The sequence below is a fragment of the Amycolatopsis rifamycinica genome (genome assembly GCF_000695625.1).
Lineage (GTDB): Bacteria > Actinomycetota > Actinomycetes > Mycobacteriales > Pseudonocardiaceae > Amycolatopsis > Amycolatopsis rifamycinica.
Map to the genome: position 1 here is coordinate 112446 of NZ_JMQI01000001.1, position 55655 is coordinate 168100.

The following is a 55655-nucleotide window of genomic DNA, read 5'->3' on the forward strand; positions in this document are numbered from 1 at the left end:
TTCTTCGGGTTCGAAGATCGCCCGAGTGGGCACTCTCATTGTGTAGCCGAACGACAACGGGAGGCACACGATGAACCGGAGGATGATCGCACTCCTGGGCGGGGTCGCCGCGATGGCGGGGACCGTGGCGTTCGCGGGAACGGCCGAAGCGGCGTCCACGCCGTGCAGTGCCGAAGCGAAGGCCTGCGTCCAGCGCAGTTCGAATACCGCGTGGTTGACCGACGGCGCCGGGAACGTCACCTACGGCGGCGTCCCGATCACCGTGGGGCTGCCGAAGTACCCGACCCCGGTCGGGAAGTTCCACGTGCAGTACAAGGACATCGACCACTACAGCAAGCAGTACAACGGGCCGATGCCGTACTCGGTGTTCTTCACCACCACCGGGGTCGCGTTCCACGAAGGCAGCCTGAAGGCCAAGTCCCACGGGTGCGTGCACCTTTCGCACGCCGCCGCGGTGAAGTTCTACAACTCGCTGAAGCCGGGTGACGTCGTCGAGGTCGTGCGCTGATCCGTCTCTCGCGGACGGTCGAGCAGCGCGCCGGTGACGGCGCCGAACACCAGGTGATCCAGGATCTGCGGCCCGCGCGGCAAATCCCGCACGGCGGGGTACGCGCGGGCCGCGATCCCGAGATCCAGCACGGCGATGGCCAGCCCGGCCACCGCACCACCGCCGGCCCCGAGCCGGCGGTGACGCGCGACCGCGGCCAGCACGCCGGTCCAGGCGGCCGAGACGACGACGTGGGCGACGAACCCGGCGACGACGCCCGGCCGGCCCCGCCGTCCCGGCAGCAGCGTGCCCGCGGCGCGGGTGGCGGCCAGGACGTCACCACCGGTGAAGAGCGCGTGCGCGGTCGACGGTATCCCGCTCACGACCGCGGCGACGGCGCCGGCCTTGGCCGGAGTCACCCGTGGTGTCCGGCCAGGTACGCCGCCACCCGGATCCGCAGGCCGCGGACGTGGGGGAGAGCGATGGTGAAGGCCGAGGCGGGTCGGTAGCCGGGCCAGGGGTCGCCGTGGGCGCAGGGGCCGGCGAAGTAGACGAAGCCGTCCTCGTCGTCGTAGCGGCCTGGCGACCAGACGGCGGGGTCACCCTCCTGGGGATCCCGGGCGAGCCAGTAGGCGTCGTGCTTCATGACGCGACGCAGCTGCGCGGCGAAGCCGGTCAGGTCGGCTTCCGGCAGGCCGAGGCCGCGCCCGCTCCACACCCGCGGCGTCCGTTCCGACAGCCGGGCGGGGCAGCCGAAGGTCACCGCGGCGGGGGAGTACCGGCGGGTCCAGCGGGGGTTTTCCGGGGCCTGTGCGGCGAAATCGGGTCCGCCGGTGAGTTCCAGCGTCATGGGGGAACGATAGTCGATCAAGCGGGGAAGGGTACCGCCGCGCGGGTGCCGATCACGCCGGACCGGTGGCCGAACGGAGTCGGTTTCCTGCTCCTTCCGGGCGGTCGGCGGCCTGCGGTTAGGATGCGGCCGGCGATCATGCTCAGACCTTGGGGGGACCTTCCGTGACCATGCCCGAAGACAGACCGCAGCAGCCCGCGCCCGAAGAGAATCCCTTCCGGCCGCCGGCCGAGGGGGCTGCTCCGCCGCCGTACTCGCCCGCGCCGTACCCGCCCGCGCCTTACCCGCCCGCGCCGTACCCGCCGGTCGGCTTGCCGCCGAAGAAGCGTGGTGGCCTCAAACTGGCGCTGCGGATCGGTATCCCCCTCGTGTTCGTCGCGGTCGTGGTGGTGGCCGCGCTGACCTCGTCCACGCCCAGGAGCAGCGACGTCGGCGACTGCCTCAAGGGCAACACGGACAACGCCGAGAGCGTGACGTCGGTGGCCTGCGGCCCGGAGGCCAACTACAAGATCGTCGGCAAGGTCCCGAACCAGTCCCAGCTGACCGTCACGATCGGCGGCGGCTGCGACCAGTTCCCGACGGCGACCGTCGCGTACTGGGAGGGCGTCAAGTCCTCGCAGGGCACGCTGCTCTGCCTGGAGGACGTGAAGAACCCGGGCAAGGGAATGCCACGGGTGGGTGACTGCGTCAAGGGAGACCTCTCCGACGCCGCCCACACCGAGAAGGTCCCCTGTGGACCGGAGGCAACCTACAAGGTCGCCGCCATCGAGGACGGCGGCGCACTGGGCGGGTTCACGACCGCGGTCTGCGCCAAGGTCCCCTCCGCGGCGGCCTCGATGGAGTGGAAGCGGCAGGGCAGCCTGTCGTCGAAGATCCTGTGCCTGGAAGACCTGAAGCACCCGGACAACCGGAAGCCCGCGGTGGGCGAGTGCATGGCAACCGGCGCCAACAACGAGCTCCACCTCGCACCCTGCGCCAAGGGTGCGGCGAAGGTGCTCGGCCAGGTGGATGGCCTGACCAAGATGGACGGTCTGACGAAGACGGTCGAGGAGATCTGCAAGGACTTCCCGGGCGCGGACCAGGCGGCTTCGTGGAGCATGCGAGGGTCGCTGGCTACGACCACGTACTGCATGCAGTCGGTGAAGAAGTAGGGCTTGGCCGGTTCTGGCGGGATGCGGCAGACGGCGGGTCAGAGGCGTATCGGTTTCTGGTTGATGAACTATCCAGGCGGTCGGTGGGCCTGGGGCGTTCTTAGACATACCACCTTTGAGCTGCTCTTTTGCGTCTGTTGGGTCCGGTCGCGTCCGGGCCTGTCTGAGATTCTGACGGCCTGGCTTCTCGCTGCCCTGTGCCTCACACGGCCAGGTAACAGCCCTCCCGTCTTCCTCGTCCCCCGCTGCTGTTAGCGCCGGAGGGCTGGTGTCAAGGGTGGGCGCTTGCGTTCATCGCGCAGCGACGCCGTAGCCGCCCTTGATGGCGGTCGGCCGGTGTTGAACGATCGCTGACGAGGAGCGGTCACACGATCGTGGCGCTGAACGGCGTAACACTGATCGAGTTAGCGACGTCTCTGGGCGTATGCGGACGAGTGGATCAATCAGTTCCCGGCGGCGCGCGTACGCGGTCGGCCCTCCGGCGGGCCGCCCGGCGACCGGCGGCCGAAGCGGAGCGGCAGGCCGTCCGTGTCGCATGAGGGCGAGCCCGCCGCACGGGTGGTGACGTGCGCGCCGCCGCTGGCGGCGCGCCTTGATTCCATAAAGCCAAGTTCGGCAGCGTTATAACAGTGCAAAGCGATAGGGATTGAATTGTGGAACTTCGAGAGTACCTGTATGTCGACGCAGACAAAGTTCGTTCTCTACTGACTCAGCTCGACGGCGGCGTAGCTGAAGAGATGCGCCGAACTGAAAAAACTACCAAGGCAACAACAGGTGGTATAAAGTCTGTTGCAAGTCATGAGCGGAATTGGGGAAGCGAAGAATATGTGCAGAAATCACTTGCCGATGCCATCTACTCGGACCTTGAAGAGATACTGGAGGTAAATCAGTTATTGCCTGAAGTATCGGAGACGCTGGCAAGTTCTGATTTCTGGGAAGATGGATCACTGCAACGAGAGTTTCCGCCAGGGATGTTGATGCGATTAACTGGCCAAGGTGCACTATTTGACGCACGGTACATTGCCAAGCTCTTTGCTGGCATTGGCTCAACGATCCTTGGTTTGTCCAAGATTGCCCCGCAGTTGTTTGAGTCGACACTATCGTCGAATTCGGGCCCGTCGAAGGGGAAGCGACCTCCTGGCCGTAAGCCGGAGATAAATACTCCGAGATTTGAGCAGATTGAAGATGAGATCAGCAATTTTCCGGCTTTCGGCGAAGAAGGTCAGGTGAGCCAGGATTTTCTTAGGGCTTTTGTTCAGATTGCACGTGGAGTCTTTCGGCCAGGGTTGCATCTCAGTCTGCTTCCTTGTGACAACAGGGCTTATGCGGTGAATATGAGACTACAGGAGGGGCGCAGGTATCTGGAATCGGACCCGGAGATCCTCTTCGCCCAGTATGGCTTTTCCCCTCAGGAATGGACAGTGGTTGGCACGCTAGGGTCTCACGCTCCTGCGGGAAGTAATGAGGTGCCCGACAGTGTCGAATTGTCAGATGCTTTTGAAGACGGCGACATAAATAGAAATCGATTCGCGCAAGGTGTCAACTCATTCGTCGAGTACTTTGCTCGTATCGGATTCGCCGACTTGCCGCAGTTTCCAAGCTTTTCTCTGGTTCCGCTTGCAGTGTATCGAACGATTTCGACGGGGGGGTGAGCGGGAGGTTATTTCATCTGTTCAGGATCGGAGCATCGGATTATGGTCGGATGGTTAAGGTGAAATAAGTTTTCTTCAGGTTTACCGCGTGATGTATCCTTAACGGGCGTTCGACCAGGAACAACGCTGCGTGTACCAGGATTTCGGCGGTCTCGGATGCTTCCTTGATCAGTAGGTCCCACAGTTCGACGGGGACGGCGTTGCGGTGCGAGAAGACCTGCACAAGCTCGGCGGCGGCCGTTTCGGCCCTGCGCTCCGGGCCACCGAGTCCGGCCACAGGTAGGTCTCTGACTCACGCGCCATACGCGATCTTGTGCCGGTGCTTGGGGTCAGGGCGTCCGGTTCTTGGTGATGCAGGGACAGCAGGTCAGAGGCGGATCGGTTTCTTGTTCATGAACTCCTCGATACCCAGCGCCCCCAGTTCCCGTCCGATTCCGGAGCGCTTGATCCCGCCGAACGGCAGGTCCGCCTCCGACCCGCCTGACTTGTTCACGTACACCATCCCCGCTTCGATTCCGCGCGCCACCCGGGCTGCCCGGGTGCGGTCGACCGCGAACACGCTTGCGCCCAGTCCGAACGGGGTGTCGTTGGCCAGGGTCACCGCCTCCTCCTCTGTCTCCGCTCGGAACAGCAGCGCCACCGGGCCGAAGATTTCCTCGTGGTACGCCGCCATCTCTGGGGTTACGTCCGTCAGGACCGTTGCCTCCACGTAGGCTCCCGGGCCCGGAATACGGTGGCCGCCCGCGCGTAATGTGGCTCCTTCGCGGATTGCCGTCTCGATCTGGGTCGCCACTTCGTCCGCCGCTGCTGAGGACGCCAGTGGGGGCAGTGTTGTCGATGGGTCTGCCGGGTCGCCCGGGACGTAGTACTCCGTCACGCGCTTGGCGAACCGGTCGGTGAACTCCTCGTACAACTCGCCCAGGACGATGATGCGCTTGGGGGCGTTGCACGACTGGCCGCAGTTGCGCATGCGGGCCGTCGCCGTGGTTCTGACCGTTTCATCCAGGTCATTGGTGTCCAGGACGATCAGTGGGTCGGAGCCGCCGAGTTCCAGGACGCACTTTTTCAGGTTGCGGCCGGCTTCGGTCGCTACCGAGATGCCCGCCTGCTCGCTTCCCGTGAGGGACACCCCTACCAGGCGCGGGTCCGCGAGCATCCACGGCACCTGGCGGCTCGAGGCGAACACGTTCACGTACGCGTCCGGGGGCACGCCGGCGTCTCGCAGGACGGACTCGATCGCGATCGCCGACCTGGGGCAGATCGATGCGTGCTTGAGCAGGATCGTGTTGCCCAGCACCAGGTTCGGCGCGACGAACCGGGCGACCTGGTAGCACGGGAAGTTCCACGGCATCACGCCCAGCAGTGCCCCGATCGGCTCCTTCGTCAGCACTGCCTCGCCGCCGCGGATGGGGAGGGGCTCGTCCGCCAGGAGGTCCGGGCCGCGCTCGCCGTAGTACCGGAAGATGTCGACGACCACGCCCACCTCGCCGCGGCCTTCGTTGATCCGCTTGCCCATCTCCAGGGTCATGATCGCGGCGAGCTCGTCGGCGCGCTCGGCGAACAGCTCCGCCGCGCGCAGCACGATCGCGGCGCGTCCGGCCACCGGGCGGGCGCGCCAGGCCGCATATCCGCGGTGGACCCGGCCGATCGCCTCGCGGACCTCCTCGTCGGCCGCGTTCGGGATCTCGTCGACCAGGTCGCCCGTCGCCGGGTTGGTGACTGAGTACATGACGGCCTCCTCGGCAGCGTGCCTACTGGATACTGTATACACTATGGAGGCGGCGCGGTGGCCGAGTTGTCAGAATTTTGATAATCCCCCTGGATGACCTTCGTCCCTCGGGGTGGTGTCGTTCAACGGCGCGGTCCCGACCTGCAGTTTACCGTCCGTTAGCCTGTTCGGACGATTGCGGTGGAGTCGATCACGGTGTCGAATAATCGCCTACAAGGATTAATCGCCGTGAGGAGCTGGCTGTGCACTGGGGGACCGCGCTCGATGACGGAGGAGCGGCGGGGCTCGTCCGTCCGTATTTCCGCACCCACGGCCGGACGCGCCCGACGCGTGACCTTCCCGTCGAGACGCTCGTCTCGACGACCGCGCGCGGGCGGGCCATGACCCGCGGAAGCACGCCGGAAGAGTCGGAGATCTGCGTGCTGTGCCGGACTTCGCAGTCGGTGGCCGAGGTGGCCGCGCGGCGCCGGCTGCCGCTCGGGGTGGCGCGCGTGCTGCTCTCCGACCTCGCCGACCGTGGCCTCGTCGCCGTGCACACCGCGAAGCGGGGCAACGGCAACCGGCCGAACATGGACCTGATGAAGCGCATCCTGCACGGTCTCAGCCGGCTGTGAAGTCCCGGACCAGCCGGGCGAACTCCGCCGGCTGGTCGAGCGGCAGCAGCGTGTAGCTGTCGGCCACTTCGGCGAGCTCTCCCTTGGGCAGCAGGGCGGCCAGGCGCCGCCCGTGCTCGAGGGGCATCACGCGGTCCTCGGTGGCCCAGACGACCAGGACGGGCCGGTCGAAGCCCGGTAGCCGCTCGGCCGCGTCCAGCAGGATGCCCGGTGCGGCGGCGGCCGCCCGCAGGACGCGGACCGTGTCGCGGCGGATGGCGGCCTGGCTCAGCAGCGGCCGGATCCAGCGGGCCGCGGCCGCGTCGCCGCGTTTCGTCAGCCAGCCGAACGCGATCGGGAGCCGGCGCACCGCGCGCAACCGCAGCTGCTGCATGAACGCCCCGAACAGGGACGGCGAGAGCTTCCCGGTCAGGAACAGCGTTTTCCCGGTGAGGCCGGGCGGGAAGTTGTCGAACGCGTCGCAGGAGGCGAGCACGACCCGGCCGACCCGCGGGGCGTCGTCCGCCATGAGCAACTGCACCAGCGCGCCGCCGGTGTCGACTCCGACCAGGGTGACCTCCCGCAGGTCCAGACGCTCCAGGAACTCCGCGAGCAGCCGCGCGAGGCCGGGCATCGAGAGGTCGGCGTCGGCGCGCATGGGCAGCCGGTGGGCGCCGAGCGGCAGCGTCGGGACGATGCAGCGGAGGCCGCCGAGGCCGGCCACCGGGCCGTCCCACAGGGAGCCGTCCATCAGCAGGCCGTGAACGAAGACGACGGCCGGCCCCGCCCCGCCCGTGTCGGTGTACTCGATGGTGCCCGCGGACAGCTCGACGTGCATTCCGGCCTCCCGGTGAAGTCCCCCGTGCCGGAAGTGAACCACGTGGTTCGCAAACTGTCGAGGCTCAGGGCGCCGCTTCCTCCCGTTCGACCGCCCGCAGCAACGCCGCGACCCCCGCCTCCGCGCCCTCGCCGTCCGGGCTGGTGAGCAGATCCACGAGGAAACCCCGCAGCGTCGCGAGGATCATTTCGGCGACCTCGAGTTTGCGCCGCTCCGGCCAGTGCGGCGGGCAGAACGACACCAGCGTCGGCAGGTACTGCTGGGACGCGCCCCGGCCGAGCGCGGCGTACCGGCCCGGGTCGTACATCGCCAGGCCCATCGCCTGGTCGAGGACGCGCCGAAGCCGGGTTTCCTCGTCGCGGAGGCTGCACCACGCGGCCCGGACGCGACCGGCGAGCGTCGGCGACTCCGCGGCGACGGCCGTCAGCGCGTTGCCGATCCGCCGTTCGCGCAGCGCGAAGACCACCTGCCGCAGCAGATCCTCGGCGCCTTCGAAGTGGTAGAGCAGCACTTTGTGCGTCGTCCCGGCCGCCCGCGCGGCGCGCCGCAGCGAGAAGTCGACGAGCCCGTTCTCGGCGACGTCGTCGGTGATCTTCGCCAGCAGTTCCCGGCGCCGGGCCTCGCCGCGCGGCGAGCCGGCCGACCGCCGGTAGCGCGCCCGAGCCGGTTCGTCGGTAGCGTTGTCCACGGGGGACAGCTTGGCACGCGGCTAGGAGTCGTCGTCCCCGCCGGTGACGTTGCCGACGCTGGCGGGCACGCCCTTGATCATGTCGACGACGGTCTTGCCGGCCAGACCCGACTTGCCGAACCACGGGTCGGTCATGACCTTGATGGCCGACTCGAACTTTTCGGCGCCTTCCTTGCCGAAGAGCTTGCCGAGCTCGTGCACGGAGAAGTTGCTGATCTTGTCGAACTTCTGCATGATCTCGGGCGTCACACCGTCCATTTGGGACAGTTTGGTCTTGATGACGTCGGTCATCTGGTCGGTGAACGGCTTGTGCGGCTTGGGATCCGGAGTGGACGGCGTGGTGTCCGGCTTCGGATCGGGCGTGGTGTCGGGCTTGGGGTCCGGCTTGGGTTCCGGGGTGGCGGAGGAGGACGAGGGTGCCGGGTCCGGCTTGGGGTCGGGCGTGGTGTCCGGCTTGGGCTCGGGTTTGGGATCCGGGGTCGCCGAGGAAGGGGTGGTGTCGGGCTTGGGTTCCGGCTTCGGATCGGGCGTGGTGTCCGGCTTGGGCTCGGGCTTGGGTTCCGGGGTGGCCGAGGAGGGGGTGGTGTCGGGCTTCGGGTCCGGTTTCGGCTCGGGCTTGGGGTCCGGAGTGGCCGAGGAGGACGAGGGTGCCGGATCGGGCTTCGGATCGGGCGTGGTGTCCGGCTTGGGCTCGGGCTTGGGATCCGGCGTCGCCGAGGAGGGCGTGGTGTCGGGCTTCGGGTCCGGCTTAGGCGTCGGCGCCGGGTCCGGCTTCGGTGTGGGCTTCGGGGTCGGCGTCGGCGTCAGGCTGGTCGTCGGGGGCTTGGCCCCCGCCAGGTCGTCGCCCGCCTTGCCCAGCTTCGTCAGGGCCTGCAGGAGCTCGCCCAGCTTCTTCGCCAGCTGGGCCAGCTTGGCGCCGATCTTGCCCAGTGCCGTCGCCACCGTGCCGATCGTCGTGCCGATGAAGATCGCGATCGAAGCCCCGAACGTCACCGGGGCCAGTGCCGCCGCGATCAGGGCGCCCTTGATGATCGTCGCCAGGAGCATCGCGATCAGGTCGCGCAGGATGCCGCGGAACGCGCCGACGATGCCGCCGGCGATCTTCATGTTCTTGCCGGCCTCGTCGAGGTAGCCGCCGAGGGAGCTCAGCTGCTCGGTGACCGCGTCCATGTCCTTCTTGAACTGGTCCGCGGCCTGCCCGCTCCACTCCTCCATCAGCTTGCCGAGCGCCTGCTGGTGGTCGGCCGACCACTGCTCCAGCTTCTTCTTCTCGGCCGTGAGCGCCTCGCTCGCCGCCGCGATGCCGATCGGGTCGCCCATCAGGATGTCCAGCGGCCACCGCAGGATCGTGATGTGCTCGATGAGCCAGCCGATCCCCGCCGTCAGCAGGCTGCCGATCGGGTCCAGCACGAGACCGATGGTCTCCAGGGCCATCCCGGCCGAGCCGATGCCGATCGCGACCTTGTCGTGCTCCTTGACGGCCTTGTCCAGGCCGGTCGCCGCCTCGAAGAAGCCCGCCCCGGCCGCCCGGTTGTCGTCGTTGAACAGTTCCGAACCGTGGAGGCTGACGTCTTTGCTCTTGTAGTCGTCAGCCACTATCCGAACCTCACGATCGAGTTCACGGCGTCCGATTCGCCCGACTGGTAGCGCTTCGCGGCCTCGTTGACCTTGTCGGCGAATTCGCCGATGGTCTTGGCGTACTCCCCGAACTGGTGGTGCGCCTTGTCGGTCCACGTGCTCGCGCCGGCGGCCATCAGCTGGCACGCCGGGTTGATGCCGAACATGCCGGGGTCGCAGACCATGCCGCCGACGAGGTCCGAGGTGCTCTGCAGGTTCTTCTGCAGCTCGTCGAGGTGCTTGCCGAACTCCACCAGCGGGTCCGCGGAGACCCGGAAGCCGCCGCCGGTCACCAGGGGTTCGATTCGTCGTCGGCGTGGTCGTCGGCCGCGGGACGGCGGCGCGGCGCGGACGGCGGCACCGGCCGGGAGGGCGGCGACGACGGAGGCGGCGGCGGGGCCGGCTCAGCGGTCTCCGACGCCGCGAAGTCGCCGTCCGGCGGCGGGTCCGGCGGCAGGAAGGACCGGACCATTTCGGTCGACTCGCCGTCGCCGTTGATGGTGGCGAAGGAATCGGCGACGGCGCGGGCGGTCTGGCGCTGCGCGTCGCGCACCGCGCCCATGATCGCCGCGGTCAGCCGCGCCGGGCCCAGCTCGCACGCCCGGTGCCCGAGCTCGAGGTTCGTGAGCGCGCCGTTCGGGGCGAGCGTCACGGTGACCGAGCCGTCACGGGTGCGGACCGTCGCCCCGGCCGCCGAGAGCGCCTCGTTCAGCGCCGCGGCCTTCGACTGCATCTCCCGGACCTGCCGCTCGAGCAGGAGCTGGAAGTCTTCGCCTGGCCCCAGGTTCGGTTGCACGAAATCGACTCCTCGACGCGCCGGCCCCCACGGCCGGACCCCTTTGCGGCAGGTTAGCGCACCCCGAATGGTCATCCGGTGTTAGCCGGGAGTGTGCCTGGTTGTTCACCGGATGTTGCCCTCGGGCACCTGGTCGGGGGAACCCGCGGATCGAGGAACCCGCGGCCGGCCGCGCCTCGACGCGGACTCCGGTCGTCTACTGTGGATCCGCGGCCGCTCGGGCGGCTCGGTCGACCTCGGCGTGCCGGGCCGCCCAGAACTCCGCGTCGTGGTGGGCGTCGGAGGCCAGGGAGCCGTCCAGCTGCTCGCGGAGGATGTCGGCGTGACCGGCGTGGCGGTTCGTCTCCGTGAGCACGTGGACCAGGATGTTGAACAGCTTCACGTTCGGCCGGGGCCACCAGGGCACGTGGCCCGGTGCGTCGATGGGGAGCTCCGTGATCGTCGCGTCGGAGTGGGCCCAGGCCCGCCGGTAGGCGTCGACGATCTGTTCGCGGGTCTCGTGCTCGGTGGCCCACATGTCCCGGCCGCGCGTGCTCAGGTCGTCCCACCGGGGCAGGGGCTCCGGGTACGGCCTGTCGAAGATGTCGCCGAAGTACCTGGCCTCCGTGAGGGTCAGGTGCTTGACGAGACCGAGCAGGTTGGTGCCCGTCGCGGTCAGGGGACGGCGGATGTCGTACTCGCCCAGCCCGTCGAGTTTCCCGAGCAGCTCTTCGCGGACCTCGCGCAGGTCGCCGTGCAGGTAGTTCTTCGCGAATTGGTCGATCATGGCGACCAGCTTGTCAGCCCACGGGGACCCCGCGCACCGAAACCGGGCCGCGGGCCGGGTCCAGTTCCGTCCGCTGGTCCACGCCGGACGGCGTCAGCACGTCGAACGCCTTCGGCGCGGTCGCCGGGTCCGCGGCGCAGATCGGGGCCGTCCCACCGGGTGCGCAGAGACCGAACGTGTACTGGCCCGCCGTCGGCGTGAACGGCCGCGCCTGGTCGGGGGAGTTGCCGTCCTGCCCGGTGAGCACCACGGCGAACGTCCAGCCGGGTCCCGGGGTCCCGAAAGCCGCCTTCGCCACGCTGACCGTGATGTATCGCGTTGCCTGCGAAGCCTGCACGGACGGCGTTGCCAGCGATGCGCCCGAAGCGTCGACGAGCGCCGGCTCGGCGAAGCCCTGGACCTCGATGCGCCGGCTCCACGCGTCTTGCGCCGCGATCGTGTACGCCCGGCTCGGGAACGGAGCCGCGGTCGACGTCGCCGTCGCGGCCGGGTCGTGCCCGTAGATCGTCAGCAGCTGGGCGCCCAGCGGTGAGCCGAACGTCGGCGACAGGTCGCGGACCTGCGCCCGGAACACCAGGGTGGCTCCCGCATCGATGATCTGGAACCGCTGCAGGTCGAACGCGCCCGCGTGGAAGTCGCCCGCCGTCGGGTAGGTGTAGGTGCCGGGGCCGTTGTCGTCGGCGTCCGGGTCCGTGGTGTCCAGCAGGACCGTGCCGGTGACGAAGTCCGAGCTGATCGTCTTCTGCGCGTACCCGGTGCCCGCCCCCGTCGCGGCCGCCGTGACGACGTTCGCGCCGAGCGGCGTCGGGACGGCGGCGCGGAACGTTCCCGCGGCCGAAGCCCGGGTGGACAGCACGGAAGTCGTGCCCGCGTCGGTGGCCGATACGGCGATGTCGACCCGGCTGCCGGCGGGTGCGGTGCCGGTGACCTCGGCGGTCGCGGTGGACACCGACGCGGGCGCGTCCAGCGTCACCGCCAAAGCCGGGACAGGCGCGGTGTACCGCGAGCGGACTTCGGCGGGCTGCTCGGGCAGCCGTCCGTCGTCGAGGGCCCTGGCCAGCCGCACCGACTGGGACTGCGCCCAGCTCAGCGGAGCGACCGAGCCGACCGACTGCCCCGGCGTGAAGCCGATCGACGCCGTCTTCGGGTCCGAGCCGTACGGCGACGCCGGCAGCGCCGGGTTCTCCCAGATCTGTTCGGGGATCAGCCCGGTACCGCCGGTCTGCGCCCGCATCGCGCGCAGCAGCGCCGCCGCGCCGGCCCGGTCGCCGGTCTGCACCGCCTGCTCGCCGCGTTCGCCGGCGAGCACCGGCCACAGGTGCCCGGAGCCGGTGTTCGCCGACGGCCACGGCGCGCCCGTCGGGCCGCAGTTCGTCGGGTCAGGCTCGTAGCAGTCGCCGTAGCCGTCCTCGCTGCCCGGCGCCGACGTCCCGTAGCGGTACCAGCCCGGCCCGGCCGGGGTGTCCCGCTTGATCACGCGGTCCACGACGGCGAGCGACGCGGCGACGTCCGGGTCGTCCGCGGGCAGCACGCCCAGGCGGGTCAGCTCGAGGAACCCGGCGTCGACGACCGCGCGCTGGTCGGCGTCGATCGAGCCGTTGCCGAGGTTGTAGAACCACTCCGAGTCCGGGTTCCCGTTCTTGGTCAGCCGCAGGAAGTACCGGCCGCCGTACGGCCCGTTCGACGTCACCGTCCAGCCCTTGACACCGCGCTGGAAGTGGTCGGCGGTGGCGCGATAGACGTTCGCGCGCGCACTGTCGCCGTTGCGCTCGGCGATCACGCCCGCGGCGACGAGCCCGGCGATCTCCGCGGCGATCGTCGAGGGGGAGTAGCCGCCCTGTTCCTCCCAGCGTTCCGAGCCGAACGCCGGCCCGTGCGCGACGACGAAGTCCGCGGCCGCGCGGATGTGCTCGGTGTAGAGCGTGCGGTCCCGGTCGAGCCCGGCCTGCAACGCCATCAGGATCGGGTACGCGCTCTCGTCGAGCTGGTCACCACCGGAGTCGGGGGCCTTCTTGCCGTTGAGCAGCGAGTTGCGCGGAAAACGGCCGTCCGGTTGCTGCTGGCGCGTGAACAGCCAGCGGACGCTCGCCCGTGCCGTCTCGCGATCGCCGGCGGCGAGCAAGCCGGAGAAGCTCTCGTAGAGGTCGCGGGCGAAGATCTCGCGGTAGGAGCCGAAGTAGACCGGTTTGCCGCCCGGCGCGTCGCCCGCCGGCACGGCCTGGCCCCACGGACTGCCGAGCGAGGCGACGACCGCGCCCCGGAACGTCTTGTCCTCGCTGGCCTTGAGCACGTTGACGGACTGGTAGTAGGCGTCGGAATCCTTGCCGCGCACCGGGATCAGCCCGTTGTCGTAGTCACGCCACTCACGCGCGTACTGGCGGTAACTCGCCTCGAACGGCGTGCGCAGGCTCGCGCCGGCCGTCGCGACGGCGGCCCTGGCGTCCGCGCCGAAGCCGAGCGCCAGCACCGCGGGGCGGTGCGGCTGGAGGTCCAGCTGCGCGGTCTGCACGACGTTGCCGTTCACCGCCGACGGCGTCGTGTCGGTGAGGCGGTGGTCGCGGTCGAGCTGGGCCAGCCCGTCACCCGGGGTGCCGGCGAAGCCGCTGCCGGTGGCCAGGAACCGGCGGTCGGCGCGCAGCGCGGCGGCCAGCGGGGTGCCGTAGTCGCGGGCCGGCGCGCTGGAGACGGTGTTCGCGTCGGCGCTGACCAGCGCGGACGTCGCCGCGTCGACGGTGGCGGTGTCGCCGCCGCCGTTGGCCGGGCCGCCCCCGCCGTTGCCGTTGACGCTCGCGTCGAACCGCACGTAGACCTTCAGGTCCCGGCCGGAGCCCCGCAGCGGCTCCAGCCGGGTCCGGATGAGCACGCCGGTCCGGGCCGGGTCGGCCAGGTACTCGGTGACCAGCCGGTACCGCCCGCTGCGCGCGGTCGACGTCACCTCGCAGGCCATCCCGCCCGCGCTCGTGCGGACGGTGTAGGTCATGTCCCGCGCCTGCAGATCGGTGAAGCCGCGGCCGTCGGTGACGGCGAACTGCAGGGTTTCGACGTTCGTGTTGTCGATCACCGGCGCGTAGACGTCGGAGAGCACGCCGCCCGCGACGGTGAACCACGCCTTGCTCGCCGGGTTCCGCGCGGTGCCCAGGCAGTCCTTGCGGGCCAGGCCGAAGTGCGAGACGGCGCCCGGCCCCGCGGCGGCCGCGTCGGCTGTGCCGGACACGGCGGGCAGGAGGGTAGCGGCCAGCACCGCGCACAGCACCACGGACGACGTCGACCGAATCATCCGCCCATCCGATCACGACCGCCCCGGGGTGCACCAGGTCCGAACGGCGCCAGGGGAAGCCATTACCGGTGATTGAGAATCAGAACCGGTGGGTAGCAAACCGGAAGTCCCCCGAGGAGGTGAACGTGGAAGAGCTGGGATCGGACGGATGGCGGTACCGCGGCACGATTTCGCCACGAACGCTGCCGAGCCTGCGCCGGCACCTGGTGTCGTGGCTGCGGCGGCGCGCCGGTGACGAGGTCGGGCGGCAGGCCGACGACGTCGTGCTGGCCTGCTGGGAAGCGATGGCCAACGTGCTCGACCACGCTTATCACGGCCGGCCGGGACTGATCGACGTCCGCGCCCGGATCGACCAGGAGGTGCTGATCGTCACCGTCGCCGACCAGGGCCGGTGGGCGACGCTGGCCGAGCGCGCGGACGGCGGGCGCGGGCTGCGCCTGATCCAGGCGCTGGTCGACGGGCTGGATCTGCGGTCGACCGACGGGGGGACCGTCATCACGCTCACCTGGCCGTTCCCGGCCCGGCACCACGCTTGAGCCCCGGTGTCCCGGTGGTTCAGCGCGACTCGGCCGAGGAGAGCTCTTCGACGAACCGGGTCGCGACGTCCCGCAGTTTCACGTTGGTGTGCTGCGATTCGGTGACCAGGCGCTTCATCGCGTCGTCGGCGCTGATCCGGTGCACGGCCATCAGGATGCCCTTCGCCTGCTCGATCACCGCCCGCGACCGCATCGCCACTTCCAGCTCGGTGGCCCGCTGCCGGGCCCGGTGGTAGCGCCGCGTGGTGCGCAGCCCGAACGAGACGACCGTGGTGTAGAGCTGCAGCAACCGCGAGTCCGTCTCCGCGAAGCCGTGGTCGCCGTAGCCGAAGAGGTTGAGCGCGCCCGACAGGCGTTCGTCGACCGGCAGCGGGGCCGCCAGGTAGCTGCCCACCCCGAGTTCCTGGGCGCGGGCGGTGAACTCCGGCCAGTCCGCCCCCGCCGTGGCCAGGGGGACCCGGACGATCTCGCCCGTCGCCGCGGCCCGCAGGCAGGGGCCCGCTCCCGCCGCGTACTGGGCCCGGTCGATCGCGACGGCCCGGTCGTCCGTGCTGGCCGCCGTGGTCGGCTCGCCGTCGCGGATCGCCGTGATGCTGGCCATGTCGGCGCCGGGGATGGCGCGGACGGCTTCGGCGCAGACGGCGTCGAGGATTTCCGCTTCGGCTGGTTCGGCCTCGAGCGCCCCCGTGAGGTCCGCCATCGCGGCGGTCAGCTCGTCGAGGTGCTCGGGCGGGATCGGCTCACCGGTCACTGGCGTCCTCTCCGTCCCGGATGGCTGCGGTACTCGCCGGACCGCTGCTGCTTCACCGGAACGGCAGAACCCTACTCGCGTCCGCCGCGTCTCCGGCAACAACGATGGCGCAACACCCGACCGGGGAAGAGCGGTGGCTCCGGCCCGGCGCTCACTGCTGAACGTCGTGGGTTGGGCGCCGGGGCCACCTGGCGACGGACGGCAGCACAACCCACCCGACACCCGTCGCTGCCGCCCGCTTACCCCGTGGACCGGCGGTCAACCGTTCAGCGGATCATGACCTTCACGACCTCGGTGAGGCCCGACACCCGCAGCACCCGGTCGAGCAGCCGCGGCGCCACCAGCCGCAGGTCGTGCTCGGCGGCGCGGTCGAACAGCACCGCGACGCCGGCGCTGTCGAGGTAGGCCACCCCGGTCAGGTCCACGGTGACGGTGGTGCCCGCCGCCAGCTCGCGGTCCAGCGCCGCGCCGAACTGCGCGGCGTTGCTCATGTCGATCTCGCCGGTGACGAGGAGGACCCGATCGCCCTCTTCGCCCGCGCGGCCGACCAGCGTGAGTGGCGTCGTCACGAACCGATCCTCCATTCCAGCGTGACGGTGGTTCCGGTGGTTTCGTGCCGGATGGTGACCGCGTCGGCCAGCGCCTCCATCATCGGCACGCCGCGGCCGCGCAGCACCTGGTTGCCCGGCGGCGGCGGCCGCCACCGGCCCCGGTCGGTCACCGTGACGACCAGGTGCGCGCCGGTGAACCGGGCCGCGAGGTGCACGGTCGCCCCGGTCCCGTCGAGGTAGGCGTGCTCGACGGCGTTGGCGCAGGCCTCGCCCGAGGCGACCAGCACGTCCTGGGCGAGGTCCGGGTCGAGGGCGGCGTTCTCCAGCCACGCGCGCAGCCAGTGCCGCGTCGAGGTCAGGTGGTCCGGGTGCGCCGCGAAGTCGAAGTCCAGCGCGGGGACCGACCGGCGGTAGAGCAGCAGCGCGACGTCGTCCTCGTAGCCCTCCGCCGGCCGGAGCCGGTCCATCAGGGCGGTCGCCAGGTCGCCGAGCTCCGCGTCGCGCGTGTCGTGGGCGACCGTGGTGGCCCGGTCCATGCCCTCGTCGAGGGCCTCGCGGCGGCGTTCGACGAGCCCGTCGGTGTAGAGCATCAGCAGCGAGCCGATCGGCACGATCGCCGTCGCCTCCGGACGCGGCGCCGCGCCGCGGACGGCCAGTGGCACGCTGCCGCCGTCGTCGAGCACCTCGGCCGTGCCGTCGCGGTGCACGAGGGTGGCGGGCGGGTGCCCGGCGCTGGAGTAGGTGAGCGTGCCGGTCGCCGGGTCGAGGACCCCGCAGAAGACGGTCGTGCAGAGGGCACCCGGCAGCCGCCCGGCGAAGTGGTCGAGCGCGCTGAGCGTGTGCGCCGGGCTGCTGGCCTCCAGCAGCAGGGCCCGGCAGGCGCTGCGCAGCTGGCCCATCACCGCGGCCGCCGCGAGTCCCCGGCCGACGCAGTCGCCGACGACGATGCCGATCCGGGCCCCGGCCAGCGCGACGACGTCGTACCAGTCGCCCCCGACCTCCAGGGGCGGGTTCGCCGGCTCGTAGCGCACCGCGAAGCCGTCGGGCAGCCGGGCCGGGCCGAGGATGGAGCGCTGCAGCGCGAGGGCGACCTCCCGCTGCCGGTCGTCGCGGTGGGCGCGGCGCAGGGCGTGGGCGAGCGTCCCGGCCAGCAGCGCCAGCAGCGTCCGGTCCTCGGTGCCGAGCGGCCGGCCCGGCGCGGGGTCGACCCAGAGCGTCACCTGGCCGCCGGGGTGGTCCACCGTGGTGCCCGCGCCGCCGTCGGCCGGGGTCGCGTGCAACGCCGGCAGCGAGCGGACGTGGCCGAGGGTTTCCCGCAGCGGCGCGGCGAGGTCCGCCCAGCTCCGGTCGGCGGGGTCGGTGGACGCGAGCTCCGGTTCGCCGTCCCGCGGCCAGGTCACCGCGAGCGCGCGCCGGGCGTGCCACAGCTCGCGCAGCAGCTCCAGCGCGGCGCGGAGCACGTCTTCGACCCCGCTGACGCCGGCCAGGCGCCGGTTCATCGCGGCGAGCGCGCTTTCGCGCTGCACGGCGTAGCGCTCGGCCGTGACGTCGCGGACCGTGCCGACCACCCGGCGCCGTCCCTCGTCGTCGTGCAGCCCGCTGTAGGCGATCGCGGCCCACACCCGGTGCCCGTCCCGGTGCCGCATCGGCAGGACCAGGCTGCCGGCGGGCTGGTCCCACGCGCGGGCGGAGGCTTCGGCGACCTGGCGGTGCGCGGCCGGGTCGGTGCCGGCGTCCGGCCACCACGGGAACGGCGGGTCGTACGGCAGGTCGCCGGGGCCGAAGCCCAGCAGCTCGGTGAAGGCCGCGTTGATCTCGACGACCCGCCCTTCGGCGTCGCAGACGAAGAAGCCTTCCTGCAACGACTCGATCATCGCCGAGCGCCAGCGGGCGTGCTGCGTCCGCAGCCTCGCCAGCTGGACGGTCGTGCGGACGCGGGCGAGCAGCTCCCGCGCCGAGAACGGCTTCACGAGGTAGTCGTCGGCGCCGGCGGCCAGCCCGTCGACGGCGGCTTCCTGGCCGGCCCGCGCCGACAGCAGCAGCACCGGCACGGCGGCGGTGCGCGGGTCGCCGCGCAGCTCGGCGAGCAGGCCGAGGCCGTCCAGCCGGGGCATCATGACGTCGCTGATGATCAGCTCGGGCGGCTCGGCGCGGGCGGCGGCGAACGCCTCGACGCCGTCGCGGACCGCGGTGACCGCGTAGTCGTCGCGCAGCAGCCGGACGAGGTAGTCGCGCATGTCGGCGTTGTCGTCGGCCACCAGCACGCGGGCGCCCGAGGCCGGCGCCGGGCGTGCGGACTGGTCGTCGTCCGGCAGCCAGCGCAGCGCCTCCTGCACGTACGGTTCCGCGGACTCCGCCGACTCCGCGGTGAGCGCGCCGGTCGTGGGCTCGTCGACGACGTGTTCGGCGGGCAGGTGCCGGGTGCCCAAGGGCAGCCGGACCCGGAACGTCGTCCCGGCGCCGGGCGTGCTCTCCACGGCGATGCTGCCGCCGTGCATGCCGACGAGCTCGCGCACCAGCGCCAGGCCGATGCCGCTGCCCTCGTTCGACCGCGCCCGCGCCGACGGGATCCGGTGGAACCGCTCGAACAGGCGCGGCAGCTCGGTGGCGTCGATGCCGATCCCGGTGTCGGACACGGCGACCACGGCGTGCCCGGCTTCGACCGTGCCGGTCACCCGGATCGCGCCGTCGAAGGTGAACTTGACCGCGTTGGACAGCAGGTTGAAGACGACCTTCTCCCACATCCCGCGGTCGACGTGCACCGGTTCGGGCGACGGGCCGCAGTCGACCTCGAACGCCAGTCCGGCCCGCTCGACGGCGGCGCGGAAGACGCTCGCCAGCTCCGCGGTGAACGTCCCGAGGTCCACCGGTTCGAAGCGCGCCTGCATCCGGCCGGCTTCGATCCGCGAGAAGTCCAGCAGGTTGTTCACCAGCCGTCCCAGCCGCAACGCGTTGCGCTGGATGACGTCGAGCTCTTCCCGCACCCGCTCGCCGGCGCTGTCCAGCGCCTCCCGCAGCTCGGCGGCGGGGCCCATGATCAGGGTGAGCGGGGTCCGGAACTCGTGGCTGATGTTGGCGAAGAACGTCGTCTTCGCCTCGTCCAGCGCGGCCAGCTCCTCGGCCCGCCGCTGCTGGACCTGGTAGGCGATCGCGCCGTTGACCAGCGCCGCCGTCTGCTGGGCGACCAGCCCGAGGAACGTCCGGTAGGACTCGTCGAGCGCTCGCCCGGCGCTCGCCGCCAGCACGATGACGCCGGTCGTGGTGTCGACGGCGTCGCCGCGCAGCGGCAGCACCATGGCCTCGGCGGGTGGCGTGGACCAGCCCCCGGCGGGCAGCTCGCCGACGGCCTCGGCCGGTACCGTCCGCGCGACCCCGTCGGCGAGCACGTCCTCGAGCGGCCAGGCGGCCGTGTCCCCCGCGCCTTCGCCGCCGGGGGTGACGGCCGCGAGCGCGAGGCCGCCGTCGCCGTCGCGGAGGTGGATCGCGGCGTACGGGACGTCGGCGCCCGCCCGGCCCAGCACCCCGGCGACGACCTCGCAGGCCTCGTTCACGGTGCGGGCGACCCCGGCCCGGGCGCCGAGCTCGCGCAGCGTCGCCAGGCGGCGTTCGCCGATCACGCGTTCGGTCGTGTCGGAGACCGCGGTGAACACCGCCCGCACGGTGCCCTCGTCGTCGTGCACCGGGCTGTAGGAGTACGTCCAGTACGTCTCTTCCCAGTAGCCGTGCCGGTTCATCGGCAGCAGCAGGTCTTCGGACCAGGTCGCCTCGCCGGTGGTCATCACGCTGTCCAGCATCGGGCCGATGATGTGCCAGATCTCGCCCCAGACCTCCGCGCCCGGCTTGCCCAGCGCGGGGTGCTTGGTGCCCAGCAGCGGCAGGTACGCGTCGTTGTAGAGGAACCGCAGCTCCGGGCCCCACCAGACGATCATGGGGAAGCGGGAGGCGAGGCAGATCCGGACCGCCGTCGTGAGACTGGCCGGCCAGTCGCGGGGCGGCCCGAGCGGGGACGACGCCCAGTCGAAATCCCGCATCCGGGCGGCCATCCGGCTGGTTCCGGGAAACACGGCCCGGTGGCCGGCCTCTTCCCCGACGCTCATCACACTCCAGGTTCACGCGGCCCGGGCCGAGCCTACTTCACCGGCCGCCGCCCTGCCGGACGCGCGGGACGCTGCTGTGACGCGCGGGACACTGCTGCCGGCGAGACGGCGGTCAGCCGGTCAGCCAGGTCATGGTGACCGTCGTGCCGTCGTCGCGGTGCACCTGCGCGCTGTGGTCGGCGATGGAGTCGATGAGCAGCAGGCCGCGGCCCCGCAGCCCGTCCGAGCCGGCAGGCGGCCGCCAGGTGCCGTAGTCGGTGACCGTCACGATCACCCGCCCCGGCAGCGCTTCGGCCCGGACGTCGACCGGGCCCGGCCCCCCGGCGGGGTAGGCGTGTTCGGCCGAGTTGGCCATCGCCTCGTAGGCGGCGAGGACGACGTCCTCCCGCCGCTCCAGGCTCAGCTGCAGCCCGGCGAGCCAGCGGGCGAGTGCTTCGCGCAGTTCCGGCAGGCGTTCGGCGATCGCGGCCGTGCGCCGGTGGAAGGTGGTGGGGGGAGCGGGCGCACCCGGGGGGAGGGGGTCCGTCATGGGCTGTCCTCTCCGCGGTGGCGCACGTGGATCACGGCGATGTCGTCGTCGTGCCGTCCGCGCGTCAGTTCGTCGACGAGTTTGTCCCACGCCGTCTCGAGGTCGGCCGCGGTCAGCAACCCGGGTATACCCGCCAGCAGCCATTCGATGCCCAGGGTGAGGTCACGGGTGCGGCTTTCGACCAGCCCGTCGGTGTACAGCACCAGGTCCGCGCCGACCGGGAAGCCCGCGGTGCGCTGCGGGAAGACCGAGCCGACGCCCAGCGGCTGCGCCAGCGCCTCGCCGATCTGCTCGGGCGGCTCGCCCGGGCGGATCAGGATCGCGGGCAGGTGGCCGGCGTTCGCGTAGGCCAGCGTGCCGTCGGCGGGCCGGTGGACCGCGTAGAAGCAGGTCACGAAGCTTTCGCCGAACAGCTCGACGGTCAGCTCGGAGACGTTGCGCAGGACCTCCGACGGCGGCAGCTCGAGCAGGGCGTAGCTGCGGATGGCCGTGCGGACCTGGCCCATCACCGTCGCGGCGGTGACGCCGTGGCCGACGACGTCGCCGATGACGAACGCGGTGTCGCCCGATGGCAGCCGGATCACGTCGAACCAGTCGCCGCCGACCTTGCTCCCGGTGGCCGCGGGCAGGTACCGGGTGAACACGTCGAGGCCCGGCGTGGGCGGGGCGACCGGCAGCATGCTGCGGGACAGCTCCGAGGCGAGGGTGCGTTCGCGTTCGTAGAGCCGGGCGTTGTCCAGTGCGATGGCCGAGTAGGCGGCGATGCCCTCGGCCAGGTACTCGTGCCGCGCGGTGAACCGGTCCGGCTCGGGGTGGCCGAAGAAGAACCCGCCCAGCACTTCGCCGGAAGTGGGGCTGAGCACCGAGACGGCCAGGTAGCTGCACACCGGCAGGTGGCCCTCGGGCATCCCGTGGTGCGGGGCGTTCTTGCCGAACCGCGGGTCCCGCGTGATGTCGGGGCTGCGGACGGTGCCGACGCCGTCGAAGGTCGGCCCGAAGACCTCGGTGTTGCGCGGCATCGGGAACCGGGCGAAGGCCTCGCGCGGCACGCCCGAGATCGTGTACAGCGTGTACGACTCGCCGAGCTCGTCGATCAGGTTGTAGAAGAACGCGCCGAACGCGGCTCCGGTCGCCTTCGTGGCCGCGTCGGTCGCGTCCTGCACGATCCGGTCGATGTCGAGCTGCGCGGTCAGTTCGCGGCCGGTGGAGTGCAGCGCGTCCAGGACCGCGGCTTCGTCCCGCAACCGCCGGACCGTGGCGGCCAGGCCGGCGACGGTGGCCTGGATGGCGGCGGCCACGGCGGCCGGGCCCCCGCCCAGGTCCTCAGTGGTGTAAACCAAAGCGCCGCGCTCGCCGCCGTCGGCCGCGAGGGCGATCGCGTGGGTGATCTCCGTGCCCGGCACCAGTTCCGCGAGGACCGCGCGGTCGGTCACCGCCAGCGCGACCTGGTCACCGAGCACCGCGCGCACCTCGGCCGGGCCGAGGGAGCGGACCGCGGTGGCCGCCGGGGCGCCTTCGCCGCCGGCGAAGGCCACGCGCACGGCGTCGAGGACCGCGTCGAAATCCGGCCGGGACGTCATCAGGGAGCCAACGCTTCGGACAGCGACGGGTAGATGGCGAGTTCGTCGGCCAGCCGGGTCAGTTCCAGCGGCCGCAGGGTGATCCGGCCGGTGGCGACCACCCGCAGCGGTGCCGCCGCGGCAGGCCCGCGGTGCGCCCGGACGAGTTCGGCCATGCCCGCCGAGGCCAGGAACGTCACGCCGGTCAGGTCGATGACGAGCAGCGACGGCCGCAGGCGCGCCGCTCGTTCGGCCAACCGGCGCAGTTTCGGGGCGAGCGCGAGGTCGAGAGCGCCGTCGACGTGCAGCACGACCACGCTGTCGCGGCTTTCCAATGAGACCGATCCGGTCGAGCCGGCGGCGTCGTCGAGTGAGTCCCCGGTCACGTCCCGTCCGCCCATGGCGCCCATCCTGCCTGTTCGGGGGTCCGACCGGAAGCCGAGGGGGTGCTGACACGGCGGCGTGTCGCCCGGGCAGGCATGATGGGGAGTGGTTGAGCAGACAGCCTTCGAGATCACGCACGCCCACCGATCGCCGGTGAGGCCTGCCGAAGGCGAGGAGAAACACCATGACCGAGCCCACCCACCTCGAAAGCTCGGCCACCGCTGTGCCGTTCGGGGAGTTCCGGATCGCCCGGACGGAGCAGGACGAAGCGGTCGTCGTCGAGGTCGCCGGGGACGTCGACACGACCACCGCGCCCGCGCTCGTGCAGGCCGCCGACGAGGCACTGGCGGAGCAGCCGCCGGTGCTGGTGGTCGACCTGAGCCGGGTCGAGTTCCTCGCCTCGCCCGGCCTGACCGCGTTGCTGACCATCCACCGCAACGCCGGCACCGGCACCGCGGTGCGGATCGTCGCCTCCGGCCGGGCCACCCTGCGCCCGATCCAGCTGACCGGGCTCGAGCAGAGCCTTTCGCTGTTCCCGACCCGGGAAGCGGCGCTGGCCGGATCCTGAGCGGGTCCGACCGGTTCCGACCGGATCGTCCCGGCCGCGTCAGCCGCCGGCCGGGACGGCACGGCGCCGGATGGCCAGCACGGCGACGTCGTCCTGGGCCGCCCGGTTCCCGATCATCGCGGCCATGACCTGCGCGCAGATCCGCTCGGGTTCCCCGGCGCGCACCGTTTGCGCGAGCTGCCGCATGCCGGTGTCCACCGGCCGGTCGCGGCGCTCGACCAGCCCGTCGGTGTAGAACACCAGCACGCTCTCCGGCGACAGTTCGACGACGGTGGTGCGCCGCTCGGGCTCGCCGACGGTCAGCCCGATCGGGGGGTCCGGGGGCGAGTCCACCAGGCGGGCCGGCGCACCGGGCCGGGCGAACACCGGGGGCAGGTGCCCGGCGAGCGACAGCGTCAGCGACTCGCGGTCCGGGCCGATGATCCCGTAGGCCACCGTGGCCATCGCCCCGTGTTCGAAGTGGTTGGCCTTGCGGTCGAGCTTGGCGAGCACCTCGGCGGGGCTTTCGGAGTCGAGGGCGTAGGCACGCAGGGCGCTGCGCAGGCGGCCCATGATCACGGCCGCGTCGAGACCGTGGCCGGAGACGTCGCCCATCACGACGCCGAGCCGGTCACCCGGCAGCGAGAACAGGTCGTACCAGTCGCCGCCCAGCCCGGTCTCCGCACCGGGTACGTACCGCGCGCCGAAATCCAGGCCGGGCACGTCGGGCAGGCTGCTGGGCAGCAGGCTGCGCTGCAGCGCCATGGTGGCGGTGCGGTTCTCCTCCAGCGCCTCCACCTGGACCGCCATCGCGAGGCGGTCGGCGAGCAGCTGCATGGTGGCCACATCGGACTCGTCGAACTCCCGGGGCACCACGGAACCGACGTGCAGCACGCCCACGAGCTCGCCGCCGGCGAGCATGGGCACGCCGAGCATGGAGCGCAGGCCGCGTTCCCACAGCAGGGAGTTCACGACGTTCGTTTCGTCGACGTGGTCGAGGAGGACGGGCGCCCGCTCGAGCGCGACCCGGCCGGCGAACCCGCTGCCCACCGGCACCCGCACGCCCTGGTGGACCTCTTCTTCGATGCCCGCCGCCGCGAAGGCCACCAGCTGGCGGCCGCTGGGCTGGTAGCGCAGCACGGTGGCGGTTTCGACCGCCATGACCTCGCGCAGGCGGTTGAGCGTCTCGGTGAGCATCTCGGAGAGCCCGAGGTGTGCGGCCGGGGCACCGAGGATCGCCTCCAGCTGCTGCAGCCGGTTGTGGGCGTCGAGACTTCGCGACATGGAACGACCCTAGCCGCAACCCTTTCGCGGGCCTAACCATCCCGGGTTTCGACGGCGGGTCTCCGGGGGTAACCAGCCCGGCGTGAACGTCGACTTGGACTGGGTGGGTGTGCTGCGGCACGGTCAGAGCACCGGGAACGTCGCCAGGGAAGAAGCGGAGTCGGCCGGCGCGGACGTGATCGACATCGCCGAGCGCGACGCCGACGTGCCGCTGACGGACCTGGGCCGGGAGCAAGCCTCCGCGGCCGGGAAGTTCCTCGCGGAGCAGCCGCCGGACGTCGTGATCACCTCGACCTACCGCCGCGCCTGGGACACCGCGCGGCTGGCCACGCCCGACGGCGTCCCGATCATCCCGGACGAACGGCTGCGCGACCGCGAACTCGGCGTGCTGGACCTGCTGACCTCCCACGGCGTCAGCGAGCGGTGGCCTGACGAGCTGCGCCGGAAGCGGCGGCTGGGCAAGTTCTACTACCGGCCGCCGGGCGGGGAGTCCTGGGCGGACGTCGTGCTGCGGCTGCGGTCCCTGCTCACCGAGCTGAGCGTGGAGCACGCCGGAAAGCGCGTTCTGCTGGCCGCCCACGAGATGACCGTGTTCGCCCTGCGCTACCTGCTCGAAGGGCTGCCCGAACCCGACCTGCTGCGGGCCGCCGGCGCCACCGAGATCCCGAACGGCTCGGTGACGGCCTGGGAGCGCGACGCCGACGGCCTGTTCACCATGGTGCTGGCCCAGGAGGTCGGCCACCTGCACGCCACCGACACGCCACCGACGGCGGACGACGATGCCGCGCAGCAGCTCTCCTGACCCGGCGCCGATCAGCCCCGCCCTGTTGCGGGAGTGGCGGATCGGCGCCGAGGACCGGGGCACCGTGCTCGTCGTCGGCGGTGCCCGGACCGTGCCGGGGGCGCCGGCGCTGTCCGGGACGGCCGCGCTGCGGGCGGGCGCCGGCACGCTGCAGGTGGCGGTGGCCGAACGGCACGCGACGGCGCTCGGCGTCTCGGTGCCCGAGTCGTCGGTGTTCGGGCTGCCCGAGACGCCGTCCGGAGCGATCGCCGCCGACGCCGCCGACCGGCTGGCCGAGGTGCTGCCCGGCGCGGGCACCGTCGTCGTCGGACCCGGCCTGACCGGCGCCGAGGAGACCGAAGACCTGCTGCGGCGGCTGGTGCCCGCGATCGCCCCGGACGCCCGGGTGGTGCTCGACGCGTTCGCCCTCGGCGCGCTGAGCCGGGCCCCTTCGCTCGCGGAGCCCTTGGCGGGCCGGCTCCTGCTCACCCCGAACCGGGTCGAAGCCGCGTTCCTCGACGGCTGCGAGGAGAAGGACGTCGACGACCTGGAGACGGCGGTCCGCATCGCCGGCCGCTACGGCGGCGTGGTGCTGCTGATGGGCGTGGTCGCTGCGCCGGACGGCCGGGTCTGGCGCGACGGCAGCGGCCACGTCGGGCTGGCGACGTCCGGCAGCGGCGACGTCCTGGCCGGCCTGACCGGAGGCTTCCTCGCCCGCGGCGCCGACGTCGACCAGGCGGCCTGCTGGGCGACGCACGTCCACGCCGTCGCCGGCCAGCGGCTGATCCCGGACACCGGCAGCACCGGCCTGCTGGCCCGGGAGCTGGTGGCGGAGATCCCGCGGGTCATCGCCGAGCTGGAGCGCTGAGCGGCCCGGTCACCGCTGCGTGGTGGGCCGCACGACGATCTCGTTGACGTCGACTCCGTCGGGCTGGCCGATCGCGTAGGAGACGGCGCCGGCGATGGCGTCCGCCGGGAGCGTCACCGCGCGGTAGGCGCGCATCGCCTCCTGGGCGCCCGGTTCGGTGATCGTGTCCGCCAGCTCGGACTCGGTGACGCCGGGGGAGACCGTCGTCACGCGGACGCCCGGGCCTGCCTCCAGGCGCAGGCCCTCGGTGATCGCGCGAGCGGCGTACTTGGTGCCGCAGTAGACCGCGGCCGTCGGGACCACCTCGTGCGCGCCGGTGGAGGCGATCGTCACGAAGTGGCCACTGCCTTGCCGCCGGAAGTGCGGGAGGGCGGCCGCGATGCCGTGGAGCAGGCCGCGGACGTTGACGTCGATCATCCGGTCCCACTCCTCGACGTGCAGGGAGTCCAACCGCGACAGCGGCATCACGCCCGCGTTGGCGATGAAGACGTCGAGCCGTCCGTGTGCCTCGACGGCGGCGCCGGCGAACGCGGCGACGTCCGCGCGGTCGGTGACGTCGAGGCGGTGCACGTCGGCGGTGCCGCCGGCGTCGTGGATTTCCTTCGCCAGCGCAGTCAGCCGGTCTTCGCGGCGGGCGCCGAGCACGACGTGGTGGCCTTCGCGGGCCAGGCGCACCGCGGTGGCGCGGCCGATGCCGCTGCTGGCGCCGGTGATGAGGACGGTCTTCACAGGGTTCCTTCCAGGAAATCGGCGGCGAGGGTGGTTTCGCGCCAGGTGTCGAACGTGGCGCGCAGGGTGTCGAGCCGGGCGGTGGCGATGTCGTAGGCGGCCCGGCCGAGGAGCAGGCGCAGCGGCGGTTCGTCGCTGCCGACGGCGGTGAGGATCGCTTCGGCCGCGCGGGCGGGGTCGCCCGGCTGCCGGCCGTACGTCGCGAGCGTCGCCTCCCGGCGGGCGCCCGCGGTGGCGGCGTAGTCGTCGATGCGGATCGCCGACTGCCGCATCGAGGGGCCGGACCAGTTGGTGCGGAACGCGGCAGGCTCCACGATGGTCACCTTGATGCCCAGCGGTGCCACTTCCGCAGCCAGTGACTCCGACAACCCCTCCACGGCGAACTTCGTCGCGTGGTAGTAGCCCGTGGCCCCGAAAGCCGCCAGGCCGCCGAGGGACGACACGGTGACGATGTGGCCGCTCCGGCGCGCCCGCATGCCCGGCAGGACCGCCCGGGTGACGTCGGCGAGGCCGAACACGTTGGTCTCGAACAGCTTCCGGACCTGTTCGTCCTCGCCTTCCTCGACGGCGGCGAGGTAGCCGTAGCCGGCGTTGCCGACCAGGACGTCGATCCGGCCGAAGGCCCCTTCGGCCCGCTTGACCGCGTCGACGACCTGGGCGTGGTCGGTGACGTCGAGCGGCAGGGCCAGCGCGCGATCGCCGTGCGCCTCGGCGAGATCGGCGACGCGCGCGGGGTCGCGGGCGGTGACGACCGCGCGCATTCCGCGGCCGAGCACGGCTTCGGCGAGGGCGCGGCCGAGGCCGGTGGAGCAGCCGGTGATGAACCAGACTGCGTTCTCGGGAACGGCGGGGTTTTCGGGCACGACGAAGTACTCCGTCCATTGTGGAGGGATGGGAAAGGGGTTTTTCAGGAAGCGGCGAGACTGCCGAGCAGGGCCAGCGCCGCGGCCGAGGAGCTGCCGGGCTCGGCTTGGTAGACGATCAGCTGCTGGCCCGGGGCGCTGTTGACGGTCAGGGCCTCGTAGCTCAGTTCCAGTTCGCCGACCAGCCGGTGGCGGAACCGCTTGGTCTCGTGGGTCTTCTGCCGGATGTCGTGGCGGGCCCACAGCCGGCGGAAGTCCGCGCTCTTGACCGACAGTTCGCCGACGGTGTCGATGAGCTGCGGGTCGTCGGGGTCGATCCCGGCGGCCGTCCGCAGGCCGCCGACCGTGTTGACGGCCACGCGCTCCCAGTCCGGGTAGAACTCGCGGGCGTCCGGGTCGAGGAACACCAGGCGGACCAGGTCACCGCTGTGGGTGTGCCCGGCGAACAACGCCTCGCCCAGCGCGTTGTGCGCGAGCACGTCGAGGCAGTGGCCGAGCACGAGCGCGGGCGTGTCCGGCCAGCCGTCCATCAGGCGCAGCAGGTTCGGGCTGACCGGGGCCCGCCGCCGGGCGCGCCGCCGGCGGACCGGCTCGGGCCGGGCCAGCCGGTGGAGGTGGGCGGTGGCGTCGTCGTCGAGCGCCAGCCCCCGCGCCAGCGCGTCGACGACCTGCGCCGACGGGTGGCGCTCCCGGCCCTGCTCGAGCCGGACGTAGTAGTCGGTGCTGACGCCGGCCAGCACCGCGACCTCCTCGCGGCGCAGGCCCGCCACCCGGCGCGACCCGCCCGCGGGCAGGCCGAGTGCCTCGGGGCCCACCTGTTCGCGGCGGGCCCGGAGGAACTCTCCGAGGAGGTTGTCCGTGACCATGATCCGAGGTTAACCCGCCACCGCGCCACGAGGGTGGCCGTGGCGCACCCACCCTCAGACCAGCCGGATCGGCTCCTCGTCGGCGTCCGGCCGCAGCAGCGTCGCCGTGGCCGTGCGCCCGTCGACGTCCAGGGTCATCACCGCGTTCCCGAAGTGCGGACCGGACACGCAATGCCACGACAGCGGTGCCTGCCGGACCCCGGTGCGGCGGGCCAGCCACTCACTCGCCCTGGTCAGCGGCCGTGACCAGCCGGCCCGGAACAGCCGGTTCATGTACCACGGCACGGTGTTGTGCACCGGTGAGCAGGTCAGCTGGTGGACCGGCGCCGCGGTGCCACCGGGGAACTCGGCCCGCGCCACGTAGGCGTGGTGGACGTCGCCGGAGAGCACGCTGACCGACGCCGGTCCGTCGTCCGCGACCCGGGCGATGAGCGTCGCCAGCCGCTCGAACGAGGCGCGGAACGCCGGCCAGTGCTCCAGGTCCACGAGCTGCCGGAGCCACTCGCTGACCCGCCCGGCGAGCCCGGGCCGGGCGCAGAGCCGTTCGTTGACCGACTGCGCGGCCGACAGCGCGGTGGGCAGCAGCCACGGCAGCGACGTGCCGATCAGCAGGTGGTCGCACTCGCCGGACGCCTGCTGCTCGATCCAGCGGAACTCCTCTTCGCCGATCATCGACCGCTGCCCGCCCTCGAGGATCCGCCCGGCCCGCGAGTCGATCACCAGCAGCCGGACCGGGCCGAAGTCGCGCCGGTAGGACCACCGGGTGCCCTTGGCGCCGTCGGCCTCCCGGTCGGCCCGGTCGGCGAACTCGCGCAGCAGCCCGGCGTTGTCCGTACCCGACTTGATCACCCGCTGGTAGAGGTCGTCTTCGGCGAGCTCGGCCGTCCCCAGGTTGCCGAGGTGCTGGTAGACCCAGTACGAGACCAGCGCACCGCGGATCCGCTCCGGCCACCAGGACGTCCTGGCCATCTTCTCGCGCCAGGCCTGCGAGGTGTTCCAGTCGTCGCGGACGTCGTGGTCGTCGAAGATCATCGACGTCGGCACGGTCGAGAGCAGCCAGCGGACCGCCGGATCGCACCAGGCCTCGAAGTAGAGGTGGCAGTACTCCTCGAAGTCGGCGACCTCGTTGCCGGGCGGCCGGCTCGTGTCGCGCCGCGTGGCCAGCCACTCCCGCGTCGCGTCGGTGGTTTCGTCGGCGTAGACCTGATCGCCGAGGAGCAGCAGCGATTCGGGCCACTCGGCCTCGTCGAGGGCGGCCATCCGGTGGGCGTAGGCGGCGAGCGCGTCCGGGCCCAGCGCGTCCTGCTCGCGCGGCTTGCGGCACGACCCGAACACGAGCCGGAACCGCGGGTCGCCGGGCCGCAGCGTCCGGATGCGGCTCGGCGGCAGGTCGGCGTCCGGTTCGGGCCAGACGACGTCGCCGTCGAGCCGGACTTCGTACGGCGTGCTCCGCCCCGGTGCCAGCCCGGTGAGCACGACCAGCGCGTAGTGGTGGCCGGCGACCTCGAACGTCCGCGCGGCGGCGTCGCCGACACGAACTTCGCACGGGCCGTCCGTCTCGACCCAGATCGTCGCCGAGGTGGCGTCGACGTGCCGCAGCAGCGGGCCCAGCAGCAGCTCGGTCATCCCGGAATCCTGCCAGACCCCCGCCGGGACGGCCGATCGGTGAACCGCTCGAAACTTCCCGAAACGTTTCGATAATCGTTGACCGGCCGGGCGTCGCGACGAACCATCGTCGACAGCTGCGCTCCTGTTCCCGGAAAGGAATTCCCCGAGTGCGAAGACTCCTCACCGCCCTTTCCGCCGCCGTGCTGGCGATCGCCGCGGCGATCGTGCTGGTCGTGGCGGCCCAGCCGGCGTCCGCGGCCACGTTGACCCGGGTCACCGACTTCGGCAGCAATCCCAGCAACCTCAACATGTACACGTACGTCCCGGACCGCGTCGCGGCCCGCCCCGCGCTGCTGGTGGCCATCCACTACTGCACGGGTTCGGCCTCGGCGATCTACAACGGCTACGCCCGCGACTACGTCACCGCGGCCGACCAGTACGGGTACGTCATCGTGTTCCCGGAAGCCACGCGCAGCGGGCAGTGCTTCGACGTCTCCTCGCCGCAGGCGCTCACCCGCGGCGGCGGCAGCGACCCGGTCGGCATCCTTTCCATGGTCAACTGGGCGAAGCAGCGCTACAACGTCGACTCCTCCCGCGTGTACGTCACCGGGTTCTCCTCGGGTGCGATGATGACGAACGTGCTCGCCGCGGAGTACCCGGACGTGTTCGCCGCGGGCTCGGCGTTCATGGGCGTGCCCGCCGGGTGCTTCGCGACCACGGACGGCTCCAGCTGGAACAGCCAGTGCTCGGGCGGCCAGCTCATCAAGACCGCGCAGCAGTGGGGCGACCAGGCCCGCCAGATGAGCGGCGGGCGCACCGGCCCGTTCCCGCGGATGCAGCTGTGGCACGGCACGGCCGACGACACCCTCCGCTACCCGAACTTCGGGGAGGAGATCAAGCAGTGGACGAACCTGCACGGGCTGAGCCAGACGCCGTCGTCGAGTGATTCGCCGCAGTCGGGCTGGACGCGCACCCGCTACGGCGCCACCGGCACGCAGGCGCCGGTCGAGGGCATCAGCGTCCAAGGGGCGGGGCATTCGCTGCCGCAGAACGGGATGATCCAGTACGCGATCAACTTCCTCGGCCTGAACAGCAGTGGTTCCACCACGACCACGCCGACCACCACCACGCCGACCACGACCACGTCCTCCGCGCCGCCTGCCGGGAGCACGCTGGGCAGCGCGGCGGCGCGGACCGGGCGGTACTTCGGCACGGCGGTGTCGGCGAGCAAGCTGTCGGACAGCGTCTACACCGGCATCCTGAGCCGCGAGTTCTCCATGATCACGCCGGAGAACGAGATGAAGATCGACGCGACCGAGCCTGCACAGGGCCAGTTCTCGTACGCCAACCCGGACCGGATCGTGAACCAGGCGACGAGCCAGGGCGCCCGGATGCGCGGGCACACGCTGGCCTGGCACCAGCAGCAGCCGGGCTGGATGCAGGGCATGGAGGGTTCGGCGCTGCGGCAGGCGATCCTGAACCACGTCACCCAGGTCGCGACCCACTACCGCGGCAAGATCTACGCGTGGGACGTGGTGAACGAGGCGTTCGAGGACGGCGGGTCCGGCGCCCGGCGCAATTCGAACCTGCAGCGCACGGGCAACGACTGGATCGAGGCGGCGTTCACCGCCGCGCGGGCCGCGGACCCGGGCGCGAAGCTCTGCTACAACGACTACAACACCGACGACTGGACCCAGGCGAAGACCCAGGCCGTGTACCGGATGGTCCAGGACTTCAAGTCCCGCGGCGTGCCGATCGACTGCGTCGGCTTCCAGTCGCACTTCAACCCCAACAGCCCGGTGCCGTCGAACTACCAGACGACGCTGCAGAGCTTCGCGGACCTGGGCGTGGACGTCCAGATCACCGAGCTGGACATCGAGGGGTCCGGAACGGCGCAGGCGGCCAACTTCCGCACGGTGACCTCGGCATGCCTGGCGGTATCGCGCTGCACCGGGATCACGGTGTGGGGCATCCGCGACACGGATTCGTGGCGGGCGTCGGGAACCCCGTTGCTGTTCGACGGCAACGGCCAGAAGAAGGCGGCGTACACCGCGGTCCTGGAGGCGCTGAACAACGGCGCACCCCCGGACGGCGGCACGACCACCACCACGCCGACCACGACGACGACGCCGACCACGACCACCACCACCACGCCCACGCCGGGCGGCTGCACGGCGGCCTACCTCAAGACGGCGGAGTGGAACGTCGGCTTCAACGGCCAGGTGACGGTGTCGGGAACGAACAACTGGGTGCTGACGGTGACGTTCCACGAGCCGCAGAAGGTGATCGGCAGCTGGAACTACACGGGAACGTGGGACAGCACGGGTTACGTCCTGACGGCGAGGCCCAACGGCAGCGGCAACGTCATCGGCTTCACGGTCCAGCACGGCGGCAACCTGACGGCGCCGACGGTGACCTGCGCGACGGGCTAGTCCACTGTGGTGGTCGTCATCACAGTGGCCAGGGCGGGCGAAAACTGTCGGTGGTGACGGATAGCCTCAGCACATGAAAACGGACGACGCGACAGTCCCGGCGCACCAGCTCACCAAGGGCCAGTGGTTCTGGCACGAGCCCGCGCCGGGGCTGCCCGCGTGGCAGCTGCAGGTGAATTCGGCGGAGCTGCTGGAGGATTCTGTGGAGATCTTCACGACGGACGAGGAACGGGAGCTGGTGTCGTACCCGCGGAACCGGTTGGTACGGCTGGCCGAGGCGGCTTGAGGGGAGTTCTCTGGGGGTGAGGTGGGGATTACCGGGGGTGAAGGGAGGAGGGGTCGGTCGGTCGCGCTCGGACGTGGCCGGGCGAGAGCCGGCCGGTGTGGACGGTTGTGGGCCGGCGAGATCCAGTCGGCTTGATCCGGCCGGGTGAGAAGCGGTGGGCGTGAATCTGCCGGCTGGCTGGTGGGCGAGTCGGCGAGGTTCAGTCGGCTCGATTCGGCCGGGTGAGGAGCGGCCGGCGTGAATCTGCCGGCTGGCTGGTGGGCGAGTCGGCGAGATTCAGCCGGCTTGATCCGGCCGAGCGAAAAGCCGTGGGCGTGAATCCGCCGGCTCGCTGATAGGCGAGCCGGCGGTGGTAGGTGGACTGGTGGATGCCGGAGCGAGCCGGCGGGCTGCCACTGCCCGTGGAGCAGCGTCCGCTGCCCGGGGTGGGTCAGCCCGCGTCTCGGAGGGCCGGCGGGCGCCACGTCATGCGGACCGTGGTTCCCGTTTCGCTCGTCGCTATGTCGGACTGGTCCGTCACCTGGTCGATCAGCACCAGGCCGCGGCCACCCGAGGTGCGCAAGCCGGCCTCTCGGGGGCGGGTGGCCGGGATGCCACAACCGATGTCCGTGACCGTCACCGTCAGTGCGTCGCCCTCTCGGCGGCCCTGCAGGCGGGCCCAGCCGTGGCCGTCCGGGTAGGCGTGCGCCGCCACGTTCGCCAGGGCTTCGTACGTCGCCAAGGTGATGTCGTGCTTGCTGTCCGGATCGAGCGGGAAGCTCTCCAGCCAGTGGAGCAACTTGCGACGCAGGCCCGCCATCTCGTTGGGCAGGGCCGGTGCCAGCTCTTCGAACGTCGAGGCGACCACGGCGCCGGCGGCGATGCGCTCCGGGGCCGTGGTCCCGGCTTGGTCGGCGTCGGGGCTCTCGCCCGTATCGACGCCAGTTTCCGGGGTATGTCGATACACGATCCGCTCCCATCATTCAGCCGCGGTTCCCCCGTATCAGCGGGCTTCTGTGGTGGACTACCCACCGCCACGGGGTCTTACCCGTTGTGCTTCGTGAGATCTCTCGCTACAGTGAAGCTGCTCCTCGCGGATGCCGGCCCCTCGGCCGCCCGGAGGCAGCTTCCCGGATCCAGGCCAGTCGGCCTCTTTCCTTCGTCACCGGCCTCGCCGTCCGTGCGCAGGTCCGGCACCCCTTTCAGGAGACACCCATGTCTTTTCACGGAATTCTCGACCTCTCCGGCAAAACCGCCTTCGCCCGGCCCGGCTACCGGGCAGCGCCCGAAGACGTCGCCGTCCCGCTTTCCCTGGTCCGCAAGCACAATCTGCGGCCCGGCGACGAGATCACCGGCGCCGCCGACAAGATCACCAGCGTCAACGGCCGCGACCCCGACGAGCCGCGCCCGCGCTTCGCCGACCTCGTGCCGGTGCACCCGGATCGGCGGCTGCTGCTGGAAACCACCCCGACGCGGCTGCTGCCCCGCGTCATCGACCTCGTCACCCCGCTCGGCCGGGGGCAGCGCGCGCTGGTCGTTTCGCCGCCAAAAGCCGGGAAAACCACGGTGCTGCGGGAAATCGGCCACGGACTGTCGGTCAACCACCCCGACTGCCGCCTCCTGGTCCTGCTCGCCGACGAGCGGCCGGAAGAGGTCACCGAGCTGAGCCGGACCGTGCGGGGCGAAGTGATCGCGTCCACTTTCGACCGTCCGCCCGCCGAACACGTGGCGGTGGCGGAACTCGCCGTCGAGCGCGCGAAACGCTTGGTGGAGCACGGCGAAGACGTCGTCCTGCTGCTCGACTCACTCACCCGGCTCGGCCGCGCGTACAACCTTTCGGCGCGCCCGTCCGGCCGCACGCTGTCCGGCGGTGTCGACGCGGCCGCGTTGCAGCCGATGAAGCGGATCCTCGGCGCCGCGCGCAACGTCGAGGGCGGCGGTTCGCTCACGATCATCGCGACGGCGCTGGTGGAAACCGGTTCGCTGGCCGACACGGTGTTCTTCGAGGAGCTGAAGAGCACCGGCAACGCCGAGCTGAAGCTCGACCGCAAGACGGCCGAGCGGCGCGTCTTCCCGGCGGTCGACGTGGCGGCGTCCGGCACCCGGCGCGAAGAACTGCTGGTCACCCCGGGCGAACTCGCGGCCATGCGCGAGGTCCGGCGGGCGTTGCCGGGGCCGCACGCGATCGAGCAGCTGCTGGAGCAGCTCCGCAAGACCGGCTCCAACGCCGAATTCCTGCTGCGCGTGACGGGTGCGGCGCTGCCGCAAGCCGCCTGAACGCTCAGTTTTCGCGCCGCTCCCGCAGCTCACCGATCACTTGCGCGCCGACGTTGTCGGCTTCTTCGGGGCTGTCCGGCGGTTCGCCTTCGCTGGGTCGGTAGAGCCGGTCTTCGGCGCGGCCGGGATCGGCCGTGCCGGGCCGCGCGATCTCGGGTTGCTGTTCGTTCGGCTGGGACATGCCGGAGAGGTACCCGATCGGCACGCCTTCACTCATCGCGGCGGCTGGTAGGGGGTCGAGCGCGGGTAGGACGGCCGTTCGGGCCCGCGGTTCAGCGCGGCGACGAGAAACCCGAACCCGGCAACGGTGAGGACGAGCGGCCCGGCCCCAGGAGCGCCCGCCCACCACCCGAACCCCGCGGCGGCGACCACCCAGGCCGCGACGAGGGTCCGCTTCGCGGTGAGGGGATAGGGCTTCGCCAGCTCCCGCACGGCCACGGCGCCGAGCACGAGCAGCCCGGCGAGGCTGACGAGCAGCACGGTCAGGTACACGGGATGTCCTCCTTCGGGAGTAGGGCATCTCCTTTTCGGCTACCCGCACCGGCGCGGGGCAATCGGTGGCCTCGGGCACATCGGCGGAGTGGGCGCCAGGCAGGCGCGGGTGCCTCGGAGGACCACACGCTCGGCTTCCGCTCGAGGCACGCGGGTGACCGAACCGCCCTCGGCGGTCCGGCAAGGGCGCACGCCGCGAACCGGCGCATCGAGTTCGGCCGCCGGGGCGCTCGCGAACGGTCGTCGGCGGATCCGCGAGTGCGCACGAGTGCGAGTCGGCGTCGCAGCGAGCCACTGGCCTGGGCGCCCGAGGACCAATGTCGGCCGCTCCGCGAGTGTGCGAGCCGGCGCCGCAGCGAGTCCGGCGACTTCGGCGCTCGGAAACCCGCGGCTCACCAGGGTGCGGACGTCCGGGAACCAGGGCACAGTAACCCCATGGCCCTTCCGTCCGCTCGGCCCGCGGCCGGGGCCCGGTCACGCCGGGTCTGGCTGCGGATGTTCCTCACCGGTGCCCTTCTCTGGGTGCTTGCCGTGGTCGTCACCTTCGTCACCGGCAACCCGAACCTCGTGCCCACCGTCGTGCTGCTCGGGAGCTTTCTCGTGCCCGTCACCTTCGTGGCCTGGGCGTTCGGGCGGCGCCGGAGTGGTGAGGTCACCTCCGAGCTGCTCTTCAGCACCTTCGTCGCCGGTGGGGTGCTCGGAGTGCTGGCCGCGTCGCTGCTCGAGTCCTACCTCCTGCACCCCTCCGCCTGGCTGTTCGCCGGGGTCGGGCTGATCGAGGAGGCTGTCAAGCTCGCGGTGCTGGCCGTGCTCACGCGGCACCTGCGGGTCAAGTTCGCCACCGATGGGCTCGTGCTGGGTGCCGCCGTCGGGTTCGGGTTCGCCGCCTTCGAGTCCGCCGGCTACGCCTTCACCGCGCTGTTCACCGAACGCGGGCTCTCGCTCCTGGACCTCGTCCAGACCGAACTGCTCCGCGGGGTGCTCGCGCCCGTCGGGCACGGCCTGTGGACCGCCATCCTCGGCGGCGTGCTCTTCTCGGCCAGCGACCACCGTCACTTCGCCCTGACGCTCCGCCTGCTGCTCAGTTACCTCGGCGTCGCCTTCCTCCACGCCCTGTGGGACGGCATGCACGGCATCGCCCTCGTGCTGACGCTGCTGCTCACCGGCACGCCGTGGCAGTACGTCCAGCTGGAACAGCGCTACCAGGCGCAGCCGACCGCCCTGGAGGCCGACGTCTTCACCGTGCTCTCCTGGGGTGGCCTCGCCCTCGTTTCGGCGGTCGGCGTCGCCTGGCTGCTCGCCGTCCGGGCACGGGCCCGCCGGGGCGAACGGCAGGCCGGGGTGCTCTGGCGGATCCCGGCCGGACGGCCGCGTTGAGCCCTCAGGTGCCGCGCCCGGTCGTCTTCTGCAGGGCGTCGATGCGCTCGGACGCTTCCGCCTTCGTCAGGTTGTCCGGCACCTCCTCGCCGGCCTCCTGGGCCAGCGTCTGCAGGTACGACTTCTGCGGGCCGGTCATCGGCTCGTCGCCGGTGGTCCAGTCGCTCGGGTCCTTCTCGGGGTTCGGCTCCACCTGATCAGTCATGACAGCTCCAATCGAACGTTTGTTCGCCTGAGGTCGACTCTAGCGCAGGGGTACGACAACCGCCGCTCACGAGGCGGCCGGGGGCGTGCTCGGGCCGCCCGCCTCGTGGCCCGGCCTGCCGTGGGTGCGGCGGTCGTCCTTCATCTGCTGTTCGTGCAGGTGGCGGCGGCCTCCGGTGAGCGAAGTGAGCAGCTCGCGCTCAAGGTCGCGGTGGGCTTTGTAGTAACCGTCGTCGTACTCCTCGACGACCTGGAATGTCCACCGATCGGGGAGCACGTTGCGCCCGATGAGCTCCTCGGAGATCCGCCGCGCCCAGTCGCCGTGGCCGGCCTTCTCGAGCTGCTCCGCGGCCTCGCCGAGGGCCAGGTCCGCGCTCCCGGTCAGCTGGTGGAAGGAGTAGAGGTGCCCGCGGGCGCGCTCGATCGTCTCGAGCGCCTCGGTCACCTTGCCGACGGCTTCGACGGTGGCGGCGTCAGGGTTGTCGTCCATGCGCGAAAAGTGCCCCGTTCCGCGATTTCTACACGTCGCGGAACGGGGCACTGCCGGGACGCTAGGCCGTGGGGCGCGTGGCTCCCGCGTACTGGCTCATCAGCGGCGAGATCTTGACGACGTCGCCGCTCGTCGGCGCGTGCACCATCTTGCCGTCGCCGATGTACATCCCGATGTGGGACACGGGGGAGTAGTAGGCGACGAGGTCGCCGGGCTGCAGCTGGGAGCGCGACACCGGGGTGCCGAAGCCGGCCTGCGCCGCGGAGTTCCGCGGCAGGGCGATGCCGGCCTGCTTGTACGCCCACTGCATCAGGCCGGAGCAGTCGAACGTGCTCGGGCCGGTGGCGCCCCAGACGTAGGCGCTGCCGAGCTTGCTCAGCGCCGCGTTGACCGCGGCCTGCGCCGCCGCGGTGGGGGCCTTGACGTTCGGCGCCGCCCCGCCGGTGTCCTTCTGGGCGGCCTTGTCGGCGTTGCTGAGGGTCCGGCTCTGCGCCTCGATCTGGTCGATCTGGGCCTGCAGGTCCTTCTTCTTGGCCTCGATGTCCGACGCCAGCTTCGCCGCCGCGTCCCGGGCGTCCTGCGCCCGCTTCGCCGCGTCGGCGGCGGATTTCTCGGCCGCCGCGGCCTTGGCCGCCGCGGCGCTGAGGTCGGCCATCGCGGCGTTCTTGTCGGTCGCGATGACCTCGAGGGCCGCCGAGCGGTCCAGGAACTCCTGAGTGGACGTTCCGGTCAGCAACGCCGACAGCTTGTTCATCTGGACGCCGCCGGTGAACGACGCACCGGCGAACTTGTCCACTTCGGACTGGTACTGCCGCTTCGCCGCAATGGCCTGTGCGCCGGCGTTCTTCGCGTTGGTGGCGTCGGCGTTGGCCTTGTCGAGCTGGCCCTGCTTCGCGGCCAGGTCGTCCTGGGCCCGGAGCAGGTCCTCGTTGAGCCGTTCCGCCTGTGCCGCGAGATCGCGGTACTTGGCGAGGGCGTCCGAGCCGGCGGGCGGCGCCTGGAGAACGGGGACGGGGGCGGCGGTGGCCGGCTGCGCCATGGTGACGACGGTGATCACCGAGGCCGCGGCGAGGGCACCTGACACCACGCGCTTGACGGGATGCGAACGCATTCTCGCGCGGGTCTCCTTTGCTGATCGGCCGCCGGCGGGTACCGGGACGGCGAGTCGGGGGCCTCGCCCGTCCCCGGGCGCGCTCGACCGCAACAGGAAGAGCCCGCAGAGGAGGTTCGGTACCCGGCAGGGGGTATCGGCGGCGATCTCGCGTCGCCGTCTGAGGACGACCGGGGGCCGCGAGATCTCGAACAGGTTACGAAACGAGCACGGGAGAGTCCAGGGCGAACCGTTGAAAACTCTCCGTGACGTCAGTTACCCCGGCTGGACCAGTGGGAACGCCACCCGACTGTGGCCGGGATTACACGCCGTCACCGCCGTGGTTACGGTACCGCCCTAGGGTATTCCAACCGGGGACGAGCCGCGTTGCCCGTGAATCCGGTTTGTACGTCCCTTGTATCCGGTTGCGTGATTCTCCTCCCCGAAGAGATTCCGACCCATGGAGGACGAGGATGTTCACGAAGGCCGCCGTACTCACGGCGCTCACCGCCGCGACGTTCGCCATGGCCGCACCGGCCATGGCCGACACTGCGGCCACGACGGTACTGCCCGCGGCGAACATGGAAGCCGTGCTGAAAGCGGCCCAGATCGACCCGCGCCGCGCCGACGACACCCAGACCCCGGGCGCGCACGACAGCGTCCTGCTCGTCGAGCAGGCGCTGCAGGCGAAGGGACTGCTCGATGGCCAGTACGTCGACGGCTACTTCGGCACCACCACGATCACGGCGTACTCGCAGTACCAGAAGTCGCTGGGCTACACCGGTCTCGACGCTTCCGGCCTGCCGGGCAAGACCTCGCTGGAGAAGCTGGGCGAAGGCCGCTACACGGTCACGAACCCGATTTCCGCGGGCAGCCAGGTGACCTACCACGGCAAGACCCTCAACACCCGCACCAAGGCGATGCTCGTCGCGGCGGAAGGAAAGGTGGGCTTCCAGGTCACCCTGACGCAGGGCTCGTACAACGCCGGTGGTGTCGACGCCTCGGCCGGGACGCACGACGGCGGCGGCGCGATGGACATCTCGGTGTCCGGCATGTCGTCGACCACCCGCACGAACCTGCTGAAGGCACTGCGCAACGTCGGCTTCGCGGCCTGGTACCGCACGCCGGCGCAGGGCTTCGAGTACCACATCCACGCGATGGCGGTCTCCGACCCCGATCTGTCCTCGGGTGCGCAGCACCAGACCGGTGACTACTACCTGGGCATGAACGGCCTCGCCGGCCGCGGCGCCGACGACGGCCCGCAGGTCACGAAGGTCACCTGGGAGGAGTACCAGCGCGGCTGACGCCGGGTGTGCGCCCGGCCGTGGTGGCACGGCCGGGCGCACCGGTGGTTTGATCGGAAGGACCGACGACGTGGGGGTGCTCCGATGCCGCAGAAGGCGTTCCGGTTCGGCGTGGTCGCGGGAGCGACCGAGGGTGGCGCGCAGTGGCTGGCCACCGCCCGCCGGGCCGAAGAGCTCGGCTATTCGACGCTGCTGTGCCCGGACAACCTGACCATGCCGACGCCGACCGCGGCCCTCGCCGCGGCCACCGCGGCGACGAGCGAGCTGCGCGTCGGTTCGTTCGTGCTGGCCAGTCCGCTGCGCACCGCGCGGGCGGCGGCCTGGGAGGCGCACAGCCTCACCGTCGTCACGAGCGGCCGGTTCGAACTCGGTCTCGGCACCGGACGGCCGGAAATGCGGCAGCAAGCGGCAGAACTCGGGCTGCCCTACGGCTCGGGGCAGGAGCGCCTCGATGCGATCTCCGAGACCGTCGACCACGTCCGGCGGCTCGACGGGGACGCGCACACACCCGTGATGATCGCCGCGGGCGGCCCGAAGGTCCGCCGGCTCGCCGGGCTGAAGGCCGACATCGTCACGATGGCAGGCGGCGTGCTGACCACCCGGGCGGAAATGACCGGGCACGTCGAAGAGGTCCGGGCTGCGGCCGGTGACCGCGACGTCGAGTTCGCGATGAACATCTGGGTCGTCGGCGACGAGGTACCGCCGTGGATCCGCGGCTTCATCGGCGTCGACGCCGAAACGCTCATCGAGCACGATTCCCTCGGCATGCTCCGCGGCGGCGTCGACGACATGGTGGCCGAGCTCGAACGCCGTCGCGAGGAACAGGGCGTGTCCTACTTCAGCGTCAACGGCGCGTTCCTCGAGGACTTCGCTCCGGTGGTGGAGCGGCTGTCGGGGAAGTGAGCGTCGCGGGGTCGGTGTTGGCGCCGCAGAGCAGGACGGCGACCCGCTCGCCCGGCGCGGGCCGGTAGGCGCCGGAGAGCAGGGCGGCGAACGCCGTCGCCCCGCCGGGTTCGACGGCGAGGCGGTAGCGGTCCCACAGCACCGCCCGCGCTTCGGCGATGGCGGCGTCGTCCACGAGCACCGAGCCCGCGTTCGTGCGGGTGGCGACCGCGAAGGCGATGTCGCCGAGCCGGGTCGCGCCCAGCGAGTCGGCGGCGACGCCGGAGACGCCGACCGCGACCGGCTCGCCCGCGACCAGCGCCGAGTGCAGCGTCGGGATCGTGCGCGGCTCGACGCCCGTCACCCGCGCCCGCCCTTCGACCGCGGCCGCGACGCCGGCCAGCAGCCCGCCGCCGCCGACCGCGACGAGGATCGTGTCCAGCTCGCCCGCCTGCTCCAGCAGTTCGAGCCCGAGGGTGCCCTGCCCGGCGCAGATCTCCGGCTGGTCGTAGGCGTGGCAGAAGAGCTCGCCGGAATCGGCGGCGTGCTTCACGGCCGCGTCGTAGGCGTCGGCGTACTTCTCGCCGACGAGTTCCACGACCGCGCCGAGCTGCCGCAGCTTCGCGACCTTGACCGCGGGTGCGGTCGCCGGGACGTAGACCCGGGCCGGGAGGCCGAACTCCCGGGCGGCGTAGGCGACGGCGAGGCCGGCGTTGCCGCCCGACGCCGCCACGACGCCGGTCTGCTCGCCCGCGGCGAGGATCCGGTTGAAGGCGCCGCGGGCCTTGAACGACCCGGTGTGCTGCAGCTGTTCCAGCTTGAACCACACGCCTTCGTCCGCGGCGAGCACCGGCGTCCGGCGGACCCGGCCCTCGATGCGCGCGGCCGCCCGTTCGACATCCGCAGTGCTGATCATGCCCCTCAGCATGCGCGCCGGGCGCCGTAAGCACCAGCGACGTCTCCTATACTCGTTTAAGCAGGACTTACGGCTGGAGGCCGCCGTGCTCGACGCCCACCGCCTGGCCATGCTGGCCGAGGTTGCGCACGCCGGCTCGATCGCCGCGGCCGCCAAGAGGCTCGCCTTCACACCGTCCGCCGTCTCGCAGCAGCTGGCCAAGCTGGAGCGGGACGCCGGCGCCCGCCTGCTGCACCGCCACGCCCGCGGCGTCACGCTCACCCCGGCCGGGGAGGCGCTGCTCGTCCACGCCGAGGCCATCGCCGGGGAACTGCGCACAGCCGAGCGGACCGTCCGCGCCCTGGTCGACGAGGAGCTCACCGTCGGCACGTTCGCGAGCGCGGGCATGACCCTGGTGCCCGCCGCGCTCGCCGGCTTCCGCCGCGACCACCCCGGCGTCGCGCTGCGGCTGCTGGACCTCGAGCCGCCGGACGGGTACGGCCTGGTCCGCTCCCGCGAGCTCGACCTGCTGATCACCCACCGCTACCCCGGCGCCCCGCTGCCCGACCCCCGCGGCCTGCAGCGGACGCTGCTGCGCTCGGAGCGGTTCCGGCTGATCCTGCCGAAGGGACACGCGAAGGCGCGCACGCGCCGGCTCACCCTGCCGGCGCTGGCCGCGGAGGACTGGATCTCCGGCAGCCCGGGCGTGCCCAACCGGGCCTGCCTGGAGCAGCTCGCCGACGCCGCCGGCGTCCGGCTGCGGGTGGCGTACGAGACGCGGGACTACCAGGTGATCGTGGCGCTGGTCGAGGCCGGGCTGGGGATCGCGTTCGTGCCGGAGAGCGTCCTCGACCGGGTGGGCCCCGCGCGCGTCGAGGTGCGTGACGCGGCGGACGCCCGGCCGGCTCGCGAGATCTTCCTGGTGCACCACCGGCGTCCGGGCCGGCTGGTGACCGAGATGGTGATGCGCCTGACCAGTCCACAGTAGACGGCCGTCAGCCGGTCGGCCGTCCCGCGCCCTCGAAGCGCGCCGAGGCGCCCCGCAACGCCTCCAGGCACGCCCGCACCGCCCCGCTGCCCTCTTCGCCCGCCCGGCAGATCGCGTAGATCGTGCGGGTCAGCGCCGGGCGCGTGGTCAGGATCCTGACTCCGTCGGGCAGCCGATCGCGAGCCAGCCGGGGGACCAACGCGGCGCCGACGTTGCCCGCCACCAGGGCCAGCTGGGTCGGGTAACCGCCGACCGCGCAGCTGATCCGCGGCTCCAGCCGCTGCTTGCGCAGCACCTGCACCAGCCATTCGTAGCAGCCGGACCCGGCGCTCCAGCCGATCCACGGCACGTCGTCCACTTCGGACAGATCGACCGCCTTGCGGTGGGCCAGCCGGTGCCCGGCGGGCAGGGCCAGGTCCGCGACGTCGGAGAACAGCGCGATGCGCGTCGTCGACGGCGGGATCACCGTAGGGCGGTCGTTCCAGCTCTCCAGCACCGCGACGTCGAGGTCGCCGGCCAGTACGCGCGGCATCGTCTGCTCGGCCTCGCCCTCGTGCAGCGTCACCGCGAGCCGGGGGTGCTGTGCGGCGAGGGTGGCCAGCGCGGGCGGGAGCAGCGCGTGGACCGTCGTCGGGATCGCGCCGATCCGCAGCGGCCCGATGACGTCCTCGCGCAGCAGTTCCAGGTCGGCCTTCGCCTCGGCGACCTGCGCGAGGATCCGCTCGGCGTGCCCGGCCAGCACCTGGCCCGCCTTCGTCAGCCGGACGCCGCGGCCGCGCGGCTCCAGCAGCCGCTGGCCTGCCTCCCGTTCCAGCTTCGCCAGCTGCTGCGACACCCCGGACGGCGTGACGTGCAGGGACTCGGCCGCCGCGGCGACCGAGCCGTGGGTCGCGACCGCGCGCAGCGCCCGCATCCGCTCGAGTCCGAACACGGTAGCGATGCTACCGAATCACGTGCAGAAACATTCGCTTGTCCTTGACAGTTGCGCGCCGCACGCTGAAGGCGTGCTCACGACCACCGCCCGTCCGGCCCCGGCGTTCACCCACCGCGTCGACCCGCGGCTGCTCGCTGCCCTCGGCAGCTCCTGCATCGCGTTGTCGTCGGTCTTCATCAAGGTTTCGCACGCCAGCGGCAGCACCAGTGCGTTCTGGCGCTGCCTGCTCGCCCTGCCGGTGCTGCTCCTGCTGGCCGGGCGCGAACGGCGGAAGGCAGGCCCGGCGCCGCGCCGCCGCGTGCTCTTCCCGCTGCTGGCCGGGGCCGGGCTCGGCCTGGACTTCGTGCTGTGGGGCGAGGCGATTCCGCGGGTCGGCGCCGGCATCGCGACCGTGCTCCTCGCCGTCCAGGTGGTGATCGTGCCGCTGCTGGCGTTCGCCTTCCTGGCCGAACGGCCGTCGAAGCGGTTCCTCGGCGCGGCGCCCGTGCTGCTCGGCGGCATCGTGCTGGCCGGCGGGTTCGCCGGCACCGGGTCGTTCGGCCCGGACCCGGTCACCGGGGCCGTCGCGGCGTTGCTGGCCGGCGCCGGGTACGCCGGGTACCTGTTCCTGATCCGGCTCAGCGGCGGCACGGGCGCGCAGGCCCACTCGCTGGTGCTCGCCACGGTCTCGGCCGGCGTGGTCGCCGTCGTGCTCGGCGTGCCGACCGGCACGCTCGACCTGACGCCGGGCTGGCCCGCGTTCGGCTGGCTGATCGCGCTCGCCGGGATCGGCCAGCTGGCCGGCTGGCTGCTCATCTCCGCCGCGCTGCCGCGGATGTCCGCCACCACCGGGGCGACGCTGATGCTGCTGCAGCCGGTGGGCGCGGTGCTGCTCGGCGTCGGCCTGCTCGGCGAGCAGCCCGGGTGGGCGCAGCTGATCGGCTGCGCGGGTGTCGTCGCCGCGGTCTGCTTCGCCGGGAGCGGACGATCTGCGCGCGAAGGCCGTCCCGGCTAACGTCGCGGGCATGCGGGTGCTGGTAGCCGGGGCGTCGGGGTTCGTGGGCAGTCGCCTGTGCCCGACGCTGGAAGCGGCCGGGCACGAGGTACTGGCCATGACCCGCCACCCCGCGAAGTACCGCGGCGCCGGGAAAGCCGTCCGCGGCGACGTCGCCGACGTCGGCTCCCTGCGTGACGCGCTCAAGGGCGTCGAAGCCGCGTACTACCTCGTGCATTCACTCGACAGTGCGGACTTCAAGCGCCGTGACGCCGACGCCGCGCGGGCGTTCGCCCGGGCCGCGGCCGGCGCGGGCCTGCGCCGGATCGTCTACCTCGGCGGGCTCGGGGACGACGACGACGCGCTGTCGGACCACCTGGCCAGCCGGCGCGAGGTCGAGCGGCTGCTGGGGGAGACCGGCGTGCCGGTGACCGTCCTGCGCGCCGGGATCGTGATCGGGCACGGCGGCACGTCGTGGGAGCTGACGCGGCAGCTGGTGGAGCACCTGCCGGCGATGGTGACCCCGCGCTGGGTCCGCACGCGGACCCAGCCGATCGCGGTCGCCGACGTCGTCCGCTACCTGGCCGGCGTCCTCGACCACCCGGAAGCCGCGGGGCGGACGTTCGACATCGGCGGCCCCGAAGTGCTGGCCTACCGCGACATGCTGCAGCGGGTGGCGGCGATCGAGGGCAGGCCGCTGCTGATCCTGCCGGTGCCGCTGCTGTCCCCGCGGCTGTCGTCGTACTGGCTCTCGCTCGTCACGGACATCGACGCCACGACCGGGCGGGCGCTGATCGACTCGATGACCAACGAGGTCGTCGTCCGCGACGACGCCATCCGCCGGATCGTCGAGTTCGAGCCGATGGGCTACGACGAAGCCGTTCTGCAGGCCCTGGGCGAACGCGCGAAGAGCCGGCGGACGGCGTGAAGCCGTTCCTCGCCGCCGTGACCACCGCCGGATCCGGGCTGCTCGGCGCGTCGCTGGCCAGCCGGCCCGGCTCCCGCCGGTTCCACGTGCTCACGGCCTCGGTCGCGGCGACGTGGCTCGCCGGCGCCCAGGCGGCCGGCCCGGTGCGCCGGGGCCGCCGGGACATCGGCCGGCCGGTGGCGGTGGGGGCGGGCGCGTTCGGGGTGTTCTGCGGGTGCGCACTGGTGGCCCGCCGCATCGCGCCGCTGCGCCGGGCGATCGCCGGCGTGCTGGACCACGCCCGCCACGGCCCGGCGGCCGCGGTGGCGGCGACGACGTTGCTCACCGGAGCGGCGGAAGAGGTGTTCTTCCGCGGCGCCCTCTACGACGCGGCGGGAGCGCGGGTGTCCACGGCGGTGTACGTGCTGTCCACGACAGCGACGCGGAATCCCGCGCTGGTGCTGGCCTCGGCGGTGATGGGCACGCTGTTCGCCTGGGAGCGCGGCCGGTCGGGCGGGGTGCAGGCGCCGCTGCTGACGCACGTGGTCTGGTCGGCGCTGATGCTCGCCTTCATGCCGCGCCTCTTTCCGCCGGAACCGGGTGCGCACGCGCCGGCGTGGGACGCCGGCGGCGCCTGAGCTTCAGCAGGGCGGGATTTCCCGGCAGGCCTCGGTGGCCGACGTGCTCGCCGCCTGCTGCAGCAGCGTGTAGAGCGTTTCGCGCTGGTCGTCGCTCAGGCCGCTGAACACCTCGTCCTCGACCGCCGTCAGGGCGAATTCCGCGCGGGCCAGCAGCTTCGCGCCGACGTCGGTCAGCTCGACCAGGTGCCGGCGGCGGTCGGCGGGAGAGCGGCGCCGCTCGATCAGGTTCTCGGTCTCCAGCTCGTTGAGCAGGGTGACCACGTTCGTGCTGTCGATCTCCAGCACCTTCGCCAGCTGCTGCTGCGAACTGCCGCCGCGGTCGCGCAGCACCGTCAGGGCGATCAGGTGACGCGGCCGCAGCCCGAGGGGGGCCAGCACCGACTCGCTGCGCAGCCGCAGCCGGCGCGCGAGGTGGTCGACCAGCGCGCCGCAGCGGTGCGGGGGCTGATCGACGACCGGGAGCGAGGTCATGGGCCCAGTATATGGGCAAGCCAATGGTCGGTGTGCTATCAATAGTTTGTCTTGCACCAACGATCTATGGACGGCTAGCGACATGGCTCATCTCCTGCACATCGACTCGAGCATCCAGGGCGACGCCTCGGTGAGCCGGCGGCTCACCGCCCGGGCCGCGGCGGCGTGGCGCTCCGCGCACCCGGACGGCACGGTCACCTACCGCGACCTGGGCACGAACCCGCTCCCGCACCTCGACGCCGCCGGAGGGCTGGCCGCCATGGTGCCGCCGGAGCAGCACACGCCGGAGCAGGCGGCGGCCTGGGCGCGGATCCTCGAGATCGCCGAAGAGGTGAAGGCCGCCGACACGGTCCTGCTGGGCCTGCCGCTGTACAACTTCGGGCCGCCGAGCAGCGTCAAGGCCTGGGTCGACCACCTCATCGTGCCGGGGGTTTCGGTCGACCCCGAGACCTCCGCCGGCCTGCTCGGCGGCCGGGACTTCGTGGTGGTGGCCAGCCGGGGCGGCGGCTACGGCGAGGGCACGCCCCGCGAAGGCTGGGACCACGCCCAGACGTGGCTGCCCCACGGCGTTTCCCTGACGGGGCTGGAGCCGCGCTTCATCACGGCGGAGCTGACCCTGGCGGCGGTCCGCCCGGCGATGGCGGGCCTGGTCCCGCTCGCCGAGCAGAGCCTCGCGGCGGCGGAACGCGCGATCGACGAGCTGTGGGTGCCGGCCCGGGTCTGAGCGGCTGGGGAGCCGGCCGCGCGGGGAGGTGCGCGGCCGGTCGGCTCGGCGGTCAGGTGGGCGCGGGGGGCTCGGGGGCTGGGTGGGCTCGGGCCTCGGGGCTTGGCGGGTGCGCCGGGGCTCGGCTCACGGCTCGCCCGGACGGTGGGGCCCCGCCTGCGGCGAGCGGCCCCGGTGGTCGGGCGGGCTCGCCCTCGTGCCCCAGCCAGCTACGGCCCGCACACCCGACGGCCGACGGGACCTCGCACCTCCGGCCCCTCGCCCATGGCCCCGCCTGCGGGCCAGCGGCCCCGGTAGTCGGGCGGCCTCGCCCTCGTGCCCTCCACCGGCCACGGCCCACACACCCGGCTGGTCACGGCTGGCCGCACACCCGACCGGCCGCACGCCCGATCGACCGCCCACCCGACCGACCGCGGCCACCGACCGAACCTCGCACTCCGGCGTCCGGCCCCTCACCCATGGCCCCGACGGCGGCATCGCCCGGGCCGGGCGGTACCGTGCCGCGGCGGGCGGACTGACGTGGTGCGGCAGGGCCGTACCTGGGCGAGGAAGGTCGGGTTTGAGCGCGCACACCTCCCAGATGGACGACATCCGGCTCGTCGCGCAGCCCAGCGCGCTGCCGGTCACCGAGCTGTTCGTCCGCCTGATTCTCACCGACTGGTCCCTGCTGCCGATGCTGGAGCAGGTGACCGCCACCGCGAAACGCCTGGTCGGGGCGGTCGTCGACGCCAGTGATCCGAAGGCGCCCGCCTTCGTCACGGTGCGGCTGCGGCTGCACGCCGAAGTGCTCTCGATCGAGGTCGACGACGACGTCCCCGGGCGGCCGGACACCCCGGCCCGGGCCGGCGAACGGCAGGGCGTCGCGCCCGCCGACGGTGGCGGCCGCACCACCTGGTGCGAACTGCCGCTGCCGGGCGGGATGACCGCGCGGCAGGTGCGCCTGCCGCGGCGCCAGGACCGCCGGACGCTCGTCGACGAGCCCGTCTCCGGCGATCCGGTGGCCGCCGATCCGGAGGTCCTGGAGCGCCTGCTGACCCGGCTGAGCGGCTGGTCCGGCCAGAGCTGAACCGCTCGGCCCCGCGCGTCCGTGCCTCCAGGCAGGGGGACGTGGACGCGAGGAGGCAGCCGCCGTGCGGATCGTGATCGCGGAGGACGACGCCCTGCTGCGCGAGGGGCTGGTGCTGCTCCTGCGCAGCGAGGGGTTCGAGGTCGCCGCCGCCGTCGACCACCCCGGCGACCTGGTGACGTCGGTCCTGGACGGGGAACCGGACCTGGCGGTCGTCGACGTCCGGATGCCGCCGACGTTCACCGACGAAGGGCTGCGCGCCGCCCTCGAAGCCCGGCGTCACGTGCCGGGCCTGGCGATCCTCGCGCTGTCGGCGTTCGTCGAAGACGGCTACGCGGGCGACCTGCTGGCCGCCGGGGGCGGCGGGGCCGGCTACCTGCTCAAGGAGCGGGTCGGCAAACCCGGAGAGTTCCTCGACGCCCTGCGGCGCGTCGCGGCCGGCGGCACGGTGCTGGACCGGGACGTCGTGGCGGTCCAGCTGGCCCGGCCCCGGCCCGGCGACCCCGTCGCGACGCTCACCGCCCGCGAGCGCGAGGTCGTGGCGCTGCTGGCCGAAGGGCATTCGGTGCCGACGATCGGGCGGCTGCTCGGCATCGGCACCGCCGCGGCGCGGCAGCACGCCGGGGACGTCAGCACGAAGCTGCGCGTCCCCCACGGCGCCGGGGCGATGCTCAGCTACCTGCGGGCGTGAGGACTTCGGCCTGCCGCTGCCGGTACCGGGCCACGTTGGCCAGCTTGACGTCTTCGTAGCCGCGGATGACGTCGGGCAGTTCCGCCAGCGCCCGCGCCCGGCCGGTGTCCCCGGCGCGCAACGCCTCCAGGACGACGCGGCGGTAGTCCTCGATCAGCTCGCGCTCCACCCGCCGGACCTCGGCGCGGCGGAACGGGTCGAACGGGGTGCCGCGCAACCGCCGCAGCGCGTGGAGCAGCCGGAACGCCGGGCGGAACCACGGGCCGAGGCTGATCTTGCGCCGCATCCCGAGCGCCCGCAGCACCGGGGGGTGCAGCCGGTAGGCGTACCGCGTACCCGCCCCGAAGCGGTCCTCGATGCCGTCGGTGAACGCCGGGTCCAGCGACAGCCGGGCGACCTCGTACTCGTCCTTGTAGGCCATCAGCTTGTACAGGTGCTTCGCGACGGCCTCGGTGATCTCCGTCGGCCCGTCCTCCAGCACCCGCACCCGCTCGACGAACCCGGCGTACGCGCGGGCGTAAGCCTCGTCCTGGTAGGCGATCAGCTCGGGGACGCGGATGTCGAGCAGCCGCGCCAGTTCGGAGCCGGGCTCGGCGTGCACCAGCGCCCGCACCGCGGCGGGCTTCGCGGCGAGCGGCATCGGTGCCGGCTCCACCGACGCAGACACCGACGGGGACGCCGTCGCGGGCTCGGCCACGAGCAGGCGGCCCCGGCGGAACGCCTGCAGGTTCGCGGCGACCTGGGTGCCGTTCAGCTCGATGGCGCGCTCGATGACCGACGCGGGCAGCGGGATCGCGCCGGTCTGGTAGGCCGCGCCGAGCTGCAGCACGTTGGCGAACTGGTCGTCGTCGAAGAACTCCTCGGCCAGGCCACGCGCGTCCAGCGACACCGTGCGCGCCGCCGCGGCCTCCAGCGGCGCGAGCACGCTGCCGGGATCCGGGAAGGACACCGAGGTGTCGACGACCATCCGGCCGGTGGGCACCTCGGTGGTGGAGACGACGGCGGTCGTGCGGGCCGGGTCGGCGACGCCGAGGTTCGCCGCGTCCGCCCCGACGAGGGCGTCGCAGGCGAGGTAGAGGTCGCACTCGCCGGCGGCGAGCTTCGGGGCCTGCTCGACGGGCTCGGCCGTCACCTTGAGGTCGGAGACGACCGCGCCGCCCTTCTGGGCGAGCCCGGTCTGGTCGAGCGTGCGGACGTGCCGTCCGTCGAGCACCGCGGCGGTGGCGAGGATCTGCGTCACGGTGACCACGCCGGTGCCGCCGATCCCGGTGATCCGCACGGTGAAGTCCGCTGTGGACGAAGGCGGCGCGGGAACCGCGTCGGCGGCCAGCTCGGCCGCCTCGCGGCGCCGCTTCCGGCCGGTCGGCACCACGGTGACGAACGACGGGCAGTCCCCGGCCAGGCAGGAGTAGTCGACGTTGCACGAGGACTGGTGGATCGCCGTCTTGCGGCCGAACTCGGTCTCCACCGGCTGCACGGACAGGCAGTTGGACTTGGTGCCGCAGTCGCCGCAGCCTTCGCAGACGCGCTCGTTGATCACCACGCGCGTCGCGGGCGCGGCCTGCTTGCCGCGGCGGCGCTTCCGCCGTTTCTCGGCCGCGCACTCCTGCTCGTGGATCAGCACGGTGACGCCCTGTACGGCCGCCAGTTCCTCCTGGGTGCGCAGCAGTTCGGTGCGATCGCGGACCTCGACGCCGGCGGGCAGCTTCCGGCGCCGCAGCTTCGCCGGCGCGTCGCTGGTGATCACCACCCGCTTCGCCCCCTCGACGAGCAGCAGTTCCGCGACCTTCTCGACGGGCAGTCCGCCGACCGCGTCCTGGCCGCCGGTCATCGCCACGGTGGAGTTGTAGAGCAGCTTGTAGGTGATGTTCACGCCGGCGGCGACCGCCGCGCGCACGGCGAGGCTGCCGGAGTGGGTGAACGTGCCGTCTCCGATGTTCTGGACGAAGTGCGCGGCTTCGACGAACGGCGCCATGCCGATCCACTGGGTGCCTTCGCCACCCATCTGCGTCACGCCCAGTACCGTGCCGACCTGGTCGGGCTCCATGAACAACGCCATGGTGTGACAGCCGATGCCGCCGCCGACCAGCGTGCCTTCCGGGACCTTCGTCGAGGAGTTGTGCGGGCAGCCCGAGCAGAAGTAGGGCGTGCGGGCGAGCAGCGGGACGGCGATGCGCTCGCGGCGGCGGCGTCCCCGGTAGGCCTCGACCGGCGGGATGCCCGCCGGCAGGACCCTGGCCAGCCCGGCGGCGATGCCGTCCGGGTCCAGCTCGCCCAGCTCGGTGAAGAGCGTCCGGCCGTCGCGGTCCTTCTTGCCGATGATCCTCGGTGCGTCAGGGACGCCGTAGAGGATCTCCTTGAGCGCGGTTTCGACGAAGGCGCGCTTCTCCTCGACGACGACGATCTCGTCGAGACCGTCGGCGAACTCGCGGACGATCGCCGGCTCGAGGGGGTGGATCGCCCCGAGCTTGAGGAGGCGGATGCCGTGCTGTCCGGTGTCCAGGCCGAGAACGCGCAGCGCCTGCCGGAGGTCCAGATAGGACTTCCCGGCCGACACGACGCCGATCCGGTCGGCCGGACCGCGTGCGGTGATCCGGTTGATGCCGCTCGCGCGGAGGTAGGCGAGGGCCAACGGCAGCCGGACGGTGAACAGACTCCGCTCCAGCTCGGCGAGACCGGTGCCGAGCAGGCGTGAGGTCGGCGTGTGCCGGTAGGCGTGCTCGATCTCCGGCGCGGTCCACCGCGGACTGACGGTGGCGGTGCCGGACGCGTCGGCGACGTTGGCGACGATCTTCAGCGACGTCCACAGCCCGCTGGCCCGCGACAGTTCGACGGCGTGCATGCCGAGGTCGAGGACGTCCTGGGCGTCGGCGGGGAAGAGCACGGGCACGGCCAGGTCGGCGAGGGCGAGCTCGGAGGCGCAGGGGACGGTGGAGGACTTGGCGTTGGGATCGTCGCCGACGAGCGCGACCGCGCCGCCGCGCGGGTCGGTACCGGCCAGGTTGGCGTGGCGGATGGCGTCGGTGGCACGGTCGAGACCGGGCGCCTTGCCGTACCAGAAGCCGGTGACCCCGCGGCGCCCGCCGGCGCCCGCGATGAGCTGGCTGCCCATGACCGACGTGGCGGCCAACTCTTCGTTGAGGCCGGGCCGGTGCACGACGTCGTGCTTCTCCAGCAGCGTCGCGCGGCGGCCGAGCTCGAGGTCGTAGCCGGCCAGCGGCGAACCCTCGTAGCCGGAGACGAAGACGGCGGGGTCGCCGCCGCGGGCGCGGTCGTGGCGGACGCGGTCGAACAGCAGCCGGACGAGGGCCTGCACCCCGGTCAGGTGCACGGTCCCGGCCTCCCGCAGGTAGCGGTCCTCCAGCGTGAACGTCTCCACAGCGCGGCTCCCTTCGCCTCGGTGCGTTTCGGGCACGATGCGACGTGCACCACAGTCACGCAACAGGCGGTGCGGTTTCGCCGGTCTGTACGCAAACTTCAACGGCTCTTGATGGGTTATGGCGCTGAATTTTGCGTGTGTCTAGGCTGTGACGCATGTCCGAAGAGCTGCTCGACGCCACCGACCACGAGATCCTCGGCCTGCTGCGCGAGGACGCCCGCCGCACGCTGTCGGACATCGCGGGCCGCGTCACGCTGTCCACGGCGGCGGTCAAACGCCGCATCGACCGGCTGCGCGAGAGCGGGGTGATCACCGGGTTCACGGTGCAGGTCGACCACGCGAAACTGGGCTGGGGGATCGAGGCGTTCACCGAGCTCCGGTTCGTCGGCAACACGAAGGTGGCCGAGATCCTCCGCACGACCACCCGGATGCCGGAGGCCCAGGCGGTGTTCACGATCGCGGGCGACCCGGACGCGCTGGTCTGGCTGCGGGTCAGGGACATGGCCCACCTGCAGAAGACGATCGACGAGATCCGCCGGCACCACCAGGTGACGGGGACGAAGACGCTGATCGCGCTCGAATCCTGGTCGCGTTGACCGTGGAGGTCGTGACACTGGCCCGGCGGTGGCCGCACCTGGTGGTGGCTGCGCTCGACGGCGGGGTGCCGATCGCGCGGGGGATCATGGTGCCGTTCCGGGACCGGGAGCTGTTTCCCGCCCGTGGCTGGGACGAGCTGGCCTGTCTTCCGTGGTGTTGACCGCGATGCGGGAAGCGGTGGCGGCGGCGGGGCTCGCACTGGCGGCGGTGGACGGGGCTGCCGTTCGACCGTGCCGGGGCGGTGGTCGTGTCCGGCGCGCTCGCACCCGTGTTCGTGTCCACGGCGGATGATTACGCGGTTTACGTCGAAGCCAACGTTTGGGTGTCGCACCCGGTCTCATCGTGAGGACGACGGGGAAGGTTGTGAAGCGCGCCCTGCGCCGCAACTAACGCTGGTGACCAATCTGTCCGCTGTTCACAAAGGACAGACCAGGTCGCCTAGACCTGCTGCGACAGAGGACGTCCCGCGGTCTGCGCTCAGGCCGGGCAGTCGAGGTCGTGCTTCGGTGCTTCCAGCGTGAGCAGATAGCGGTCCGTCGCCGACCGGGTGCAGGCGTTCCGCTCGTACACCCCGTGGCCGGCGCCCTCGTACGTCAGCAACGTCGTGTTCGCCGGGGCCTGCCGGTGGATGGCGAGGGCCCAGGCGTACGGGGTCGCCGGGTCGAAGCGGGAGTTCAGCAGGAGGATGCGCGGTGCCCGCGAGATGTTCAGCGGGTGGGGCGGGTTCGCGGGCGGGCCGTGGACGCCGAGGCACGCCATCGCTTCGCCGTGGGCCAGCGTGCTGCCGCGCATGAGCGGACCGTGGCGCAGCTCTTCGGCGTGCAACGCCGAGTACTGCGCGAAGCTCCGGATCCGGAGGTCGAAGTCCTGGCAGACGACGGCCAGGCGGATCGAGGTGTAGTTGTAGCTGAACTGGGCGGTCATCGGCGGAACGCCGGCCGCGGCGTCGGCGATCGCCTGGCCGATGTCGGCCCAGTCCGGGCGGTACATGTCCTTCAGCACCCGGTCGCGCAGCTCTTCGCGCGCCGGTGTCCCGCCGGTCACCGCGAGGGCCTTTTCCCAGACGGCGAAGACGTCCTGGCCGTGCAGCGCGCAGGTCGCCGTCCGGTCGCACCACGCGGCGAACTGGCGGAACCCCTCGTCCGCGGCGGTGGCCCGGTCGTCGAGGAAGCGCTCGAGGCTTGCGCTGTGGTCGATGGAACTGTCGAGCACCATGGCCCGCACCCGGTCGCCGTGCTGCTCGGCGTACTGCTGGCCGAGCAGCGTGCCGTAGGAGATGCCGAGGAAGCTGATCCGGGCTTCGCCCAGCGCGCGGCGGACCGCGTCCATGTCCCGGGCGTTGACCGCGGTGTTCGCGTGGTCGAACACGGGGAGGTTGCGGGCGCGGCAGCCGGAGACCGCTTTCTCGCTGTACTTCCGCAGCGCGGCGAACCCGGCCCGGTCGGTCGGTTCGTCGCTCGGCGGCCGGCCCGCGTCCGGGCAGTCGATGAACTCGCTGCGGCCTGTGCCGCGCACGTCGAAACCCACGACGTCGAACCGGGCCTGGACCTCCGGGCTGAAGAAGACGCCGGGCGCCAGCGCGAATTCCGTGCTCGCGGAGCCGGGGCCGCCCAGATCGGCGAGCAGCACGCCGAAGCGGTGTGCGGTATCCGTGGCCCGGTGCCGCGCCACCGCGAGGTCGATCGACGGCCCGCCCGGCCGGTCCCAGTCGAGGGGGACCCGCACCGTGCCGCACTCGCCGTTCGGCGGGGTGGGGCTGTCCGGGTCGTCCGGGCAGGTGGTCCAGACGATCGGGGAGGGCGCCCAGCCGGCGTCGGTCACGGCGGGCGCGGCGCCGGTCAGCAGAAGTGCGCTCGCCAGAACGGTTCCCAGCACCCGAGGCTCCTCCTCGCGACGACCCGGACCCGCCGACCGTAGGCCCTGCGGGAGCCGGACCACAAGGGCCGATCGGTCAGCGGGAGCGCTCCCGGAGGCCGGCCGGTTCGGCGGGTGCGGGACACCGCGGTGCGGGGAGGCGTGGGTCAAGGTGACGTGGAGATCGTTGTGTGCCAACGGGCGGCTGGGATCGCGGCCGGAGTGGTGACGGCGTCGAATCAGAGGTCGGGTGGCGTGCGCACCGGCGGGGCCGCGTTCGCGGGGAGGACCACCCGGCTGCGCGTCCGCTTCGGCACACCGGGTG

General features: G+C 72.1%; 56 protein-coding genes and 1 pseudogene (1 of these 57 only partly in view). 24 read left to right on the plus strand and 33 right to left on the minus strand.

Features of this window, described 5'->3' with window-relative positions; genetic code table 11:
• The first annotated feature begins 82 nt into the window (after positions 1–82).
• Positions 83–508 (plus strand): L,D-transpeptidase, encoded by a 426-nt coding sequence (locus DV20_RS00550; RefSeq protein ID WP_407638303.1) that lies wholly within the window; start codon positions 83–85, stop codon positions 506–508.
• Here DV20_RS00550 and DV20_RS00555 read toward each other — a convergent pair.
• Complete coding sequence (locus DV20_RS00555; RefSeq protein WP_043775160.1) at positions 463–906, minus strand: hypothetical protein; 444 nt, start codon at positions 904–906, stop codon at positions 463–465. The genes DV20_RS00550 and DV20_RS00555 overlap by 46 nt on opposite strands.
• A complete protein-coding gene (locus DV20_RS00560; protein ID WP_043775163.1) occupies positions 903–1337 on the minus strand; it encodes a hypothetical protein in 435 nt (144 codons plus the stop codon). Before DV20_RS00560 ends, DV20_RS00555 begins: the two co-directional genes overlap by 4 nt.
• 170 nt (positions 1338–1507) lie before the next feature.
• On the opposite strand from DV20_RS00560, the gene DV20_RS00565 reads away from it, so the two are divergent.
• Positions 1508–2488 (plus strand): LppU/SCO3897 family protein, encoded by a 981-nt coding sequence (locus DV20_RS00565; protein WP_152603597.1) that lies wholly within the window; start codon positions 1508–1510, stop codon positions 2486–2488.
• 653 nt (positions 2489–3141) lie between these two features.
• The gene (locus DV20_RS44620) at positions 3142–4140 is read left to right on the plus strand and encodes a DUF6414 family protein (protein WP_152603598.1); all 999 of its coding nucleotides are present in this window, start codon (positions 3142–3144) and stop codon (positions 4138–4140) included.
• Between the two features lie 103 nt (positions 4141–4243).
• Here the strand turns inward: DV20_RS44620 and DV20_RS00570 are convergent.
• Positions 4244–4493 (minus strand): annotated as a pseudogene (locus tag DV20_RS00570) (XRE family transcriptional regulator); the annotation flags it as partial.
• Positions 4494–4507: 14 nt separating this feature from the next.
• Positions 4508–5869, minus strand: coding sequence for an NAD-dependent succinate-semialdehyde dehydrogenase (locus DV20_RS00575; protein ID WP_043775168.1), 1362 nt, complete (start codon positions 5867–5869; stop codon positions 4508–4510).
• A gap of 242 nt (positions 5870–6111) precedes the next feature.
• Between DV20_RS00575 and DV20_RS00580 the strand changes: the two genes are divergently transcribed.
• Entirely contained in the window at positions 6112–6483 is a 372-nt protein-coding gene (locus DV20_RS00580) for a DUF742 domain-containing protein (RefSeq protein ID WP_043775171.1), read from the plus strand.
• Here the strand turns inward: DV20_RS00580 and DV20_RS00585 are convergent.
• From DV20_RS00585 to DV20_RS00620, 7 genes are all read right to left on the minus strand, one after another.
• Positions 6470–7300, minus strand: a complete 831-nt coding sequence (locus DV20_RS00585; protein ID WP_043775172.1) for an alpha/beta fold hydrolase — start codon at positions 7298–7300, stop codon at positions 6470–6472. The genes DV20_RS00580 and DV20_RS00585 overlap by 14 nt on opposite strands.
• 64 nt (positions 7301–7364) lie before the next feature.
• Entirely contained in the window at positions 7365–7988 is a 624-nt protein-coding gene (locus DV20_RS00590; protein WP_043775174.1) for a TetR/AcrR family transcriptional regulator, read from the minus strand.
• Between the two features lie 21 nt (positions 7989–8009).
• Complete coding sequence (locus tag DV20_RS44625; RefSeq protein ID WP_051735722.1) at positions 8010–9584, minus strand: WXG100 family type VII secretion target; 1575 nt, start codon at positions 9582–9584, stop codon at positions 8010–8012.
• Entirely contained in the window at positions 9584–9898 is a 315-nt protein-coding gene (locus DV20_RS00605) for a hypothetical protein (RefSeq protein ID WP_051735723.1), read from the minus strand. The genes DV20_RS44625 and DV20_RS00605 overlap by 1 nt, the downstream gene beginning before the upstream one ends.
• Positions 9895–10401, minus strand: coding sequence for a YbaB/EbfC family nucleoid-associated protein (locus tag DV20_RS00610; protein WP_043775179.1), 507 nt, complete (start codon positions 10399–10401; stop codon positions 9895–9897). Before DV20_RS00610 ends, DV20_RS00605 begins: the two co-directional genes overlap by 4 nt.
• A gap of 196 nt (positions 10402–10597) precedes the next feature.
• Positions 10598–11167 (minus strand): DinB family protein, encoded by a 570-nt coding sequence (locus DV20_RS00615; protein ID WP_043775182.1) that lies wholly within the window; start codon positions 11165–11167, stop codon positions 10598–10600.
• 13 nt (positions 11168–11180) lie between these two features.
• Positions 11181–14444, minus strand: coding sequence for a glucodextranase DOMON-like domain-containing protein (locus DV20_RS00620; RefSeq protein ID WP_043775185.1), 3264 nt, complete (start codon positions 14442–14444; stop codon positions 11181–11183).
• A gap of 125 nt (positions 14445–14569) precedes the next feature.
• On the opposite strand from DV20_RS00620, the gene DV20_RS00625 reads away from it, so the two are divergent.
• The gene (locus DV20_RS00625; protein WP_043775355.1) at positions 14570–14980 is read left to right on the plus strand and encodes an ATP-binding protein; all 411 of its coding nucleotides are present in this window, start codon (positions 14570–14572) and stop codon (positions 14978–14980) included.
• 19 nt (positions 14981–14999) lie between these two features.
• On the opposite strand, the gene DV20_RS00630 is transcribed toward DV20_RS00625, so the two are convergent.
• The 6 genes from DV20_RS00630 to DV20_RS00655 form a co-directional block, all read right to left on the minus strand.
• Positions 15000–15731: a GAF and ANTAR domain-containing protein gene (locus tag DV20_RS00630; RefSeq protein WP_043775188.1), complete on the minus strand. Its 732-nt coding sequence runs from the start codon at positions 15729–15731 to the stop codon at positions 15000–15002.
• A gap of 266 nt (positions 15732–15997) precedes the next feature.
• Complete coding sequence (locus tag DV20_RS00635) at positions 15998–16300, minus strand: STAS domain-containing protein (RefSeq protein ID WP_043775192.1); 303 nt, start codon at positions 16298–16300, stop codon at positions 15998–16000.
• Entirely contained in the window at positions 16297–20379 is a 4083-nt protein-coding gene (locus DV20_RS00640; protein WP_043775357.1) for a SpoIIE family protein phosphatase, read from the minus strand. The genes DV20_RS00635 and DV20_RS00640 overlap by 4 nt, the downstream gene beginning before the upstream one ends.
• Positions 20380–20491: 112 nt before the next feature.
• Positions 20492–20908, minus strand: coding sequence for an ATP-binding protein (locus DV20_RS00645; protein ID WP_043775195.1), 417 nt, complete (start codon positions 20906–20908; stop codon positions 20492–20494).
• A complete protein-coding gene (locus tag DV20_RS00650) occupies positions 20905–22488 on the minus strand; it encodes a PP2C family protein-serine/threonine phosphatase (RefSeq protein ID WP_043775198.1) in 1584 nt (527 codons plus the stop codon). The genes DV20_RS00645 and DV20_RS00650 overlap by 4 nt, the downstream gene beginning before the upstream one ends.
• A complete protein-coding gene (locus DV20_RS00655) occupies positions 22488–22868 on the minus strand; it encodes an STAS domain-containing protein (protein WP_043775200.1) in 381 nt (126 codons plus the stop codon). Before DV20_RS00655 ends, DV20_RS00650 begins: the two co-directional genes overlap by 1 nt.
• Positions 22869–23035: 167 nt before the next feature.
• Here DV20_RS00655 and DV20_RS00660 point away from each other — a divergent pair, with 167 nt between their 5' ends.
• Positions 23036–23419, plus strand: coding sequence for an STAS domain-containing protein (locus DV20_RS00660; protein WP_043775201.1), 384 nt, complete (start codon positions 23036–23038; stop codon positions 23417–23419).
• A gap of 39 nt (positions 23420–23458) precedes the next feature.
• Here the strand turns inward: DV20_RS00660 and DV20_RS00665 are convergent, their stop codons facing one another.
• Complete coding sequence (locus DV20_RS00665) at positions 23459–24682, minus strand: PP2C family protein-serine/threonine phosphatase (RefSeq protein WP_043775202.1); 1224 nt, start codon at positions 24680–24682, stop codon at positions 23459–23461.
• 82 nt (positions 24683–24764) lie between these two features.
• On the opposite strand from DV20_RS00665, the gene DV20_RS00670 reads away from it, so the two are divergent.
• Both DV20_RS00670 and DV20_RS00675 read left to right on the plus strand, forming a co-directional pair.
• A complete protein-coding gene (locus DV20_RS00670) occupies positions 24765–25484 on the plus strand; it encodes a histidine phosphatase family protein (RefSeq protein ID WP_043775204.1) in 720 nt (239 codons plus the stop codon).
• Positions 25462–26331 carry an NAD(P)H-hydrate dehydratase gene (locus DV20_RS00675; protein ID WP_043775206.1) on the plus strand — a complete coding sequence of 290 codons (870 nt, stop codon included), beginning with the start codon at positions 25462–25464 and terminating at the stop codon, positions 26329–26331. The genes DV20_RS00670 and DV20_RS00675 overlap by 23 nt, the downstream gene beginning before the upstream one ends.
• 9 nt (positions 26332–26340) lie before the next feature.
• On the opposite strand, the gene DV20_RS00680 is transcribed toward DV20_RS00675, so the two are convergent.
• Genes DV20_RS00680 through DV20_RS00695 form a run of 4 tightly spaced genes read right to left on the minus strand, consistent with a single transcriptional unit; the run spans position 26341 to position 30415 of the window.
• Positions 26341–27060, minus strand: coding sequence for an SDR family oxidoreductase (locus DV20_RS00680; protein WP_043775209.1), 720 nt, complete (start codon positions 27058–27060; stop codon positions 26341–26343).
• Positions 27057–27923, minus strand: a complete 867-nt coding sequence (locus tag DV20_RS00685) for an oxidoreductase (RefSeq protein WP_043775212.1) — start codon at positions 27921–27923, stop codon at positions 27057–27059. Before DV20_RS00685 ends, DV20_RS00680 begins: the two co-directional genes overlap by 4 nt.
• A 44-nt stretch (positions 27924–27967) precedes the next feature.
• The gene (locus tag DV20_RS00690; protein ID WP_043775214.1) at positions 27968–28789 is read right to left on the minus strand and encodes a helix-turn-helix transcriptional regulator; all 822 of its coding nucleotides are present in this window, start codon (positions 28787–28789) and stop codon (positions 27968–27970) included.
• Between the two features lie 54 nt (positions 28790–28843).
• Positions 28844–30415 (minus strand): alkaline phosphatase D family protein, encoded by a 1572-nt coding sequence (locus tag DV20_RS00695; protein ID WP_043775217.1) that lies wholly within the window; start codon positions 30413–30415, stop codon positions 28844–28846.
• Positions 30416–30564: 149 nt separating this feature from the next.
• Between DV20_RS00695 and DV20_RS00700 the strand changes: the two genes are divergently transcribed.
• Both DV20_RS00700 and DV20_RS00705 read left to right on the plus strand, forming a co-directional pair.
• Positions 30565–32829 carry an extracellular catalytic domain type 1 short-chain-length polyhydroxyalkanoate depolymerase gene (locus DV20_RS00700; protein WP_043775220.1) on the plus strand — a complete coding sequence of 755 codons (2265 nt, stop codon included), beginning with the start codon at positions 30565–30567 and terminating at the stop codon, positions 32827–32829.
• Positions 32830–32902: 73 nt separating this feature from the next.
• Positions 32903–33115, plus strand: a complete 213-nt coding sequence (locus DV20_RS00705) for a hypothetical protein (protein ID WP_043775223.1) — start codon at positions 32903–32905, stop codon at positions 33113–33115.
• A 430-nt stretch (positions 33116–33545) separates the two neighbouring features.
• Here the strand turns inward: DV20_RS00705 and DV20_RS00710 are convergent, their stop codons facing one another.
• A complete protein-coding gene (locus tag DV20_RS00710) occupies positions 33546–34061 on the minus strand; it encodes an ATP-binding protein (protein WP_235190668.1) in 516 nt (171 codons plus the stop codon).
• A 248-nt stretch (positions 34062–34309) separates the two neighbouring features.
• On the opposite strand from DV20_RS00710, the gene rho reads away from it, so the two are divergent.
• Entirely contained in the window at positions 34310–35371 is a 1062-nt protein-coding gene (rho, locus tag DV20_RS00715) for a transcription termination factor Rho (RefSeq protein WP_043775230.1), read from the plus strand.
• Between the two features lie 4 nt (positions 35372–35375).
• Here rho and DV20_RS00720 read toward each other — a convergent pair whose 3' ends face one another.
• The gene (locus tag DV20_RS00720; RefSeq protein WP_152603599.1) at positions 35376–35588 is read right to left on the minus strand and encodes a hypothetical protein; all 213 of its coding nucleotides are present in this window, start codon (positions 35586–35588) and stop codon (positions 35376–35378) included.
• A complete protein-coding gene (locus DV20_RS00725; protein ID WP_043775236.1) occupies positions 35585–35863 on the minus strand; it encodes a hypothetical protein in 279 nt (92 codons plus the stop codon). The genes DV20_RS00720 and DV20_RS00725 overlap by 4 nt, the downstream gene beginning before the upstream one ends.
• Positions 35864–36298: 435 nt before the next feature.
• On the opposite strand from DV20_RS00725, the gene DV20_RS00730 reads away from it, so the two are divergent.
• Positions 36299–37240: a PrsW family intramembrane metalloprotease gene (locus DV20_RS00730; RefSeq protein WP_043775239.1), complete on the plus strand. Its 942-nt coding sequence runs from the start codon at positions 36299–36301 to the stop codon at positions 37238–37240.
• Between the two features lie 4 nt (positions 37241–37244).
• Here DV20_RS00730 and DV20_RS00735 read toward each other — a convergent pair whose 3' ends face one another.
• The 3 genes from DV20_RS00735 to DV20_RS00745 all read right to left on the minus strand — a co-directional run bounded on the left by DV20_RS00735 (position 37245) and on the right by DV20_RS00745 (position 39045).
• Positions 37245–37445: a DUF3072 domain-containing protein gene (locus DV20_RS00735; protein ID WP_013227672.1), complete on the minus strand. Its 201-nt coding sequence runs from the start codon at positions 37443–37445 to the stop codon at positions 37245–37247.
• A gap of 66 nt (positions 37446–37511) precedes the next feature.
• On the minus strand, positions 37512–37934 hold the full coding sequence (locus DV20_RS00740; RefSeq protein WP_043775247.1) for a hypothetical protein: 423 nt from the start codon (positions 37932–37934) through the stop codon (positions 37512–37514).
• Positions 37935–37995: 61 nt separating this feature from the next.
• A complete protein-coding gene (locus DV20_RS00745) occupies positions 37996–39045 on the minus strand; it encodes a C40 family peptidase (protein WP_043775249.1) in 1050 nt (349 codons plus the stop codon).
• Between the two features lie 452 nt (positions 39046–39497).
• On the opposite strand from DV20_RS00745, the gene DV20_RS00750 reads away from it, so the two are divergent.
• Positions 39498–40328 (plus strand): peptidoglycan-binding domain-containing protein, encoded by an 831-nt coding sequence (locus tag DV20_RS00750; RefSeq protein ID WP_043775251.1) that lies wholly within the window; start codon positions 39498–39500, stop codon positions 40326–40328.
• Between the two features lie 84 nt (positions 40329–40412).
• Positions 40413–41231: an LLM class flavin-dependent oxidoreductase gene (locus DV20_RS00755; RefSeq protein WP_043775253.1), complete on the plus strand. Its 819-nt coding sequence runs from the start codon at positions 40413–40415 to the stop codon at positions 41229–41231.
• Here the strand turns inward: DV20_RS00755 and DV20_RS00760 are convergent.
• A complete protein-coding gene (locus tag DV20_RS00760; protein ID WP_043775360.1) occupies positions 41173–42126 on the minus strand; it encodes a threonine/serine dehydratase in 954 nt (317 codons plus the stop codon). The genes DV20_RS00755 and DV20_RS00760 overlap by 59 nt on opposite strands.
• A gap of 85 nt (positions 42127–42211) precedes the next feature.
• Between DV20_RS00760 and DV20_RS00765 the strand changes: the two genes are divergently transcribed.
• Positions 42212–43093 carry a LysR family transcriptional regulator gene (locus DV20_RS00765; RefSeq protein WP_043775254.1) on the plus strand — a complete coding sequence of 294 codons (882 nt, stop codon included), beginning with the start codon at positions 42212–42214 and terminating at the stop codon, positions 43091–43093.
• Between the two features lie 7 nt (positions 43094–43100).
• On the opposite strand, the gene DV20_RS00770 is transcribed toward DV20_RS00765, so the two are convergent.
• Positions 43101–44024: a LysR family transcriptional regulator gene (locus DV20_RS00770; protein ID WP_043775256.1), complete on the minus strand. Its 924-nt coding sequence runs from the start codon at positions 44022–44024 to the stop codon at positions 43101–43103.
• A gap of 73 nt (positions 44025–44097) precedes the next feature.
• Between DV20_RS00770 and DV20_RS00775 the strand changes: the two genes are divergently transcribed.
• From DV20_RS00775 to DV20_RS00785, 3 genes are read left to right on the plus strand one after another with little or no spacing between them, the layout of a single operon-like run.
• On the plus strand, positions 44098–45021 hold the full coding sequence (locus DV20_RS00775; RefSeq protein ID WP_043775258.1) for a DMT family transporter: 924 nt from the start codon (positions 44098–44100) through the stop codon (positions 45019–45021).
• Positions 45022–45031: 10 nt separating this feature from the next.
• Positions 45032–45928 carry an NAD(P)H-binding protein gene (locus tag DV20_RS00780; protein ID WP_043775261.1) on the plus strand — a complete coding sequence of 299 codons (897 nt, stop codon included), beginning with the start codon at positions 45032–45034 and terminating at the stop codon, positions 45926–45928.
• A gap of 17 nt (positions 45929–45945) precedes the next feature.
• The gene (locus DV20_RS00785; protein WP_235190669.1) at positions 45946–46545 is read left to right on the plus strand and encodes a CPBP family intramembrane glutamic endopeptidase; all 600 of its coding nucleotides are present in this window, start codon (positions 45946–45948) and stop codon (positions 46543–46545) included.
• Positions 46546–46548: 3 nt separating this feature from the next.
• On the opposite strand, the gene DV20_RS00790 is transcribed toward DV20_RS00785, so the two are convergent.
• Positions 46549–47019 (minus strand): MarR family winged helix-turn-helix transcriptional regulator, encoded by a 471-nt coding sequence (locus tag DV20_RS00790; RefSeq protein ID WP_043775268.1) that lies wholly within the window; start codon positions 47017–47019, stop codon positions 46549–46551.
• An 82-nt stretch (positions 47020–47101) separates the two neighbouring features.
• Here DV20_RS00790 and DV20_RS00795 point away from each other — a divergent pair, with 82 nt between their 5' ends.
• The 3 genes from DV20_RS00795 to DV20_RS00805 all read left to right on the plus strand — a co-directional run bounded on the left by DV20_RS00795 (position 47102) and on the right by DV20_RS00805 (position 49500).
• The gene (locus DV20_RS00795; protein ID WP_043775271.1) at positions 47102–47743 is read left to right on the plus strand and encodes an FMN-dependent NADH-azoreductase; all 642 of its coding nucleotides are present in this window, start codon (positions 47102–47104) and stop codon (positions 47741–47743) included.
• 559 nt (positions 47744–48302) lie between these two features.
• Positions 48303–48809, plus strand: a complete 507-nt coding sequence (locus tag DV20_RS00800; protein ID WP_043775272.1) for a hypothetical protein — start codon at positions 48303–48305, stop codon at positions 48807–48809.
• A 64-nt stretch (positions 48810–48873) separates the two neighbouring features.
• Positions 48874–49500, plus strand: coding sequence for a response regulator (locus DV20_RS00805; protein WP_043775273.1), 627 nt, complete (start codon positions 48874–48876; stop codon positions 49498–49500).
• On the opposite strand, the gene DV20_RS00810 is transcribed toward DV20_RS00805, so the two are convergent.
• Positions 49481–52879 carry an indolepyruvate ferredoxin oxidoreductase family protein gene (locus tag DV20_RS00810; RefSeq protein WP_043775275.1) on the minus strand — a complete coding sequence of 1133 codons (3399 nt, stop codon included), beginning with the start codon at positions 52877–52879 and terminating at the stop codon, positions 49481–49483. The genes DV20_RS00805 and DV20_RS00810 overlap by 20 nt on opposite strands.
• 155 nt (positions 52880–53034) lie before the next feature.
• Here DV20_RS00810 and DV20_RS00815 point away from each other — a divergent pair, with 155 nt between their 5' ends.
• Positions 53035–53475, plus strand: coding sequence for an Lrp/AsnC family transcriptional regulator (locus DV20_RS00815; protein ID WP_043775279.1), 441 nt, complete (start codon positions 53035–53037; stop codon positions 53473–53475).
• Positions 53472–53636, plus strand: coding sequence for a hypothetical protein (locus tag DV20_RS45390; protein ID WP_160169690.1), 165 nt, complete (start codon positions 53472–53474; stop codon positions 53634–53636). The genes DV20_RS00815 and DV20_RS45390 overlap by 4 nt, the downstream gene beginning before the upstream one ends.
• Positions 53637–53953: 317 nt before the next feature.
• Here the strand turns inward: DV20_RS45390 and DV20_RS00820 are convergent, their stop codons facing one another.
• Positions 53954–55351 (minus strand): alpha/beta hydrolase, encoded by a 1398-nt coding sequence (locus DV20_RS00820; protein ID WP_043775282.1) that lies wholly within the window; start codon positions 55349–55351, stop codon positions 53954–53956.
• Positions 55352–55507: 156 nt separating this feature from the next.
• Between DV20_RS00820 and DV20_RS00825 the strand changes: the two genes are divergently transcribed.
• Positions 55508–55655, plus strand: the 5' portion of a protein-coding gene (locus DV20_RS00825) for a hypothetical protein (protein WP_043775287.1). 62 nt of this gene lie beyond the right edge of the window; the window shows 148 of its 210 coding nt (coding positions 1–148); it begins with the start codon at positions 55508–55510; its stop codon lies beyond the right edge, outside the window.

Coding starts and splice junctions, on each gene's coding strand:
- DV20_RS00550 (WP_407638303.1), top strand. CDS start 83: ATGATCGCACTCCTGGGCGGGGTCGCCGCGATGGCGGGGACCGTGGCG.
- DV20_RS00560 (WP_043775163.1), bottom strand. CDS start 1,337: ATGACGCTGGAACTCACCGGCGGACCCGATTTCGCCGCACAGGCCCCG.
- DV20_RS00565 (WP_152603597.1), top strand. CDS start 1,508: ATGCCCGAAGACAGACCGCAGCAGCCCGCGCCCGAAGAGAATCCCTTC.
- DV20_RS00575 (WP_043775168.1), bottom strand. CDS start 5,869: ATGTACTCAGTCACCAACCCGGCGACGGGCGACCTGGTCGACGAGATC.
- DV20_RS00585 (WP_043775172.1), bottom strand. CDS start 7,300: ATGCACGTCGAGCTGTCCGCGGGCACCATCGAGTACACCGACACGGGC.
- DV20_RS00615 (WP_043775182.1), bottom strand. CDS start 11,167: ATGATCGACCAATTCGCGAAGAACTACCTGCACGGCGACCTGCGCGAG.
- DV20_RS00620 (WP_043775185.1), bottom strand. CDS start 14,444: ATGATTCGGTCGACGTCGTCCGTGGTGCTGTGCGCGGTGCTGGCCGCT.
- DV20_RS00640 (WP_043775357.1), bottom strand. CDS start 20,379: ATGAGCGTCGGGGAAGAGGCCGGCCACCGGGCCGTGTTTCCCGGAACC.
- DV20_RS00645 (WP_043775195.1), bottom strand. CDS start 20,908: ATGACGGACCCCCTCCCCCCGGGTGCGCCCGCTCCCCCCACCACCTTC.
- DV20_RS00650 (WP_043775198.1), bottom strand. CDS start 22,488: ATGACGTCCCGGCCGGATTTCGACGCGGTCCTCGACGCCGTGCGCGTG.
- DV20_RS00655 (WP_043775200.1), bottom strand. CDS start 22,868: ATGGGCGGACGGGACGTGACCGGGGACTCACTCGACGACGCCGCCGGC.
- DV20_RS00660 (WP_043775201.1), top strand. CDS start 23,036: ATGACCGAGCCCACCCACCTCGAAAGCTCGGCCACCGCTGTGCCGTTC.
- DV20_RS00665 (WP_043775202.1), bottom strand. CDS start 24,682: ATGTCGCGAAGTCTCGACGCCCACAACCGGCTGCAGCAGCTGGAGGCG.
- DV20_RS00675 (WP_043775206.1), top strand. CDS start 25,462: ATGCCGCGCAGCAGCTCTCCTGACCCGGCGCCGATCAGCCCCGCCCTG.
- DV20_RS00690 (WP_043775214.1), bottom strand. CDS start 28,789: ATGGTCACGGACAACCTCCTCGGAGAGTTCCTCCGGGCCCGCCGCGAA.
- DV20_RS00695 (WP_043775217.1), bottom strand. CDS start 30,415: ATGACCGAGCTGCTGCTGGGCCCGCTGCTGCGGCACGTCGACGCCACC.
- DV20_RS00705 (WP_043775223.1), top strand. CDS start 32,903: ATGAAAACGGACGACGCGACAGTCCCGGCGCACCAGCTCACCAAGGGC.
- rho (WP_043775230.1), top strand. CDS start 34,310: ATGTCTTTTCACGGAATTCTCGACCTCTCCGGCAAAACCGCCTTCGCC.
- DV20_RS00720 (WP_152603599.1), bottom strand. CDS start 35,588: ATGAGTGAAGGCGTGCCGATCGGGTACCTCTCCGGCATGTCCCAGCCG.
- DV20_RS00730 (WP_043775239.1), top strand. CDS start 36,299: ATGGCCCTTCCGTCCGCTCGGCCCGCGGCCGGGGCCCGGTCACGCCGG.
- DV20_RS00735 (WP_013227672.1), bottom strand. CDS start 37,445: ATGACTGATCAGGTGGAGCCGAACCCCGAGAAGGACCCGAGCGACTGG.
- DV20_RS00740 (WP_043775247.1), bottom strand. CDS start 37,934: ATGGACGACAACCCTGACGCCGCCACCGTCGAAGCCGTCGGCAAGGTG.
- DV20_RS00745 (WP_043775249.1), bottom strand. CDS start 39,045: ATGCGTTCGCATCCCGTCAAGCGCGTGGTGTCAGGTGCCCTCGCCGCG.
- DV20_RS00750 (WP_043775251.1), top strand. CDS start 39,498: ATGTTCACGAAGGCCGCCGTACTCACGGCGCTCACCGCCGCGACGTTC.
- DV20_RS00755 (WP_043775253.1), top strand. CDS start 40,413: ATGCCGCAGAAGGCGTTCCGGTTCGGCGTGGTCGCGGGAGCGACCGAG.
- DV20_RS00760 (WP_043775360.1), bottom strand. CDS start 42,126: ATGATCAGCACTGCGGATGTCGAACGGGCGGCCGCGCGCATCGAGGGC.
- DV20_RS00780 (WP_043775261.1), top strand. CDS start 45,032: ATGCGGGTGCTGGTAGCCGGGGCGTCGGGGTTCGTGGGCAGTCGCCTG.
- DV20_RS00790 (WP_043775268.1), bottom strand. CDS start 47,019: ATGACCTCGCTCCCGGTCGTCGATCAGCCCCCGCACCGCTGCGGCGCG.
- DV20_RS00795 (WP_043775271.1), top strand. CDS start 47,102: ATGGCTCATCTCCTGCACATCGACTCGAGCATCCAGGGCGACGCCTCG.
- DV20_RS00815 (WP_043775279.1), top strand. CDS start 53,035: ATGTCCGAAGAGCTGCTCGACGCCACCGACCACGAGATCCTCGGCCTG.